At 58.3% G+C, this 57,671-nt stretch carries 46 protein-coding genes, 3 tRNA genes, 3 rRNA genes and 4 pseudogenes (1 of these 56 cut by a window edge); 30 read left to right on the top strand and 26 right to left on the bottom strand.

All coding sequences use genetic code 11. The features are described 5' to 3' along the window. Positions 1–863 precede the first annotated feature (863 nt). The 6 genes and pseudogenes from AC0IXS_RS19295 to AC0IXS_RS19270 all read left to right on the top strand — a co-directional run bounded on the left by AC0IXS_RS19295 (position 864) and on the right by AC0IXS_RS19270 (position 6,025). Positions 864–1,994, top strand: a complete 1,131-nt coding sequence (locus AC0IXS_RS19295; RefSeq protein ID WP_191958063.1) for a J domain-containing protein — start codon at positions 864–866, stop codon at positions 1,992–1,994. Positions 1,995–2,112: 118 nt separating this feature from the next. Then, a tRNA-Met gene (locus tag AC0IXS_RS19290) sits at positions 2,113–2,189 on the top strand. A gap of 237 nt (positions 2,190–2,426) precedes the next feature. Beyond that, positions 2,427–2,990, top strand: a pseudogene (locus tag AC0IXS_RS19285) (MCP four helix bundle domain-containing protein); the annotation flags it as partial. Positions 2,991–3,608: 618 nt separating this feature from the next. Then, positions 3,609–4,124: pseudogene (locus AC0IXS_RS19280) on the top strand (methyl-accepting chemotaxis protein); the annotation flags it as partial. 175 nt (positions 4,125–4,299) lie between these two features. Beyond that, positions 4,300–5,496: a GGDEF domain-containing protein gene (locus AC0IXS_RS19275; protein ID WP_191954730.1), complete on the top strand. Its 1,197-nt coding sequence runs from the start codon at positions 4,300–4,302 to the stop codon at positions 5,494–5,496. Between the two features lie 94 nt (positions 5,497–5,590). Further along, positions 5,591–6,025: a GNAT family N-acetyltransferase gene (locus AC0IXS_RS19270; protein WP_122690963.1), complete on the top strand. Its 435-nt coding sequence runs from the start codon at positions 5,591–5,593 to the stop codon at positions 6,023–6,025. 44 nt (positions 6,026–6,069) lie between these two features. Here the strand turns inward: AC0IXS_RS19270 and AC0IXS_RS19265 are convergent. Then, positions 6,070–6,666: pseudogene (locus tag AC0IXS_RS19265) on the bottom strand (methyl-accepting chemotaxis protein); the annotation flags it as partial. Positions 6,667–6,927: 261 nt separating this feature from the next. Then, a pseudogene (locus tag AC0IXS_RS19260) lies at positions 6,928–7,710 on the bottom strand (MCP four helix bundle domain-containing protein); the annotation flags it as partial. Between the two features lie 280 nt (positions 7,711–7,990). Between AC0IXS_RS19260 and AC0IXS_RS19255 the strand changes: the two are divergent. Together AC0IXS_RS19255 and pcsA are read left to right on the top strand one after the other, a co-directional pair. Then, complete coding sequence (locus tag AC0IXS_RS19255) at positions 7,991–10,000, top strand: alkaline phosphatase D family protein (RefSeq protein WP_471825464.1); 2,010 nt, start codon at positions 7,991–7,993, stop codon at positions 9,998–10,000. 88 nt (positions 10,001–10,088) lie between these two features. Further along, positions 10,089–10,808, top strand: coding sequence for a phosphatidylcholine synthase (pcsA, locus tag AC0IXS_RS19250; RefSeq protein ID WP_004879872.1), 720 nt, complete (start codon positions 10,089–10,091; stop codon positions 10,806–10,808). Positions 10,809–10,858: 50 nt separating this feature from the next. Here the strand turns inward: pcsA and AC0IXS_RS19245 are convergent, their stop codons facing one another. The 3 genes from AC0IXS_RS19245 to AC0IXS_RS19235 form a co-directional block, all read right to left on the bottom strand. Next, entirely contained in the window at positions 10,859–12,070 is a 1,212-nt protein-coding gene (locus AC0IXS_RS19245) for a sugar transporter (RefSeq protein ID WP_122437416.1), read from the bottom strand. A gap of 278 nt (positions 12,071–12,348) precedes the next feature. Then, positions 12,349–12,792 (bottom strand): thiol-disulfide oxidoreductase DCC family protein, encoded by a 444-nt coding sequence (locus AC0IXS_RS19240; protein ID WP_057409439.1) that lies wholly within the window; start codon positions 12,790–12,792, stop codon positions 12,349–12,351. Positions 12,793–12,877: 85 nt separating this feature from the next. Continuing rightward, positions 12,878–13,219 (bottom strand): zinc ribbon domain-containing protein YjdM, encoded by a 342-nt coding sequence (locus AC0IXS_RS19235; RefSeq protein ID WP_471825461.1) that lies wholly within the window; start codon positions 13,217–13,219, stop codon positions 12,878–12,880. Positions 13,220–13,377: 158 nt separating this feature from the next. On the opposite strand from AC0IXS_RS19235, the gene AC0IXS_RS19230 reads away from it, so the two are divergent. Then, entirely contained in the window at positions 13,378–14,037 is a 660-nt protein-coding gene (locus AC0IXS_RS19230) for an HD domain-containing protein (protein ID WP_191958066.1), read from the top strand. Between the two features lie 181 nt (positions 14,038–14,218). Then, positions 14,219–15,844, top strand: a complete 1,626-nt coding sequence (locus AC0IXS_RS19225) for a methyl-accepting chemotaxis protein (protein ID WP_057409504.1) — start codon at positions 14,219–14,221, stop codon at positions 15,842–15,844. A gap of 58 nt (positions 15,845–15,902) precedes the next feature. Here AC0IXS_RS19225 and can read toward each other — a convergent pair whose 3' ends face one another. Next, the gene (gene can / locus AC0IXS_RS19220) at positions 15,903–16,541 is read right to left on the bottom strand and encodes a carbonate dehydratase (RefSeq protein WP_004879883.1); all 639 of its coding nucleotides are present in this window, start codon (positions 16,539–16,541) and stop codon (positions 15,903–15,905) included. Positions 16,542–16,727: 186 nt separating this feature from the next. Between can and AC0IXS_RS19215 the strand changes: the two genes are divergently transcribed. Further along, positions 16,728–17,135: a hypothetical protein gene (locus AC0IXS_RS19215; protein WP_004879885.1), complete on the top strand. Its 408-nt coding sequence runs from the start codon at positions 16,728–16,730 to the stop codon at positions 17,133–17,135. Positions 17,136–17,142: 7 nt separating this feature from the next. Here the strand turns inward: AC0IXS_RS19215 and rimI are convergent, their stop codons facing one another. Next, positions 17,143–17,595, bottom strand: coding sequence for a ribosomal protein S18-alanine N-acetyltransferase (gene rimI / locus AC0IXS_RS19210; RefSeq protein WP_004879887.1), 453 nt, complete (start codon positions 17,593–17,595; stop codon positions 17,143–17,145). Beyond that, entirely contained in the window at positions 17,588–18,397 is an 810-nt protein-coding gene (locus AC0IXS_RS19205) for a hypothetical protein (RefSeq protein ID WP_057409437.1), read from the bottom strand. Before AC0IXS_RS19205 ends, rimI begins: the two co-directional genes overlap by 8 nt. Before the next feature lie 144 nt (positions 18,398–18,541). Between AC0IXS_RS19205 and mksB the strand changes: the two genes are divergently transcribed. Genes mksB through mksF form a run of 3 tightly spaced genes read left to right on the top strand, consistent with a single transcriptional unit; the run spans position 18,542 to position 23,326 of the window. Next, complete coding sequence (mksB, locus tag AC0IXS_RS19200; protein WP_004879892.1) at positions 18,542–19,819, top strand: Mks condensin complex protein MksB; 1,278 nt, start codon at positions 18,542–18,544, stop codon at positions 19,817–19,819. Beyond that, positions 19,809–20,510, top strand: coding sequence for an Mks condensin complex protein MksE (gene mksE, locus AC0IXS_RS19195; RefSeq protein ID WP_004879893.1), 702 nt, complete (start codon positions 19,809–19,811; stop codon positions 20,508–20,510). The genes mksB and mksE overlap by 11 nt, the downstream gene beginning before the upstream one ends. Beyond that, the gene (gene mksF, locus AC0IXS_RS19190; RefSeq protein ID WP_029241423.1) at positions 20,507–23,326 is read left to right on the top strand and encodes an Mks condensin complex protein MksF; all 2,820 of its coding nucleotides are present in this window, start codon (positions 20,507–20,509) and stop codon (positions 23,324–23,326) included. The genes mksE and mksF overlap by 4 nt, the downstream gene beginning before the upstream one ends. A gap of 261 nt (positions 23,327–23,587) precedes the next feature. Here the strand turns inward: mksF and rrf are convergent. The 11 genes from rrf to AC0IXS_RS19135 form a co-directional block, all read right to left on the bottom strand. After that, positions 23,588–23,703: ribosomal RNA gene (rrf, locus tag AC0IXS_RS19185) — 5S ribosomal RNA — on the bottom strand. A gap of 151 nt (positions 23,704–23,854) precedes the next feature. Next, positions 23,855–26,747 (bottom strand): 23S ribosomal RNA (locus tag AC0IXS_RS19180). A gap of 227 nt (positions 26,748–26,974) precedes the next feature. After that, positions 26,975–27,050 (bottom strand) — tRNA-Ala (locus AC0IXS_RS19175). 44 nt (positions 27,051–27,094) lie between these two features. Then, positions 27,095–27,171: transfer RNA gene (locus AC0IXS_RS19170), tRNA-Ile, on the bottom strand. Between the two features lie 96 nt (positions 27,172–27,267). Next, positions 27,268–28,804 (bottom strand): 16S ribosomal RNA (locus AC0IXS_RS19165). Together the 16S, 23S and 5S rRNA genes with 2 tRNA genes alongside form the textbook arrangement of a ribosomal RNA operon. Positions 28,805–29,314: 510 nt before the next feature. Then, positions 29,315–29,935: a protein-methionine-sulfoxide reductase heme-binding subunit MsrQ gene (gene msrQ / locus AC0IXS_RS19160; protein WP_122690740.1), complete on the bottom strand. Its 621-nt coding sequence runs from the start codon at positions 29,933–29,935 to the stop codon at positions 29,315–29,317. Further along, on the bottom strand, positions 29,935–30,948 hold the full coding sequence (msrP, locus tag AC0IXS_RS19155; protein WP_057408743.1) for a protein-methionine-sulfoxide reductase catalytic subunit MsrP: 1,014 nt from the start codon (positions 30,946–30,948) through the stop codon (positions 29,935–29,937). The genes msrQ and msrP overlap by 1 nt, the downstream gene beginning before the upstream one ends. Positions 30,949–31,012: 64 nt before the next feature. Continuing rightward, positions 31,013–31,870 carry a CDP-diacylglycerol--serine O-phosphatidyltransferase gene (gene pssA / locus AC0IXS_RS19150; RefSeq protein WP_029244489.1) on the bottom strand — a complete coding sequence of 286 codons (858 nt, stop codon included), beginning with the start codon at positions 31,868–31,870 and terminating at the stop codon, positions 31,013–31,015. 148 nt (positions 31,871–32,018) lie between these two features. Beyond that, positions 32,019–33,035: a ketol-acid reductoisomerase gene (gene ilvC / locus AC0IXS_RS19145; protein ID WP_002552076.1), complete on the bottom strand. Its 1,017-nt coding sequence runs from the start codon at positions 33,033–33,035 to the stop codon at positions 32,019–32,021. Positions 33,036–33,081: 46 nt separating this feature from the next. Then, the gene (ilvN, locus tag AC0IXS_RS19140; protein WP_004879902.1) at positions 33,082–33,573 is read right to left on the bottom strand and encodes an acetolactate synthase small subunit; all 492 of its coding nucleotides are present in this window, start codon (positions 33,571–33,573) and stop codon (positions 33,082–33,084) included. Between the two features lie 2 nt (positions 33,574–33,575). Beyond that, positions 33,576–35,300: an acetolactate synthase 3 large subunit gene (locus tag AC0IXS_RS19135; protein ID WP_471825454.1), complete on the bottom strand. Its 1,725-nt coding sequence runs from the start codon at positions 35,298–35,300 to the stop codon at positions 33,576–33,578. A 399-nt stretch (positions 35,301–35,699) separates the two neighbouring features. Here AC0IXS_RS19135 and AC0IXS_RS19130 point away from each other — a divergent pair, with 399 nt between their 5' ends. Further along, on the top strand, positions 35,700–36,128 hold the full coding sequence (locus AC0IXS_RS19130; protein WP_004879907.1) for a DUF4124 domain-containing protein: 429 nt from the start codon (positions 35,700–35,702) through the stop codon (positions 36,126–36,128). 11 nt (positions 36,129–36,139) lie between these two features. On the opposite strand, the gene AC0IXS_RS19125 is transcribed toward AC0IXS_RS19130, so the two are convergent. The 3 genes from AC0IXS_RS19125 to mrcB are packed head-to-tail and all read right to left on the bottom strand — an operon-like array spanning position 36,140 to position 39,547. Then, on the bottom strand, positions 36,140–36,469 hold the full coding sequence (locus AC0IXS_RS19125) for a YqcC family protein (RefSeq protein WP_004879908.1): 330 nt from the start codon (positions 36,467–36,469) through the stop codon (positions 36,140–36,142). Then, positions 36,469–37,209, bottom strand: a complete 741-nt coding sequence (locus tag AC0IXS_RS19120; protein ID WP_471825451.1) for a tetratricopeptide repeat protein — start codon at positions 37,207–37,209, stop codon at positions 36,469–36,471. The genes AC0IXS_RS19125 and AC0IXS_RS19120 overlap by 1 nt, the downstream gene beginning before the upstream one ends. Positions 37,210–37,225: 16 nt before the next feature. After that, positions 37,226–39,547 (bottom strand): penicillin-binding protein 1B, encoded by a 2,322-nt coding sequence (gene mrcB, locus AC0IXS_RS19115; RefSeq protein ID WP_057408745.1) that lies wholly within the window; start codon positions 39,545–39,547, stop codon positions 37,226–37,228. Between the two features lie 132 nt (positions 39,548–39,679). Here mrcB and AC0IXS_RS19110 point away from each other — a divergent pair, with 132 nt between their 5' ends. Both AC0IXS_RS19110 and AC0IXS_RS19105 read left to right on the top strand, forming a co-directional pair. Beyond that, entirely contained in the window at positions 39,680–41,218 is a 1,539-nt protein-coding gene (locus AC0IXS_RS19110) for a bifunctional aminoglycoside phosphotransferase/ATP-binding protein (RefSeq protein WP_122668816.1), read from the top strand. Between the two features lie 96 nt (positions 41,219–41,314). Further along, positions 41,315–41,659: a pentapeptide repeat-containing protein gene (locus tag AC0IXS_RS19105; protein WP_004879917.1), complete on the top strand. Its 345-nt coding sequence runs from the start codon at positions 41,315–41,317 to the stop codon at positions 41,657–41,659. Positions 41,660–41,940: 281 nt separating this feature from the next. Here AC0IXS_RS19105 and deoC read toward each other — a convergent pair whose 3' ends face one another. Both deoC and AC0IXS_RS19095 read right to left on the bottom strand, forming a co-directional pair. After that, entirely contained in the window at positions 41,941–42,768 is an 828-nt protein-coding gene (gene deoC, locus AC0IXS_RS19100) for a deoxyribose-phosphate aldolase (RefSeq protein WP_191954465.1), read from the bottom strand. Between the two features lie 112 nt (positions 42,769–42,880). Continuing rightward, the gene (locus tag AC0IXS_RS19095; protein ID WP_449124598.1) at positions 42,881–43,642 is read right to left on the bottom strand and encodes a ChaN family lipoprotein; all 762 of its coding nucleotides are present in this window, start codon (positions 43,640–43,642) and stop codon (positions 42,881–42,883) included. Positions 43,643–43,806: 164 nt separating this feature from the next. On the opposite strand from AC0IXS_RS19095, the gene AC0IXS_RS19090 reads away from it, so the two are divergent. Then, positions 43,807–44,145: a Rieske (2Fe-2S) protein gene (locus AC0IXS_RS19090; RefSeq protein ID WP_081021705.1), complete on the top strand. Its 339-nt coding sequence runs from the start codon at positions 43,807–43,809 to the stop codon at positions 44,143–44,145. 19 nt (positions 44,146–44,164) lie between these two features. On the opposite strand, the gene sfsA is transcribed toward AC0IXS_RS19090, so the two are convergent. Next, positions 44,165–44,878 carry a DNA/RNA nuclease SfsA gene (gene sfsA / locus AC0IXS_RS19085; protein WP_137202784.1) on the bottom strand — a complete coding sequence of 238 codons (714 nt, stop codon included), beginning with the start codon at positions 44,876–44,878 and terminating at the stop codon, positions 44,165–44,167. After that, entirely contained in the window at positions 44,878–46,050 is a 1,173-nt protein-coding gene (locus tag AC0IXS_RS19080) for a pyridoxal phosphate-dependent aminotransferase (protein ID WP_320471014.1), read from the bottom strand. Before AC0IXS_RS19080 ends, sfsA begins: the two co-directional genes overlap by 1 nt. 349 nt (positions 46,051–46,399) lie before the next feature. On the opposite strand from AC0IXS_RS19080, the gene dksA reads away from it, so the two are divergent. The 12 genes from dksA to pgi all read left to right on the top strand — a co-directional run. Next, positions 46,400–46,840: an RNA polymerase-binding protein DksA gene (gene dksA, locus AC0IXS_RS19075; RefSeq protein WP_057408751.1), complete on the top strand. Its 441-nt coding sequence runs from the start codon at positions 46,400–46,402 to the stop codon at positions 46,838–46,840. Positions 46,841–46,996: 156 nt separating this feature from the next. Beyond that, entirely contained in the window at positions 46,997–47,884 is an 888-nt protein-coding gene (gene gluQRS, locus AC0IXS_RS19070; protein ID WP_122668813.1) for a tRNA glutamyl-Q(34) synthetase GluQRS, read from the top strand. Positions 47,885–47,982: 98 nt separating this feature from the next. Continuing rightward, the gene (locus AC0IXS_RS19065; protein WP_004879930.1) at positions 47,983–48,159 is read left to right on the top strand and encodes a hypothetical protein; all 177 of its coding nucleotides are present in this window, start codon (positions 47,983–47,985) and stop codon (positions 48,157–48,159) included. Continuing rightward, complete coding sequence (locus tag AC0IXS_RS19060) at positions 48,143–51,097, top strand: sensor histidine kinase (RefSeq protein WP_088235940.1); 2,955 nt, start codon at positions 48,143–48,145, stop codon at positions 51,095–51,097. The genes AC0IXS_RS19065 and AC0IXS_RS19060 overlap by 17 nt, the downstream gene beginning before the upstream one ends. Positions 51,098–51,119: 22 nt before the next feature. Next, complete coding sequence (locus AC0IXS_RS19055; protein WP_057408754.1) at positions 51,120–52,553, top strand: sigma-54-dependent transcriptional regulator; 1,434 nt, start codon at positions 51,120–51,122, stop codon at positions 52,551–52,553. Between the two features lie 38 nt (positions 52,554–52,591). Next, positions 52,592–52,930: a hypothetical protein gene (locus tag AC0IXS_RS19050; RefSeq protein WP_137202786.1), complete on the top strand. Its 339-nt coding sequence runs from the start codon at positions 52,592–52,594 to the stop codon at positions 52,928–52,930. A 325-nt stretch (positions 52,931–53,255) separates the two neighbouring features. Beyond that, positions 53,256–54,659: a polynucleotide adenylyltransferase PcnB gene (locus tag AC0IXS_RS19045; RefSeq protein WP_004879938.1), complete on the top strand. Its 1,404-nt coding sequence runs from the start codon at positions 53,256–53,258 to the stop codon at positions 54,657–54,659. Further along, complete coding sequence (gene folK, locus AC0IXS_RS19040) at positions 54,652–55,158, top strand: 2-amino-4-hydroxy-6-hydroxymethyldihydropteridine diphosphokinase (RefSeq protein ID WP_471825445.1); 507 nt, start codon at positions 54,652–54,654, stop codon at positions 55,156–55,158. The genes AC0IXS_RS19045 and folK overlap by 8 nt, the downstream gene beginning before the upstream one ends. Positions 55,159–55,390: 232 nt before the next feature. Beyond that, positions 55,391–56,191 carry a 3-methyl-2-oxobutanoate hydroxymethyltransferase gene (gene panB, locus AC0IXS_RS19035; protein WP_122668810.1) on the top strand — a complete coding sequence of 267 codons (801 nt, stop codon included), beginning with the start codon at positions 55,391–55,393 and terminating at the stop codon, positions 56,189–56,191. Beyond that, a complete protein-coding gene (gene panC / locus AC0IXS_RS19030) occupies positions 56,188–57,039 on the top strand; it encodes a pantoate--beta-alanine ligase (RefSeq protein ID WP_449124596.1) in 852 nt (283 codons plus the stop codon). The genes panB and panC overlap by 4 nt, the downstream gene beginning before the upstream one ends. A 7-nt stretch (positions 57,040–57,046) precedes the next feature. Further along, the gene (gene panD, locus AC0IXS_RS19025; protein ID WP_025996635.1) at positions 57,047–57,427 is read left to right on the top strand and encodes an aspartate 1-decarboxylase; all 381 of its coding nucleotides are present in this window, start codon (positions 57,047–57,049) and stop codon (positions 57,425–57,427) included. Between the two features lie 185 nt (positions 57,428–57,612). Beyond that, positions 57,613–57,671, top strand: the beginning of a protein-coding gene (pgi, locus tag AC0IXS_RS19020; protein WP_057408758.1) for a glucose-6-phosphate isomerase. 1,606 nt of this gene lie beyond the right edge of the window; the window shows 59 of its 1,665 coding nt (coding positions 1–59); the start codon lies at positions 57,613–57,615; the stop codon falls past the right edge of the window.

Raw genomic sequence — 57,671 nt, 5'->3', positions numbered from 1 at the left:
GGCGATCTGCTCGCGCAACGCCTGAACGTTGCTCAGAGCAGTGGTAAAGCGGTCATAGCCATCCGGCCACCAGCCGACGGTCCGCAACGAAGCGGTGTCCATGCCTGCAACGGAGGCCTGAAGCGTCTTGTAGCGGTTCATCGTGTCGATGGGAGCACTTTCGGCGTTCAATGCAGTGCCGAGATTTTCGAGCGCCTTGGCGATGCGCGGATTGCCGGCATCTACGCTGGCCATGGCAGCTTTGGCTTCCGGGGTCGGTTCCTTGAGGATATCCGCCGCTTTCCAGCGCGCAGCGTGGTCGCGCTGTGCCGCCAGCTCGACGTTCAGGTCATCAAGGGCCAGCAACTGCCGAACGCCCGACTGCTCCCCCGAAATCACCGCGAGCTTGTTTCGGTAATCGGTCGCGATCACCCACCCACTGCCTACCAGCGGCAACATGAACAGCAGAAACAAGAGCTGAAACTTGCGAGCAAACCCGAAATGCCCCATCAGGCGCATACCCGGCGACAGAATACTGTTCATGTCCAGCGACTCCCCGTGAACACCTCACGCTTTCAAAAAAAGCAGAGCGGTGTCTTTTTCGAAAAAACGATAGCGGCAAAATGCCATGCTATTGATTCAATGGCGATACACATCGCTTCACATTGGTACGAAAAGCGCGGATGCCTATTCTTTTTTGTGGCGAAAAGCCTCGTAATTGGCGTTTCACCTTCCTTCAAGCAAGAACCGGACCGAGTCCACGGCACCCAAGGGTGCCTATATCCACAAATTATTCATTCTGAAAACCCGCCTGAAAAAGTAAACTTCGCCCCAAACAGCCGAAGGCTCGGCCCACCCAATCGCCTATCCAGGGAGGCCTCACCATGACCACACCGTTCTCTTCGCCACGCGTCGTCGCGCAGCCGTCCAGGCCCCAGTTGAGCAAAGAGCAGAAGAAATTCAATGCGCTGATGGAGAAGCTCGAAACCAAGCGTACGTTGCTCCAGCAGTGGCTTGAAGTCTGGACCACTTCCGAGCAGATCTGGAACGCCGAGCTGCTTCCTCTGTTCATCCAGCAGGAAGAAAACGACCTGGATCGACTGCGCCTGCTTGACCAGGCGCATGATCAGTTCCGTTTGAGCAAGAAAGACCGCGCCACACTGCAAGAGATCATCTTCGAACTCATCACAGGACTCATGGCTCAAGGGCGTGAGGAGGAATTGAAACAGCTGTACTTCAAGTACACCGGTAACGATTACGACGATGATGAACGCGAGGCCGCCGAGATGTTGCGCGCGTCACTGGAGGAAAAACTGGGAGTGGATCTGGGGGACGATGTTGATCTGAATTCACCAGAAGACGTCATCCACCTTTTCGGTGAACACTTCAAAGCTCAGGACGAAGAGGCGCAAGTCAATCAGGAACCCAAAAAGCCGTCCGCCAGCGACATCCGTCGCGAACAGGAACAGGCGGAGAGCAGCCAGTCGGTGCGCGAAATCTATCGCAAGCTGGCCAGCGCGCTGCATCCGGATCGCGAACAGGATGCCACCGAGCGAGACCGCAAGACTGCGCTCATGCAAAGGGTCAATGACGCCTATGCCCGAAACGATCTGCTCGCGCTGCTGCAGATGCAGATGGAAATCGAGCAGATCGATCAGGAACACATCGACAACATCTCCGAGAAGCGCCTCAAGCACTTCAACCTGATACTGCGCGACCAGTTGACCGAACTCGAGGATGAGATTCACGACCGCAAGATGATGATCAGAGAACGATTCCTGATGGAACCCGATACGGACATCCGACCCAAGACCGTTATTGCCAAGTGCACAAAGCATGTTGACGTCGTTCGTGATCACGTAGGGCATCTGCGTGATGAACTGACCCTGCTCACCGAGCCGAAAACCCTGAAGGCCTGGCTGAAGCTCCAGCGGGACCTGGCGTTGGACTACGATGACTTTGACGAATTCATGGACTTGAACGAGCCCGATCCATTCCGGGATCTGTACCGCTGAGAGCCCCGATAAAAGGGCTCCAGAAGAAAGCCGCCACCTAACCGGTTGATCGTACGCAATTATTTTTCACACAGACGCTTGACACATATCCGTTCTGCGCGAATAATGCGCGCCACTTGGCTACATAGCTCAGTTGGTTAGAGCATAGCATTCATAATGCTGGGGTCCGGGGTTCAAGTCCCTGTGTAGCCACCAAGTTCAACAAGAAGCCCGCCTAGTGCGGGCTTTCTTGTTTCTGGGCGTCCTTGAAGCCCCCTGCTCGTCCCCCGCTTATCCTCTCCTTACGCCTGCCCGATCACGATCTGAATTCTGATAAACATCGCTCGCTCGACTATCGACAGAAAACGTTTAATAGCTAAAAGCTAACGATCAGGTTACATATTCTTAATAGTCCAATCGCCTCCCCTCACGTATGGTCGCACCTATCAAGTGATGCCCCATCGCCATCACCACTTGACCCTCCCGAAAATCCGAGCCCTGATCATGAAAACACCCGTCCGCCTCGCTACCCGCATCGGTCTCGGCTTTGCCGCCATCGTGTCGCTGCTTGTTCTGATCACAGCCGTCGGCATGCAGCGTGTGGGTGTCATCGATTCCACGCTGCAGGATGTCAGTGACAACGCGGCAAAGATTCAGCGTTACGCCATCAATTTCCGGGGCAGTGTCCATAACCGGGCGATTGCCGTGCGCGATGCGGTGCTGGTGAATAACGACCGGGATCTTGCGTTTCATCTGGCCGAGGTGGCGAGTCTGGAGCAGGCCTATACCGACTCCGCGCAGCCCATGGACCAGTTGATCGGTCATGCCGGGGTGACGCGTGAAGAGAAGGAGCTGCTGCGCGCTATCAAGGAAATCGAAGTGAAGACCCTCGCGTCCAGCAAAGCGGTGGTCGACTTGCGCCGCACTGGCGACATTGCGGGCGCTCAGGCGTTGTTGCTGAGTCGCGCCTCTGGTGATTACAGCGAATGGTTGAAGCGCATCAATGCGCTGATCGATTACGAAGAAGCCACGATCAAGGCTCAGCTCAATGAGGTGCAGACCACTGCCAGCCGGTTTTCCGGTCTGATGCTGCTGGCGACCGGTGCGGCCTTGCTGCTGAGCATCATTATGGCGACCGTCATTATTCGCTTCGTGAAATCCACGCTGGGCGCAGAACCTGTCGAGGTCGCCGAGGCGATCCGGCGGCTGGCTGCGGGCGACCTGCAGCAGACCATCGTCACTGATTACCCCGACAGCGTCATGGGTGTTCTTAAAACCGCGCTCGCTCGGCTGGCTGACACCATTACCCAGGTACGCAAGGCGGCGCAGGAGGTGAATCATTCTTCCAGCCAGCTCTCGGCAACCTCCACACGCAACAACGATCACATCAGCCTGCAGACCCGTGAGGCCGAACAGGTTGCGACGGCGATCAAGCAGATGGCGGCGTCGGTGAGTGAGGTGTCCAACTATGCCTCCAGAGCCGCAAACGCCACTCGTGAGGCCGACAACGAGGTCGAGAGCGGCAATCGTCTGGTTGCGGGCACCACTCAGGCAATCGAAGAGCTGGCCGTGACGCTGGGGCAGACCACCACAACGGTCGAACAGGTCTCCAAGGACAGTGAGCAGATCGAGACGGTCATCGAGGTGATCAACTCCATCGCTTCGCAGACCAACCTGCTGGCCCTGAACGCCGCCATTGAAGCCGCCCGCGCCGGAGAGCATGGACGAGGCTTTGCGGTCGTGGCCGATGAGGTGCGCTCGCTGGCGACTCGCACTCAGGAATCGACTCAGGAAATTCGCGAGATGATCGGGCGCTTGCAGAGCGGAACCCAAGCCGCCGCACTCACCATGCGTGACTGCTGTGAGCGGGTGACCCAGACGGTTTCGCAGACTCGCGATGCTCAGAGCGCCCTGACAAGGATCAGTCAGGAAGTGGGTGCCATCAATAGCATGAACGCTCAGATCGCCAGCGCGGCTGTCCAGCAGAGCGCCGTAGCCGAAGACGTCGCGGTCAATATCACACGCATTCACGACTCGACCGTCAAGTCCGCCAGCGGATCCCTGCAGGTCGCGTCTGCCAGCATGGAACTGGAACAGCTGGCAGATCGACTTGCACAAAAGGTTGCCATTTTCAAAGTGGGCGGAGCCTGATGGTTTATGCTGTGACGTAACACATGAGCCTGGGCTGACGTCAGCACGTCGCCAGCCCTGGGAATCACTGGCACGAACATTTATTTTATTTATCTGCACCCCACGCCACGAATAGTGGCACTAAGACATCTCGAGCGCTGTCCTAATGGATTCGATGTGATGAACCCGGTGCCACATGCTCACTCCCGCCCTTGATCGCCCGACCCAGGAAGACTCGCAGACCCTTGCCGAAGTTGAGCGAACCATTGCCTGCGGAGTGGGCACGCTGCGGTTCAGCCGTGAACTCGAACGACGCTACGAAGCAGACACCCTGCACCAGCGGCGTCGGTTCATTACGGCGGTCGGCATCGGCGGCGGTCTGATCTACAACCTGTACCTGCTCAGCGACTGGCTGATGTTGCGCGACATGTTCTTCTACGTCGCGATCGGCCGACTGTGCGTGATCACTCCAATGTTCATCGCCTTGCTGTTGTTGATCCAGCGCATGACATCCCGTCGTGCGCTGGAAACAACCGCAGCGGTCGCCACCGTGCTGTCCTCGCTGATGCCGATGGTGGTCATGACCTACAGCGAAAGCCCGCACCAGCTCCATTACCAGTTGGGGATGCTGCTGGTGATGGTCTACTGCACCATGATTCAGCAATTGCCGTTTCGCTACGCCACCGTGGCAACGCTAAGCATGCTGGGCATTCAACTGGTGACGACCTATGTGGCTGATTTTGCGGATTTCCTGACCTGGCAGGCCAATGCCCTGCTATTCGTGTCTACCGTTGCACTGCTGCTGATGTCTTCCTACTTTCTGGAGCGAGGCGCACGCCTGAGCTACCTGTTCGCGCTGCGCGGACGGCTGCTGCATGTCCAGTTGATGGAAGTTGCGCGTACCGATGCGCTGACACGGCTGTTCAATCGACGGTATCTGGACGAGCTGGTGAGCTCCATCTGGGAACGCTCCCGAGAGACGCCCACAAACGTCGCCTTCATCCTGCTGGATATCGATCACTTCAAATCCTACAACGACAACTATGGCCACCCTCAAGGCGACAGTTGTCTGAAGTTGATGAGTCAGGTGATCCAGCAGAATGCCCAGCAACATGGCGCCGTGGCGTTTCGGTATGGCGGCGAAGAGATTCTGATCCTGATGGTCAACACCGACGTCAGCCAGGCCAAGGCACTTGCCGAGATCATGAAAGCTGCACTGGCAACGCTCAAGCTGCCTCATCCGGCACAGGGCGAAGGCGCGCTGGTCACCATCAGCCTGGGTGTCGCCGCGGCCGTAGCGCCGCTGGCCACGGCCGACCAACTGATCAATGCCGCCGACGTTGCGCTGTACGCTGCCAAACATGCCGGTCGTAACTGTATCCGCTCAGCCTGACCCTCAAGCGCAGGTGTACGCGCCTTCCGTGCTTTACCCCGGCTGACCGCCGCTCTACTCTGCCGGTTTGAGATCAACGGACGGGAGTCAGCGCATGGGCGTGCATATCGAAGTCAAAAACGAGCCTACGGAAGAAGATCGCCTGGCCATCCTCGAGCCTTTGAGGCGCTACAACGCTGAACAGGCCGGTGACGGGCAATCGGAAAAGATCGCGTTACTCGTGCGGGATGAAAAAGGCGACATCATCGGCGGTTTGCACGCCCGCCTCTTTTATCGCTGGCTGTTCATTGAACTGCTGGTCGTGCCCGAACAGACCCGAGGTCAGGGAACAGGCTCGCGCCTGATGCAAATGGCCGAAGAGCTGGCCATGGAGAGAGGCTGCGTCGGGATGTGGCTGGACACCTTCGACTTCCAGGCACCGGACTTTTATCGCGATCACGGCTTCAGCGAGTTCGGGCAGATAGAAGACTACCCGCCCGGCCACAAGCGCTTCTTCTTTCAGAAGCGCCTGGACGTTCAAGCCGTTTGAAGGACCGGGGCAGCGTCGTGAAACGCTGCCACCGCGTTCGAGGATCAGACCTTGAACTTGCCCACCAGGTTGTTGAACGAAATCGCCAGTCGCGACAGTTCCTGGCTCGATGCACTGGTCTGGTTGGCGCCCGCAGCGGTCTGGGTGGACAGGTCCTGAATGTTGATCAGGTTGCGATCCACTTCGCGCGCAACGTGGGATTGTTCTTCCGACGCCGTGGCAATCAACATGTTGCGGTCGTTGATTTCAGCGATGCTCTGGGCGATGCGTTCCAGCGACTGGCCTGTGGCCTGGGCCAGTGACTGAGTGTTGCTGGCCAGCGTACGACTGTTGCCCATCGCACGAACGGCCTGATCGGCGCTGCTCTGTACGCTGCCGATCATCGCTTCAATCTCACCGGTGGATGCCTGAGTACGGGCTGCAAGAGCACGCACTTCATCAGCCACCACGGCAAAACCACGGCCCTGTTCACCGGCACGTGCGGCTTCGATGGCCGCGTTGAGGGCCAGCAGGTTGGTCTGCTCGGCGATGCCGCGAATCACGTCCAGCACCTGACCGATTTCGCGAACGCGTCCAGCCAGTTCCTCAACCATCGCGGTGGAACTGCTGATCTCGGTGCTCACCGTGTTGATCGCGTTCACGGCTTCGCGTGCCTGATCACGACCGGTCGCCGCCTCGGTGCTGGTCAGCTTCGACGCATCGGAGGTGGAGATGGCGTTGCGCGCCACTTCCTCGACCGCTGCGGTCATTTCCGTGACAGCGGTAGCCGCCAATTGAATCTCGTCATTCTGACGCGTCAGGCCTCGGCTGCTTTCTTCTGTGACTGCGTTCAGTTCCTCGGCGGCCGAGGCAAGCTGGTCTGCAGCGCTGGAAATTTGCCCGATGGTGTTCTTGAGGCTGTTTTGCATGTCGCCGAGCGCGGACAGCATCAGTCCGGCTTCATCACGATGCAGGCTGACAATCGACTGGGTCAGGTCGCCACCGGCAATGCGCTGTGCATTGACCAGAGCGGACGCAATCGGTCGGCTGATCACGCGGCTGATGAAAAGGCCGAGGAGGAAGGCGGCCAGGAACGCCACGCCAATGCCGATGTACAGATTGAGCTTGGCAGCAGACTCGGTCTTGCCGGCCGCGACTGCGCCCTCGCCCGTTTGCCGGGCGTTGGAGTCAACCATGATGTTCAGCTCATTCATGATCTTGAGGTAGATGTCACGAACCTCTCCGTCCACCAGCGTTCTTGCCGCACCAACATCGCCAGCCAAGGCCACGCTGACGGCTCGATCAATCGCAGCCTGATAGGCAGGCCAGTCCTTGTCCATCAGATCACCAGCGGCGCGCTCATCATCTTCCAGTGGCGTGGTTCGATAGGCGGCATACGCTTTTTCCGCCTGAGCGCGGTTTTCACGCAAGTTCGTGACGACCTGATCCTTGACGCTTTGAGGCGCGTTGGCGGCCACTGTCGACAGCAGGCGGTAGAGGTCACGGTTCTGGGCGATGGCATTGGCCTTGGTTTCACTGGTCTTGCCAACCGACACCAGGTTATTGGAGAACGTGAGCTTTAGGCTGTTCGAAAGGTCGCCGATGCCCTGGCTGCCGATGATGCCTACCACGAGCGTGATGAGCGCACAGAGTGCAAACGAGATGAACAGCTTGGTGGACAGTTTGGCGTTGTAAAACCAGTTCATGACAGGATCCTTGGTCGAGAAAGCTGGGTAAGGCTCCATTACAGATGCGTACATGCATCGACCTGAAGCTCCTTGTAAGAAGCTCTATCGGCAATGTGCGAAACCGCTGGAGTCTTTGAGCGAGAGTTTTCGTGGAAACGTCAGATTTTTCTGGCCAACTGCCGGGCGCGTGCTTGTCCTTGAAACATGCTGACAGCAATGCGGATTTGTGTAACAGGAACTTTCCACCTGCGCTGCGTTACTATTTCCAGCAATTATTCCGTCAGAGCCCGCCCCCAGGATGTTCCCCTCGCCCGTGTCACCGCATGATTCGTTACCCGCCGTTCTTGCCGGCCCGCTGCTGCGCCGACAGGAAGCCAATCGCCTGGTGTTGTGGCTGGTGGGCTCGCGTCCGTTGCCGCTGACATTGCGCCTGCGGGTTGATGAACAGGCGGATGCTGCGTTCACGGACTATCCGCTCGATGAACAGCAATGCCAGATCATCGCGATGGGCCAGCGGGCATTCATCCATCTGATCGACGTGCGCCTGGACAGCGAATTGCCGCAGGACCGGCTGATCGATTACGACCTGTATATAGAAGACGAGCAGACCGCAATTGCCGACTGGGCGCCCCATTTGCTCTACAGCGGTGCCAGCCACCCCAACTTCGTGGTGCGCAGCAAGATCGACCACATCCTCCACGGCTCATGCCGCAAGCCGCATCATGGTTCTGTCGATGGGCTGCTCTGTGTCGATCAATTGCTGGCGGACACACTTGATCCGCTACAACGTCCGGCCTTGCTGATGATGAGCGGTGATCAGGTCTACGCCGACGACGTTGCAGGCCCCGTGCTGCGTGAGGTTCATTCGCTGATCGACCGTCTGGGCCTGTTCGACGAGAGGCTGGAAGGCGCCGTGGTCGACGACAGCCAGAGTCTGTATGACCATCCGGCCAGCTATTACCAGCGCGCCGACCTGTTGCCCGCGCTTAAAAGTAACGACACCTTGCGTGATCGCTTTTTCGGCGGTACCAGTAAGCCGGTGTTCACCAGCGCCACGGCGGACAACCATTTGGTGACCCTGGCGGAAGTCATGGCGATGTACTTGCTGGTCTGGTCGCCGGTGCCCTGGTCCCTCGTCACACCGGACATGCCACAGCTCGACGCGAAAGAGTGTGAGCGTTATGCCCGGGAACAGGTGGTGATCGATGATTTCAGGGCCGGGCTGGGCAGCGTCGCCAGAGCCATGGCGCACCTGCCCTGCATGATGATGTTCGATGACCACGACATCACGGACGACTGGAACCTGTCGGCGAACTGGGAAGAGACCGCCTACGGTCATCCGTTTTCGAAACGCATCATTGGCAACGCTCTGATCGCCTACCTGTTGTGTCAGGGCTGGGGTAACAATCCTGATGCGCTAAACGAGCTTGTCGGGCAGGCACGGAGGCTGAGTGACGAAACGGTCAGCCGTGACAACCAGCTGGAGAGCAAGACCCAGGACGCGCTGATCGATCAACTGCTGAAATTCCAGCAATGGCATTATGTGCTGCCCACGACGCCAGCGCTGGTGGTGCTGGATACCCGCACGCGTCGCTGGCGCAGCCAGTCGAACTTCAACCACCCTTCCGGCCTGATGGACTGGGAAGCGCTCTGCGAATTGCAGCAGGAGCTGATTGATCACAAATCAGCCATCATCGTTTCACCGGCCCCGATTTTCGGGGTCAAGCTGATCGAGGCAATCCAGCGCGTTTTCAGCTGGTGCGGCTACCCGCTGCTGGTGGATGCGGAAAACTGGATGGCCCATCGTGGCGCGGCCCAAGTGATCCTGAACATCTTTCGCCACTCCCGAACGCCGGGCAATTACGTGATCCTGTCGGGGGACGTTCATTACTCGTTCGTTTACGAAATCCTTATCCGGCATCGCAGTGGCGGCCCGCGCATCTGGCAAGTCACCAGCAGCGGTATCAAAAATGAATTCCCCCGACGCTTACTGGATACTTTTGATCGGTTGAATCGGTGGTTATACTCACCGCGTTCGCCGCTGAACTGGTTCACCAAACGTCGCCTGATGAAAGTCATACCGCGTACGCCAGAACACAGCAAGGCGGGTGAACGGCTGTGGAATTCGGCGGGTGTGGGCCAGGTATTGTTCAACGACCAGGGCCAGCCGACGCTGATCAACCAGCTCAACGCTAACGGCGCACCGCCTACCTGCTTCGTCGAACCGGCAGAATACAGAGACGAGCGGTCAGGTACGGATCGCCGTTTTCTGGAAAACGACAGGGAAACGAGCGATAGTCACCGCTGAACCTTATCGCCGATTGCCGGGTCGATAGTTGCTACCGGTCAGGTTTACGGCAAACCCTGACAAGCATTATTTCCTGGAGAGCGCCCCCGTGATAACCAATCAACGCATAGCCAGACTCAACGCCTGGGGCGCGCATGGCTTCACCGCCACCGGCGTGGTCCTTGCGTTTCTGGCGACCATTGCCTTGTTCAACAATGAACCGAAAGCCTGCCTGCTCTGGCTCGGTGCAGCCCTGATCGTGGATGGGGTGGACGGTTCGCTGGCACGCAAGGTCAATACCACGTCGGTCCTGCCGCACTTCGATGGCTCGGTGCTGGACCTGGTGATTGATTACCTGACCTACGTATTCATTCCCGCTCTGTTCCTCTACCGCTACATCCCGGTCCCGGATTACACGCTGCTGCTGAGTGTGTCGGTGATTCTGGTTTCGTCGCTGTTCTGCTTCTGCAACGTTGATATGAAGAGCAAGGACAATTATTTCCAGGGCTTCCCCGCTGCCTGGAACGTTGTCGTCCTGTGCCTTTACATCCTCTCGCCAAGCCCCTGGATGACTTTCATCACCATCATTGCGCTGGCGCTGCTGACCCTGACCCGCATGAAGTTTCTGCACCCGTTCCGGGTACGTCGCTTCATGCCGATCAACATTGCGGTCACAGCGGTCTGGTTGCTGTCCAGCGCACTGCTGATCATCAACCATCCGCACAATGGCCCGGTCGTCATGGGACTGTGGCTGGCGATGTCGGCGTATTTTCTGGGGATTTGTATCTGGAGAACGTCGCTGGAATGGCTGGGCCGTCTCAAGGCCTGAGTTGATTCGCTCGCTGCCCGGACACGCCGGTCAGCGAGCGAATGACCTGATCAGACTCTGCTTTCGGTTTGAGCCTCGGCTGCACTGGCCGACTTGCCGAAGTGATACGTGGTAAAGCTGCACAGCCCCAACCCGCCCAAGGCCAACAGGCCGCCGACAATCCCGACGCTCGATACGCCCAGTTGGCTGCTTACCACGCTGCCGAGCAGCGCCCCACCGCCGATCCCGATGTTGAAAATCCCCGAAAACAGCGCCATGGCCACGTCCGTTGCATCCGGCGCGAGCGACAGCACGCGGGCCTGCAGCAACAGGCCGAAGCTCATGATCGCCATGCCCCAGACCACCGTCAGTGTTCCCAATGTCACAGCATCGCCAGACAGCGGCAGCAGCATCAGCAGACACACCGCAATGGTGCCGATCGCGGTGATCAGCAGGCCGTTTGGAAAGCGATCGCTGAACAGGCTGAACACGATCGAGCCCATGACACCCGCGCCACCGAAGACCAGCAGCAGAATCGTGGTGACCTCACCACTGAGGTGCGCCACGGTTTCGGTGAAGGGCTCGATGTAGCTGTAGGCCGTGAAGTGGGCAGTGACGACCAGCACGGTCAGCAGATAGACCGCCATCAGTTTCGGCCGCTTGAACAGCATCGGCAGGCTTCTCAGCGAGCCGGAGTTCTGGCTTGGCAGCAACGGCAGCGAGCGGGTCAAGAGCACCACGACCAGGGCCGCGACGCCTGCGATGCCCATGAAGGTGGTGCGCCAGCCCAATGCCTCGCCCAGGACACGTCCCAACGGAATACCCAACACCATGGCCAGCGACGTGCCGGTCGCCAGCAAGCCCAGGGCCTGCACCTGCTTGCCGGGCGGCGCGATACGTACCGCCAGAGACGCAGTGACCGACCAGAACACCGCATGCGCAAACGCAATGCCGACCCGGCTGATCAACAGCACCGTAAAGCTGGTGGCCATGGCCGAGACGATGTGACTGCCCACGAACACCGCAAACACAAAAATCAGCAGCTTGCGCCGCTCGATATTGCGCGTCATCAGCATCATCGGCAGCGACATCAGCGACACGACCCAAGCGTAAATGGTCAGCATCAGGCCGACCTGGGCCGTGGTCATGTCGAAGCTCTTGCCGATATTGCTCAGCAAGCCGATCGGCACGAACTCTGTGGTATTGAAAATGAAGGCCGCCAGGGCCAGAGCGAGTACGCCAAGCCAGCTACCGGCATGTGCATTCGGTGGTGTAGTCATCAAAAATATACAACGCTCGAAGTGGGTTGCGACCCGGAGGGCCTACCGCCACACAAATACGCGTGGCACCTGTAAAAACCAAGGCATGCACCCCAATGAAAAAACAACGCGAAAACGCCCCGCTCAATGATCAGGACCGAGCGCAGTGTGCGAAGTGGATTATTGTCGATATGGGGGGATGCAGCCGAATACGTGGAATTCTACGGACCGGGACGCGTGATCACAACACATCCATGAAACACATCCCGGACAAGTGACCGCCGGTCGGTAAGCACAAGCGCTTATCTGGACGAGGCGTCACCGAGAAAGCGTTTTTCATGATCGGGCGATGGCAGCAGGCACTGATCATAACGACCGAACAATCGATAGCGGTTGAGCGCGATCCGGTTGTAGGCCCAGTCCCGCAGGAAACGTGGAAACACCCGCAGGACACTCAATAGCGGCCATGGCGGGGGCAGCAGACGCATGATGTGCAGAAAGCCATCCGAACGCACATACACGCGGCCATTCTGGATCACGGCGATGGTGTGAAAATCGTCCAGCGGTAGCCCTGCCCACTTCAGCAATGCCTGACCTTCATCGGACTGCACCGCAGCCAGGCGCAAACGCCGTTCAGGGTCATGACGAATCAGAAACTTCACCACGCCGTTGCACAACTTGCAGACGCCGTCGAACAGCACGACGCATTCATCGGGCTTGAGGTAGGGAGCGGGAGTTTTCGGCATGATCAGACCCTGCTGTAGAAAAGAAAACGCCCCGCCGATCACGAGACCGGCGAGGCGTTCAGGCTAAAACGCGAAGCGCAAGGAATCAAACCTTCCTGACGAACTCGGATTTCAGCTTCATCGCGCCGATGCCATCGATCTTGCAGTCGATGTCATGGTCGCCATCCACCAGACGGATGTTCTTGACCTTGGTGCCGACCTTGACCACCAGCGAGGAACCTTTGACTTTCAGGTCCTTGATCACAGTGATGGTATCGCCTTCCTGCAACACGTTTCCGGTGGAGTCCTTGATGACCTTGACGTCGTCGGACGCGTCGCTGCTGCCGCCGTCAGCGGACCATTCGTGGGCGCATTCCGGGCAGATCAGCAAGGAGCCGTCCTCGTAGGTGTATTCGGAATTGCATTTCGGGCAGGACGGTAAGCTCACAGGGGATCTCGCATCGGGGTAAAAACCATGGATTATAAAGGGCTTTTCCGCTTTCAGGTGGATCACACGCAATCACCCGTCCACGCTCTCTTTGTCAGTGCCTTGCAGGGACGTGATTTTCTACAATGCTCAAATAGCAGTCGCATCAGGAGAGTCCAATGCTCGCAAACCGTTTTGCCCCGTTCGAGGACTTGGCTCGCCTGCTGATTCCGCATACCCACGCCGAGAAGATCGACGGTTCGCATGACGTCTCGCATTTGCTGAGAGTCTGGAGAAACGTCTGCGCCATTCGTGACCATGAAGGCGGTGACGCGCGTGTGCTGGTGGCTGCCACTTTGCTGCACGACTGCGTGGCGGTCGAAAAGAACTCGCCCTTTCGCTCCCGAGCATCACGACTCGCAGCTGCCCGAGCCAGCGAGCTGCTGACCGAAATGGGCTGGGATGAAGAAAGCGTCGCTTCGGTCGCCCACGCCATCGAGGCGCACAGCTTCTCGGCACAAATAACGCCCAGGACCCTGGAAGCCAGAATCCTGCAGGACGCCGATCGTCTCGACGCGCTGGGCATGGTCGGAGTGGCGCGCGTGTTTTACGTGTCAGGACGCATGGGACGTTATCTTTACGATCCCCTCGATCCGCACGCCACTCAGCGGCCCTATGATGACAAGAACTTTGCTGTCGATCACTTTCACACCAAGCTGCTGCACCTGGCCGATGGTTTTCAAACCCGTACGGGGGCTTCGCTGGCGAAGGTCAGGCACGAGCGATTGAAGCGCTGTCTGGATGAGCTGATGGAAGAAATCGGCGCGCCACATGACTGAAGCCTGCGCATATCGGCCATAGATGACATCAATGCGACATTAACGCGAAACGCCGCAGACATGTCATAAAGACATCACACATGTGCCTTATAAACGGCTCTCCGAAAGGGTCCGTTCAAAGAGGTCATCTGCTGTGAAAAATCTCCTGCCTCGTTTCTTGCGTCAAAAGTCCGGGGTAACGGTGCTGCGCCGTTTCAGGATCGCGCCACGTCTGGTCATCTGCTTCGGCATCACCGCCCTGCTCATGGTTTCTCTGGGCGTTTTCTGCCTGTTGCAAATGCAGGACATTCGCCGCCAGGGCGAGGCGGTCGAAAGCGGCGCCTTGCCGAGCATCGCCATGGCCGACGCCATCGCCATCGGCCTAGTGAAACTGCGCAGCGAAACCACTCGACTGATTGCCAACGCAGACGATCCGGGCGCGGTGATCAACAGCAAGATCAACGTTGAACAGCTCAAGAATGAAGTCGAGAAAGGCTTCGCGGATTATCTGGCGCGTGTCCCGGCGGGCACCGAGCACGATTCGATCATCGCCCTGCAGGACGCCTACAAGGCGTTCATGCCAGGGCTGCAGGACCAGATGGTGCTGATCGAGCAGAACAAGCTGGACGAAGCACGCACGCTGGCCAATACCCTGCTGGCGATGCAGGGCGACCTGATGGACATGCAGGTACAGCTGCTGCGCGAACTGAACAAGCAAAGCGCCGCTGCTGCCGTGGACGAAGCGAGCGCCCGTTACGAGCAGACGCGCATCATTGCGCTGAGTGCCATTGCCATCGCCCTTGCGCTCACCCTGCTGCTGGCCTGGCGTCTGAGCGTCAGCATCATCCGCCCGGTTCGCCATGCGCTGCACATCGCCAGCACCATCGCCGATGGCAACCTGACCCGTCACGAGATTCCAGACGGCAAGGATGAAACCGCACAACTACTGACCACACTGGGCCGTATGCGCAACAACCTGCACAGCACCATCGACCAGATTTATGCCGCCGCCACGCAGCTGTCCCAATCGGTTCAGGAAATGGGCACCATTGCCGAAGCCAGCGCCCTCAACCTGCAATTGCAGAACAATGAAATCGAACAGGCGGCAGTGGCGGTCAACCAGATGAGCCAGGCTGCCGTCGAAGTGGCGGGCAATGCCAGCAACACGGTGAGCGAGTCCGAAGCCTCTACTCAGGCGGCAGCGCAAGGTCAGGTCAAACTGTCGGCGACCATCAGCTCGATCAAGGAGCTGACCGCGAACGTGCTGGATTCATCCCATCAGGCCGAAGGGCTCGCCGAACGTACGCAGAGCATCAGCAGCATCCTTGATGTGATTCGCGCCATCGCCAACCAGACCAATCTGCTGGCCCTCAATGCAGCCATTGAAGCCGCACGTGCCGGCGAAGCCGGACGCGGGTTTGCCGTGGTCGCCGACGAAGTTCGCTCACTGGCACAACGCACCAGTGCCTCGACGACAGAAATCGAAGGCCTGATCAGCGGAGTCCAGCAAAGCACTCAACAAACAGCCAGCTCGCTGCGTCATACGGCATCACAAGCCAGCCTGACCCTGGAGCAGGCCGCTGCGACGGGTGAAGCGCTGAACGTGATCATCAGCTCGACCGGCACCATCAACGACCGCAATCTGCTGATTGCCAGTGCGGCGGAACAGCAGGCGCAGGTCGCCGGTGAAGTGGATCGCAACCTGAGCAGCATTCGCGACCTGTCATCGCAGACCGCATCCGGCGCGCAGCAGACCACAGTCGCCAGCAACGCGTTGTCGATGCTGGCGACGGATCTGAATCTGATGGTGCAACGATTCGTGCTCTGAGCATCGGGCGCTGCGTGGCTTCGCGGCAACACAGCGTCCGATCGATCTTCAGGCTAGATCAGTCCTGCGGACGCAGGCGGTACTGAGGCGGCAGCTGCTCGAAGCCGCTGATGGTGGTGTCCAGACTCTTCCAGCGACCATCCTTGATGCCATAGATGCAACCGTGCACCGACAGGCTCTGGCCGCGATGCCAGGCGTTCTGCACGATGCTGGTGTGAGCGACGTTGGCGACCTGCTGAATCACGTTCAGCTCGCACATACGGTCGACGCGTTCTTCTTCGGTCGGCAATTGAGCCAACACGTTGCGATTCTCGTAATACAGATCACGAATCGTGCGCAGCCAGCCGTCGATCAGGCCGAACTGACGGTCCTGCATGGAAGCGCGAACGCCGCCGCAGCCGTAGTGACCGGTCACCAGAATGTGTTTGACCTTCAAGACATCCACGGCGTACTGAATCACCGACAGGCAGTTCAGGTCCGTGTGCAGCACAACGTTGGCCACGTTGCGGTGTACGAACAGATCGCCGGGCAACATGCCGACAATCTCGTTAGCGGGAACGCGCGCATCCGAGCAACCGATCCAAAGAAATTCCGGGGTCTGCTGGCGAGCCAGCTTGGCGAAGAAGTCAGGGTCCTCCTGTTTGATCGCCTCGGCCCAACGTGCATTGTTATCAATCAGGTCTTGTAGCTCGTTCATGCTTTGATGCCTCGTTTATGATGCTCAGCCTTGGACTGGCCTTTGACACCGGAAGTCACGTCCTTGTGCCACTACCTGATATCACCCTTGATGACAAACCGCACTGATAAACCGTACTGATAAAAAAGGAATCTTCAAAGTTGCGACCGGTCCACCTAACAAGACCACCTGCAATGAGGATTCGTCATGAACGATTCACGCCGTCCATTCGATGCCACCCAACCGGAACCCATCGACGATAACGAAGACCGTATGGGCTCCATGGAAGAACTGAACTTCAGGGATGATGAGACCGCCCGTATCGGTGATCTTATGCCTGAAGACGAACTGCAACATGAAATACCGGATGAGCGCGTGCGCGAAGCCGGCATGACCGGTGCGTCCACCGATGACCACCAGCCGACCGACGATGATCTCTCGCCTGAAACGCTGATTCATGAAGACGGTGCCCGGTCGGCCAGCGAGCGCGGTGAGGACAATCCTGCCGATCTTGACCTGACTGTGGTCGATGAAGATGACATCGGCGGTGGCGACGGTCTGGATGAAGAAGAGATGGCCATCGTCGACCCGCTGGATGGCAAGGCCGGACGCTGAAGCCGGGTTATTCCAGAAGCGTGCAGGCCATGACCACGGCATCTTCACGACCGCCGACTGCGGGGTAGTAATCACGCCGCCGGCCTATCTCGTTGAAACCGTAGTTTTCATACAGACGATAGGCTGGCCGGTTGCTGTCACGCAGCTCAAGGAAGCACTCGCGCGCATTAAGCTGGTAAGCGCGCTTCATCAGGTGATCCAGCAACAGCAGCCCAAGGCCACGCCCCTGACTTTCCGGCTTCACGGTGATGTTGAGCAGATGGGCTTCGTCGATGATGACCTGGACCACGCCGTGCCCGACCTGCTGAGCGCCTTCGAACATCAGCCATATCTCGTATGACTTGAGCCCGTCCAGAAAGATGCCGCGGGTCCAGGGATGGCTGAAGGCTGCGTACTCGATCTTCAGCACCGCATCCAGATCGGCCTCGGTCATGGGCCGGAAGCTTATTGCATCACTCATCGGTTGGTTTCCAGCGCGTCATCAGCCGACGCATGGCTTTCCAGACATCAGACTTGCGTTCAGGCTCGTCCATCAATAATTCCAGCCCCGGCAGCGCCCACACAGTGCCCAGGCCGTCTACCTGCAAATCCTGATAGTAGGATTCGGCGTCGGCTTCGCCGGCGAATTTCATGGCGGGCAAGCCCACCAGCCACAGGCAGGTGCACGGTTCATCTTCGAGTCTTGCACCGACGAAACCCTGCACGAAGTCACGCGCGGCCTCCGGTCCCTGATCCATCTGGCCACGAACCAGCAGCGGCCAGCGCACAGGCTCGCCGATGATCTGCGGACTGTCCGGCAGACCGGCGGCGCGCAGCATGTCCTTGAGCAACAGATAGGAAGGGTCACGACTCTGGAACGGCTGGCCGGTGGACAACTCCACGAGCAGCATGCAACGCCCGGCGCGCAACAATTGCAGGGAGAAACGCGGCGGCGGCACGACCACAGCCTTGGGCGGTGCGGGTTCGGCGTCTTCAACGACCGCAGCGACGGTGCGCGTGCTGGCCAGCGAAGGTCGCGGCACTTCGATTTTCGGGCGTTCGGAGGCTCGTTCGGATGGCCGATCGATGGGCACCACATTGTCTGCAACCACAGGCGCAGGTGAGGAAACCGCTGGCAACTCGTTCTGCACCTCGACCGGCGGCGGCAACGGCGCGAGCAGTTCCGGACGGGAAGGTGCAGCAAACGGCAGTTCAGTGCGCGGCAGCCAGTTGACCACCTGCATGGCGGTCAAATAAGCGCGGCGACGGGACTCATTGAGCAAGGGTCGGCCACCTGTGGATACGTTAGGCGCGCAATTCTAGCGTTGTTCGTCTTTTCGTGCTGAAGCATATCGCGCCCGGGTGAAATCTTGAGTGAATGATGCAGTACAATCGCCGCCTTTCATTCGCCAACAGTCGGCCTATCCATGATCGAACCCAAGCGCGTCCTGCGCGCCCTTGCCGAGCATTGGGCGCTACTCGAGCCCTTATGTGAACACTTCGACCAGGGCACCCTGAGCCTGAGCGAGCTGCGCCTGCAGCTTGCCGCTCAGCAACAGGACAGCACCCCGCAAGACATCACCAATCTGCTGGACGTGTGGATTCGTCTGGACATTCTGGTGCCTGTCGCCAAAAGCCCGAACCGTTTCGAGCTCAATGCGCAGATCCATGACTTTCTGTCCTATCTGCGCCGTGAGCACCGGCTGGGGCTGTGCCTGGAGATTGAAGCCTATCTGCGCCACCTCGAACGTCTGGCCGGTTACATTCAGGACGCCTTCGAGATTCGCGACGCCAATGATCTGGCCAGACAGCTTCGATTGCTGGACATGCGTGTCCGTGACGTGCTGAAAAAGCTCGCCAATGACGAGCAGGCACTGGTAGCGGTCGCTGATCGCGCCAAGACCAGCGACCGACAGATCCCGCTTCGCCAACGCTACGCAGAAGTGCTGGCAACCTGGGATGAATACGTCGAGCCGATGATTCAACTGGTCAACGCCGACGGGGCTTTCGAGCAAGGCGTGCGCAAGGTCGAGAATGTCCTGCTGCGTCTGTTGACCGAGCAGCAGCGTCTGGGCCACCTGGTCGACGATGACATGCTGCTGCGCACCCATGCGCGCATTCTGGAAATGCAGACCAGCGCCCAGCTCACCCTGCGCCATGCGCGTGAGCTGCTGCTGCCGTTGCGCGAAGAAGCACGTCGCCACAACGCCGTCACCCGCGGCGCAGCGCTGGCATTGTCAGCCATTCGCCGCAAAGGGCTGGACGCCGTGCCACAGGCTGCAATGCCAATGTTCACCCGTCCGCAAAGCACCTTTCTGGGCAGCGCGAGCCAGGTTGAAGCCTACGTTTACGCCCTGGCGCGCTTCGAGCCCAAGCCGGCACGCTTCCCCAAGGCCAGTGGCACCCGCAAGGGCGAACCTGCCCGCGCGCCGCGTACGGTCAAGGAAATGCTCGAGCGCTGCGAAGACGCCCTGCCGATGCCGGATCTGATGAACTGGTTGCTGGAACAGGAGCCGAACGGCGAAACAGAAGAATTGCTGTATTGGTTTTCACGCCTCTCCCGCGACAAGCGCTTTGAGCGCGAACGCCTGGAGCGCCGCGAATATTACACACGGGAGCACCGCGTCAGCCTGCGCTCCTTTGCCCTGCTTGCCCCCGCAGACACGCAGCCAGAGAATTCCGAGAGCACTGTTCATGCATCTTGATCTATCCGAAATGTCCCAGCTCGCCCCGATCTTTCGCGAGCTGTTCAAGGGCTACCACGTCAGCCGCCGTGATCCGGAGCTGTACGCCCAACTCTCCAACTTCCAGGATCAGTACCGTGCGCTGTTCAAGGCGCTGGGTTTCGAACTGGTGTGCGATACCCGTGGCTTCTACTACTTCGTGCCGGACCTTGCCGCAGCGCAGGTGAACAAGACCGCCCAGCGTCTGGCGCTGTTCACCTTCATCCTCGTCGAGCATCTGGCCGATCAGGGCCGCGACCCGATGGCCGTGCTGGACGGTGGCAGTCTGGGCCGCGACGAGTTGCCGTCGATGCTGGAAAAGTATCGCGATCTGTTTTTGCAGGCCGAGGTTCAAACCCAGGAAGAGCTGGAAGAGAAAATCATGCGCCGCATGACCCAACTCGGCTTTGCCAGTGAAGAGGTCGGCATCTACCGATTCCTGCCGCCGATGCACCGCTTTCTCGACGTATGCCTCTCCGTGCAGCAGGACCGTGATCTGGCGGCCAGCCTGCACAGCGCCCTGCCCTTGCCGACGCCGGTGCTCATCGATGACGACAGTGATGAAAAGCTGCTGGAAACCGATGATCCACTGGACCTCGCCGAATTCAGCGAAGAAACCGAAGAAGAGGCGTTGGCCCGTGCCATTGCCGATGAACAGGAGTTGGACGCATGAGCCAGGAACGCTTTGGCATTCGCCGTTTCGCCCTGTTGAATACCGCAGGTTACAGCCTGGGTCTGTTCCCGCTGGAGAATCCGCTGTCGGTATATGGCGCGAACAACCTCGGCAAGAGTGCGTCGATCAACGCGCTGCAGTTCCCGATTCTGGCGCGCATGTCGGACATGAGCTTCGGCAAGTACAGCCTGGAACAATCCCGACGCTTCTACTTCGCCTCGGATACCAGCTACATTCTGGTGGAAGTCTCCCTGCCTCATGGCCCGCATGTCATAGGCGTGGTTGGTCGTGGCCCCGGCGGCGGTTTCGGACACCAGTTCTTCGCCTATGCCGGTGAACTTGATCTGGGCCATTACCAGAAGAACGACACCTGCCTGCGTCAGAAAGAACTGTTCAGCAATCTGGAAAGCAAGGGCCTGAAGGCCTATGAGCTCAAGCCGGACGAACTGCGCCGCCTGCTGGTGGGCGGCCACACATCGATCCCGCTGGACCTGACACTGATTCCGCTGCGCTCGACCAGTGAGCAGAGCCTGAAGACCTTCCGGGCACTATTCATTAACCTGCTGCACATGCGCGAGATCACTGCCGCCAAGCTCAAGCAACTGTTCCTCGATGCCTTCGAGCACAGCCTGCGCTCCGGCAGCGTCGACTACATTGCGGCGTGTGAAGAGGCCTTCCGTGACGTGCGTCGCATGGAACAGGATTACAACTCGCTGGTGCTGGCCGGTCCGCTGGTCGAAGCACTGGCCGCTGGCGTCAAGCAGCGCGACCTGTTGCGCGGCAAGCTGCATCGTCTTTCGCCGATTCTCGATTCCTTGCTGGGCACCTGGTCGGACTACTCGGGTGCACGCAAGGAAGAGCTGGTCATCCAGGCCGAGCACTACCGTGCGCAGCAGGACGAAATGCAGAATGAACAACGCTCCAGCACTCAGGAACTGATGCGCCTGGAACGTGAGATCAGCGGTATCCAGCGCTGGGTGGGTGAGCTGTCGGTCCTGAAGAACCGCTTTGCTCTGGTCGACGATGTGAAGGTGCTGGAACAGCAACTGCTGGCTGCCAAGGACGCGCACGACGAACTGGCCGGTGCACTGGCCCAGTCCCGGCAGTTCAGCGCCGAGGATCTGGACGAGCGACTGCGAGATCTGGAAAAACGCCTCAAGTCACTCAAGCAGCAACTCGATCACGCAGACAACAACAGCTATGCCCGCTTGCGCGAAGAGTTCTCGCAACCGGATGTTGAGCGTCTGATGCGCCTGTTCAACAGCTCGCTGTTCAGTCTGCCGCTTGGCGAGCAGGGTATTGCGTTGGACGATGGCGACGCGTGGGTCAAATCGCTGGAAACGATTCTGGATGGCTTCAAGGGTGATCAGTTCACCGTACCGGGTTTGACGATCAACCTGTCCAGTATCGAGCCTCCCGCTCTCCAGGCGCTGGCCGATCGCGCCGCGTTGCGCGACCAGAAAGAGCGTCTGGAAAAAGAACTGAAGCAGTTGAAAACCCAACAGGCGGTAGCGGCGGATCGCTCGGCGAGCAAGACGCAGACCGAAGCGCTGTATCAGCAGGTGCTGGATGCACAGAAGGCGCTTGAAGACTTCCGTCGCTGCCAGACGCTGAGCGCAGAAGAGCCTTCCAAGCTTGAAGACCTGGCGCAGATGGAAGCGGCGCAGGATGAACTGAAACGCTCAAGCGATGCGTTTACCGAGCGTGTCCAGCAACTGTCGGCCAAGCTGCAACTGGTTGCACGACAGATCGGCGACCTGGAATCCAAGCAACGTACGCTGGACGACGCCCTGCGCCGTCGCCAGTTGCTGCCGACTGACTTGCCGTTCGGCACGCCATTCATGGACCCGATCGACGATTCGATGGACAACCTGCTGCCACTGCTCAATGACTATCAGGACAGCTGGCAGGGCCTGCTGCGCAGTGATGGCCAGATCGAGGCGCTGTACGCGCAGGTCCGCCTCAAGGGCGTGGCGAAGTTCGACAGCGAAGATGACATGGAGCGCCGTCTGCAGTTGCTGATCAATGCCTATGCGCACCGCACCGATGAAGCGCTGACGCTGGGCAAGGCACGTCGTGCTGCCGTGACTGACATTGCCCGCACGCTGCGCAACATCCGTAGCGACTATGACAGCCTTGAGCACCAGCTTGCCCTGTTCAACCGCGAGATCAACAAGCGTCAGGTGTCCAACCTGGCCAGCTTCCGCATTGTCCTTGCTCCCAACAAGGAAGCACTCAAGCATATCGATCAGATTATCCACAGCGCAGGTCAGTATGAGGAAGGCGAGACGCTGTCGGTCTTCGATCTGAGCCAGAGTGCTGAGCAGGACAACAAGAACGAAGAAGCCAAGGAATACCTGGCACGTCTGGTGGCGGCTAACCATAACCAGCTGGGCCTCAGGGATCTGTTCGAACTGGCTTTCGAAATCACCAAGGTCAATGGCCAGCCGGTTATCCATACCGACATCGACGGTGCCGCGTCCAACGGTACAACCATGACCATCAAGGCGCTGACCAACATGTACCTGTTGCTGCACTTGATGGATCGTGATCAGGCCGGTCGTGTGCGCTTGCCTTACTACCTGGACGAAGCCGCAGACATCGACGAGAAGAACCAGGCGGCATTGCTGGAGACGAGCTTGCAGCTGGGCTTTGTGCCGATCCTTGCGAGTGTGAAGCCTCAAGTCTCTGCCCATGTCGCTATCGACCTGGAAGGCGGCAGCGGGCCGAACGGTATCTACATCGATGAAGCTGACTGGAAGTACATCCAGCGTCGTGACGAGGTGAAGAAAGAGGTCTCGGAGCTGGCTTCGTAAGTCTGGGACCGTTGTGATGAGAAGGCCGCATGTGAATGCGGCCTTTTTTATGGGCGGCGTTCGGGGGCATGACCTTGATGGTTGCACGGTGCGTGGTGTGAACGGCCGTAGGGGGGTTGTGAGCTGCTGCTGACAACTGCAACTGAATTGCTGGAAGCAGGCTGAGCGTTATAGATAACTGACGAGGGTGATGCATCTTTTGCAGACGCCACAAAGACAAAACCCCTCACCGCGTAAGCGATGAGGGGTTTCGGAATTGAATCTTGACGATGACCTACTCTCACATGGGGAAACCCCACACTACCATCGGCGATGCATCGTTTCACTGCTGAGTTCGGGATGGGATCAGGTGGTTCCAATGCTCTATGGTCGTCAAGAAATTCGGGTACCGAAGCGTGCCGGATGGCGCGATTCAGCAAAATGGGTATGTGATAAAGGTGTTGTTTGTGACGCAAACTTTCGGTTCGTGTCGTCTTCACAGTCACCGCAATCTGTGCTCGTTCGAGTCGCAGATTGCTTGGGTGTTATATGGTCAAGCCTCACGGGCAATTAGTATTGGTTAGCTCAACGCCTCACAGCGCTTACACACCCAACCTATCAACGTCGTAGTCTTCGACGGCCCTTCAGGGAACTCAAGGTTCCAGTGAGATCTCATCTTGAGGCAAGTTTCCCGCTTAGATGCTTTCAGCGGTTATCTTTTCCGAACATAGCTACCCGGCAATGCCACTGGCGTGACAACCGGAACACCAGAGGTTCGTCCACTCCGGTCCTCTCGTACTAGGAGCAGCCCCTCTCAAATCTCAAACGTCCACGGCAGATAGGGACCGAACTGTCTCACGACGTTCTAAACCCAGCTCGCGTACCACTTTAAATGGCGAACAGCCATACCCTTGGGACCGGCTTCAGCCCCAGGATGTGATGAGCCGACATCGAGGTGCCAAACACCGCCGTCGATATGAACTCTTGGGCGGTATCAGCCTGTTATCCCCGGAGTACCTTTTATCCGTTGAGCGATGGCCCTTCCATACAGAACCACCGGATCACTAAGACCTACTTTCGTACCTGCTCGACGTGTCTGTCTCGCAGTCAAGCGCGCTTTTGCCTTTATACTCTACGACCGATTTCCGACCGGTCTGAGCGCACCTTCGTACTCCTCCGTTACTCTTTAGGAGGAGACCGCCCCAGTCAAACTACCCACCATACACTGTCCTCGATCCGGATAACGGACCTGAGTTAGAACCTCAAAGTTGCCAGGGTGGTATTTCAAGGTTGGCTCCACGCAGACTGGCGTCCACGCTTCAAAGCCTCCCACCTATCCTACACAAGCAAATTCAAAGTCCAGTGCAAAGCTATAGTAAAGGTTCACGGGGTCTTTCCGTCTAGCCGCGGATACACTGCATCTTCACAGCGATTTCAATTTCACTGAGTCTCGGGTGGAGACAGCGCCGCCATCGTTACGCCATTCGTGCAGGTCGGAACTTACCCGACAAGGAATTTCGCTACCTTAGGACCGTTATAGTTACGGCCGCCGTTTACCGGGGCTTCGATCAAGAGCTTCGCTTGCGCTAACCCCATCAATTAACCTTCCGGCACCGGGCAGGCGTCACACCCTATACGTCCACTTTCGTGTTTGCAGAGTGCTGTGTTTTTAATAAACAGTCGCAGCGGCCTGGTATCTTCGACCGGCGTGGGCTTACGCAGTAAATGCTTCACCCTCACCGGCGCACCTTCTCCCGAAGTTACGGTGCCATTTTGCCTAGTTCCTTCACCCGAGTTCTCTCAAGCGCCTTGGTATTCTCTACCCAACCACCTGTGTCGGTTTGGGGTACGGTTCCTGGTTACCTGAAGCTTAGAAGCTTTTCTTGGAAGCATGGCATCAACCACTTCGTGTTCCAAAGGAACACTCGTCATCAGCTCTCGGCCTTGAGACCCCGGATTTACCTAAGATCTCAGCCTACCACCTTAAACCTGGACAACCAACGCCAGGCTGGCCTAGCCTTCTCCGTCCCTCCATCGCAATAACCAGAAGTACAGGAATATTAACCTGTTTTCCATCGACTACGCTTTTCAGCCTCGCCTTAGGGACCGACTAACCCTGCGTCGATTAACGTTGCGCAGGAAACCTTGGTCTTTCGGCGTGGGTGTTTTTCACACCCATTGTCGTTACTCATGTCAGCATTCGCACTTCTGATACCTCCAGCAAGCTTCTCAACTCACCTTCACAGGCTTACAGAACGCTCCTCTACCGCATCACCAAAGGTGATACCCGTAGCTTCGGTGCATGGTTTGAGCCCCGTTACATCTTCCGCGCAGGCCGACTCGACTAGTGAGCTATTACGCTTTCTTTAAAGGGTGGCTGCTTCTAAGCCAACCTCCTAGCTGTCTAAGCCTTCCCACATCGTTTCCCACTTAACCATGACTTTGGGACCTTAGCTGACGGTCTGGGTTGTTTCCCTTTTCACGACGGACGTTAGCACCCGCCGTGTGTCTCCCATGCTCGGCACTTGTAGGTATTCGGAGTTTGCATCGGTTTGGTAAGTCGGGATGACCCCCTAGCCGAAACAGTGCTCTACCCCCTACAGTGATACATGAGGCGCTACCTAAATAGCTTTCGAGGAGAACCAGCTATCTCCGAGCTTGATTAGCCTTTCACTCCGATCCACAGGTCATCCGCTAACTTTTCAACGGTAGTCGGTTCGGTCCTCCAGTCAGTGTTACCTAACCTTCAACCTGCCCATGGATAGATCGCCCGGTTTCGGGTCTATTCCCAGCGACTAGACGCCCTATTAAGACTCGCTTTCGCTACGCCTCCCCTATTCGGTTAAGCTTGCCACTGAAAATAAGTCGCTGACCCATTATACAAAAGGTACGCAGTCACCCAACAAAGTGGGCTCCCACTGCTTGTACGCATACGGTTTCAGGATCTATTTCACTCCGCTCTCCGCGGTTCTTTTCGCCTTTCCCTCACGGTACTGGTTCACTATCGGTCAGTCAGTAGTATTTAGCCTTGGAGGATGGTCCCCCCATATTCAGACAAGGTTTCTCGTGCCCCGTCCTACTCGATTTCATTGCAAAGAGACTTTCGCGTACAGGGCTATCACCCACTATGGCCGCACTTTCCAGAGCGTTCCGCTACTCTCAATCCAACTTAAGGGCTGGTCCCCGTTCGCTCGCCACTACTAAGGGAATCTCGGTTGATTTCTTTTCCTCAGGGTACTTAGATGTTTCAGTTCCCCTGGTTCGCTCCATACACCTATGTATTCAGTGTAAGGTAACTGTCTTATGACAGCTGGGTTCCCCCATTCAGACATCTCCGGATCACAGTCTGTTTGCCGACTCCCCGAAGCTTTTCGCAGGCTACCACGTCTTTCATCGCCTCTGACTGCCAAGGCATCCACCGTATGCGCTTCTTCACTTGACCATATAACCCCAAGCAATCTGGTTATACTGTGAAGACGACATTCGCCGAAAGTTTGTTCTCACAAACTTTACCTTAGCCTGTTCACCACCAGTGAAAGTGGTCAACAGTCTATTTCTTTCTATCACATACCCAAATTTTTAAAGAACGATCTAATCAAAGACTAGAAATCAACATTTAGCCTTCATCCGAAGGAAATGCTCATTTCTAAGCTTTACAGAAGCAGTAAATGGTGGAGCCAAGCGGGATCGAACCGCTGACCTCCTGCGTGCAAGGCAGGCGCTCTCCCAGCTGAGCTATGGCCCCGTAACCGGGTGTCGTACGCGCTCTGACCAATTTCACCAGGTAACTGGTGGGTCTGGGCAGATTCGAACTGCCGACCTCACCCTTATCAGGGGTGCGCTCTAACCAACTGAGCTACAGACCCAATATAGGGTGTGCAAAGCAAAAGCTGCTTCTAATCGTCTTCTTCAATGAATCAAGCAATTCGTGTGGGTGCTTATGGTGCAGCTGGGTCGTCGATTAAGGAGGTGATCCAGCCGCAGGTTCCCCTACGGCTACCTTGTTACGACTTCACCCCAGTCATGAATCACACCGTGGTAACCGTCCCCCCGAAGGTTAGACTAGCTACTTCTGGTGCAACCCACTCCCATGGTGTGACGGGCGGTGTGTACAAGGCCCGGGAACGTATTCACCGCGACATTCTGATTCGCGATTACTAGCGATTCCGACTTCACGCAGTCGAGTTGCAGACTGCGATCCGGACTACGATCGGTTTTGTGAGATTAGCTCCACCTCGCGGCTTGGCAACCCTCTGTACCGACCATTGTAGCACGTGTGTAGCCCAGGCCGTAAGGGCCATGATGACTTGACGTCATCCCCACCTTCCTCCGGTTTGTCACCGGCAGTCTCCTTAGAGTGCCCACCATTACGTGCTGGTAACTAAGGACAAGGGTTGCGCTCGTTACGGGACTTAACCCAACATCTCACGACACGAGCTGACGACAGCCATGCAGCACCTGTCTCAATGCTCCCGAAGGCACTCCTCTATCTCTAAAGGATTCATTGGATGTCAAGGCCTGGTAAGGTTCTTCGCGTTGCTTCGAATTAAACCACATGCTCCACCGCTTGTGCGGGCCCCCGTCAATTCATTTGAGTTTTAACCTTGCGGCCGTACTCCCCAGGCGGTCAACTTAATGCGTTAGCTGCGCCACTAAAATCTCAAGGATTCCAACGGCTAGTTGACATCGTTTACGGCGTGGACTACCAGGGTATCTAATCCTGTTTGCTCCCCACGCTTTCGCACCTCAGTGTCAGTATGAGCCCAGGTGGTCGCCTTCGCCACTGGTGTTCCTTCCTATATCTACGCATTTCACCGCTACACAGGAAATTCCACCACCCTCTGCCCTACTCTAGCTTGCCAGTTTTGGATGCAGTTCCCAGGTTGAGCCCGGGGATTTCACATTCAACTTAACAAACCACCTACGCGCGCTTTACGCCCAGTAATTCCGATTAACGCTTGCACCCTCTGTATTACCGCGGCTGCTGGCACAGAGTTAGCCGGTGCTTATTCTGTCGGTAACGTCAAAACAATAACGTATTAGGTTACTGCCCTTCCTCCCAACTTAAAGTGCTTTACAATCCGAAGACCTTCTTCACACACGCGGCATGGCTGGATCAGGCTTTCGCCCATTGTCCAATATTCCCCACTGCTGCCTCCCGTAGGAGTCTGGACCGTGTCTCAGTTCCAGTGTGACTGATCATCCTCTCAGACCAGTTACGGATCGTCGCCTTGGTGAGCCATTACCTCACCAACTAGCTAATCCGACCTAGGCTCATCTGATAGCGCAAGGCCCGAAGGTCCCCTGCTTTCTCCCGTAGGACGTATGCGGTATTAGCGTCCGTTTCCGAGCGTTATCCCCCACTACCAGGCAGATTCCTAGGCATTACTCACCCGTCCGCCGCTCTCAAGAGAAGCAAGCTTCTCTCTACCGCTCGACTTGCATGTGTTAGGCCTGCCGCCAGCGTTCAATCTGAGCCATGATCAAACTCTTCAGTTCAAACATCCAACTGGGTTTTGAGAAAACCCTAAACTTGGCTCAGCAATCGTTGGTTACATCTTTGATTTCTCGCGGAGTAACTTGGGTTGCTGATAATCTGTTGACTTCAGTCTGACACCACAAGCACCCACACGAATTGCTTGATTCAGTTGTTAAAGAGCGGTGGGTTGAGCCTTTCGTCTCAACCGAGGCGCGCATTCTACAGCGTCCTCTGTAACTGTCAAGCGATTATTTTCTGAAGTTTTCCAAGTTTCCTTATCAACTTCAATCACTTGCGCTTCGATCAACTCTGCGTTGCTCGTCAGCGGGAGGCGAATTCTACAGCGTTACAACCGCGTGTCAAACTCTTTTTTCTCACCGCTGTCGATTCAGACAAACTCGACCGACTTCCTCGCCGACCTCATCCGATAAACCCTTGTAACTCATTGAACTGCAAGGCTTTTTCGTTTCCGTCTGCGCCGGAAGTGGGGCGAATTATAGACACCTCAACGAGCGCGTCAACCGTTATTTTCAGGTTTTTGCCGGCCGACTCGCTCCGATATTAACAAGACGCGGGATTCGCTTAGCAATTACGGGGATTCGCAGCAAAAGCAGCCCTGCCCCTATTGCCGCATAAAGCGCCCACTCCTTGAGATCGGCCCGGACAATCCAGAACATATGCAGCAAACCAAGCCCAAGAATCACGTAGACCAGCCGATGCAGCTTCTTCCACCGCGCACCCAACCGGCGCTGACTGTATCGATTCGACGTCACGGCGAGCACCAGAAGACAGAGAAACGCGAGCGCTCCGACAATAATATAGGGCCGTTTGACCAGCTCGACGCCCAACTGCCCGAAATCCAGCCCGAGAACGAAGAGCGTATACATCGTCATGTGCAGAACGACATACGCAAAACACCAAAGCCCCAACTGTCGACGCACCACAATCCAGAACGGCCAGCCGCTCAGTTTCTGCAGTGGCGTCATGGCCAAGGTGATCAGCAGCAGTATCAGCGCCCCCAAACCGAAGTTCTCGACCAGAGCCTTGCCCGGATCAGGCCCCAGCGCAAATATCCAGGCCTGATAAAGCCACAGGACGGGCGCAACACAGGCAGCAAGAAATACGCAAAGGCGTAGCAACGGATAGCGCATCAATAGTCCTTCCGCAGATCCATGCCCGTATAGAGAGAAGCCACCTCCTCCTCATACCCGTTGAACATCTTCGTATCCATGACATTGGGACTGAACAGCCCGCTCGGCAAACGCCGTTCGCGAGCCTGCGTCCAGCGCGGGTGATCCACGGTCGGATTCACGTTGGCATAGAAGCCGTACTCATTGGCCGCGATGCTTTGCCAGGTCGTTTTGGGCTGCTCGCTCACCAGACTTATGCGCACAATGGATTTCACGCTCTTGAAGCCATACTTCCATGGCACCACCAACCGAAGCGGCGCACCGTTCTGATTGGGCAATTCGCGGCCATACATCCCTACCGCCAGAATCGCCAGTGGATTCATCGCCTCATCCAGACGCAGCCCTTCTACATAAGGCCAGTCAATCAGTGCGAAATCGGAACGCTGTCCGGGCATCGACTTGGAATCTTCAAGCGTCTCGAAACGAATGTATTTGGCCTTGGACGTCGGCTCGACCTGCTTGAGCAATGCCGAGATGGGAAACCCGATCCACGGGATGACCATCGACCACGCTTCCACGCAGCGCAGACGGTAGATGCGCTCTTCCAACTGATAAGGCTTCATGAAGTCTTCGAGTGCGTAGCGCCCCGGTTTACCGACCTCACCATCGATCACCACACTCCATGGCTCGGTTTTCAAGGAACCCGCGTTTTTCGCTGGATCGCCTTTGTCAGTCCCGAACTCATAAAAGTTGTTGTAGTGCGTCGCGTCCTTGAAAGGCGTGATTGCCTCCCCCTTGACGTCGACCGCCTGCCATTTGGTATCGGGAAGTTTTTCAGCAAACCAGCCCGGCGCCTTGCCCGCCTCCACATCGGCGTAACGGGAAGGATCTGCGGCACTGGCCCAGCGCGGCAAGGCGCTCACGGCCAGTCCGGCCAGAGAGCTGGCCATCAGCGTACGTCGGGAAAGATAAATGGATTCAGGCGTGACGTCGGACTCTTTGGAGTCGGACGCAGAAGGAAGCTTGATTAGCATGATGACTCCGCAGCCTAGGGGGAACTGATGCACCAATAGACTACGGAGTATGGGGGAAATTAGATCAGTTGGAGGATTTGTGACGACGAAGACGCAACAAATACTGAGCAGGCCCCGATAGCGCGTAGCCGAGGAAGATGAGCAGCAGAATACGCGGCGGATCACTGAACACCACAGCGAATACCAGAACCACTGCCAGAATCGCAACGAACGGTACGCGACCTCTCAGATCCAGCTCCTTGAAGCTGTTGTACTTGATGTTGCTGACCATCAACATACCGGCACCGGCCACCAGCAGCGCGACCAGGAACGACAGCTTGGAACCCTGAATGCCAAAGTCGCTGAACGCCCAGACGGTACCCGCCACCACACCCGCAGCAGCCGGACTGGCCAGACCGATGAAGTAACGCTTGTCGGCCTTGCCCACCTGAGTATTGAAGCGCGCCAGACGCAACGCCGCACCGGCGACATAGATGAAGGCGACCATCCAGCCGACCTTGCCCATGTCCCCCAGCGCCCAGCCAAATGCCAGCAAGGCAGGCGCCACACCAAAGGCAACCATGTCGGACAGCGAGTCGTACTCGGCGCCAAACGCACTTTGCGTGTTGGTCATGCGCGCCACACGGCCATCGAGACCGTCCAGCACCATGGCCACGAAGATGGCGATGGCGGCAAAAGCGAAGTACTTGCTGGCACCTGCCGTATCACCTGCGCTCAAGGCACTCTGGGCGCTCATGGAACTGATGATGGAATAGAAGCCCGCAAACAGATTGGCGGTGGTGAACAGATTAGGCAGCAGATAGATGCCGCGATGACGGACCTTGCGGCCTTCATCATCGTGCCCTTCTTCAACGTGCTCATCGATAGGTAGCAGACTTTCAGCGTCAGAGGCCTTGATAGGCTCTTCAGGACGTTCGCTCATGGAGGATTACCTTGCAGCGGTTTGAAAAGGTTCGACAGATGTCTGCGACGAGGGTTCGTCGGCAAACGATGCAGCTTTATACCAGAGCCGGAACCCATAACGAAAAAACGCGGCCTGTTGGCCGCGTTTTTTCATGAACTGAAAAAGATCAGTTCTTGTCCTTGTCGACGATTTTGTTCGCCGCGATCCAAGGCATCATCGAGCGCAGTTTCTCGCCGATGATTTCGATGCCGTGCGCAGCGTTGTTGCGACGCTTGGCGGTCATCGATGGGTAGCCGGTAGCACCTTCGCTGATGAACATCTTGGCGTATTCGCCGTCCTGGATGCGCTTCAGAGCGTTGCGCATGGCCTGACGGGATTCAGCGTTGATGACTTCAGGACCCGTCACGTACTCGCCGTATTCGGCGTTATTGGAGATCGAGTAGTTCATGTTGGCGATACCGCCTTCGTACATGAGGTCAACGATCAGCTTCAGTTCGTGCAGGCACTCGAAGTAAGCCATTTCCGGCGCGTAACCGGCTTCAACCAGCGTTTCGAAGCCAGCCTTGACCAGCTCGACGGTACCGCCACACAGAACAGCCTGCTCGCCGAACAGGTCGGTTTCGGTTTCGTCCTTAAAGGTGGTTTCGATGATACCGGTACGGCCGCCGCCAACGCCCGAAGCGTAAGACAGTGCGACGTTCTTGGCGTTGCCCGAAGCGTCCTGGTAAACAGCGATCAGATCAGGAATACCGCCGCCTTTGACGAACTCGGTACGCACGGTGTGGCCTGGAGCCTTCGGCGCGATCATGATCACGTCCAGGTCAGCGCGTGGCACGACCTGGTTGTAGTGAATGGCGAAACCGTGGGAGAAGGCCAGTGTTGCGCCTTTCTTCAGGTTCGGCTCGACTTCGTTCTTGTACAACTGGGACTGGAACTCGTCCGGGGTCAGAATCATGACGAGGTCGGCAGCAGCAACGGCGGAAGCAACGTCAGTCACTTTCAGGCCATGAGCTTCAGCTTTGGCGACAGTGGCTGAACCCTTGCGCAGGCCAACGGTGACATCAACGCCGGAGTCTTTCAGGTTGCACGCTTGAGCGTGGCCCTGGGAACCGTAACCGATGATGGCAACTTTCTTGCCCTGGATGATCGAAAGGTCGCAGTCTTTGTCGTAAAAAACTTTCATGGAAATCCCCTGTTATCTTGGCCGTTCAGGCCATTTGCTTAATGAGTTAAACGCTCAGCACTTTGTCGCCACGGGCAATGCCCGTCACGCCACTGCGTACTGTTTCCAGGATGGCGGCAGTGCCGATGGCCTGAATGAAGCTGTCCAGTTTGTCGCTCGTACCGCTCAACTGCACGGTATAGACGCTGGCGGTCACGTCGACGATCTGCCCGCGGAAGATGTCCGTGGTGCGCTTGATCTCGGCACGCTGTGCGCCGGTGGCCTTGACCTTGACCAGCATCAGCTCGCGCTCGATGTGCGCGCTTTCCGACAGATCGACCAGCTTGACAACTTCAACGAGCTTGTTGAGGTTCTTGGTGATCTGCTCGATCACCTCATCATGGCCCACGGTGGTCAGCGTCAGACGCGACAGGGTCGGGTCCTCGGTTGGCGCGACCGTCAGGCTTTCGATGTTGTAGTTACGCTGCGAGAACAGCCCGACGACACGAGACAACGCACCCGGTTCGTTTTCCAGCAGTAAGGAAATGATGTGCCGCATGATTATGTCCGCTCCGTCTTGCTCAACCACATATCGCGCATGGAGCCGTCCTTGATCTGCATCGGATAGACGTGCTCGGTGACATCAACCTGAATGTCGAGGAAGACCAGACGATCAGTCATGGCAAAGGCTTCTTCCATTTTCGGCTTCAAATCTTTCAGGTCAGTGATGCGCATGCCGACGTGGCCGTAAGCTTCGACCAGCTTGACGAAGTCGGGCAGCGATTCCATGTAGGAGTGGGAGTGACGAGCGCCGTAGCTCATGTCCTGCCACTGGCGAACCATGCCCAGTACGCCGTTATTGAGCAGAATTATCTTCACCGGCAAACCGTACTGCAGGCAGGTCGACAGCTCCTGAATGTTCATCTGGATACTGCCTTCGCCGGTCACGCACGCAACGTGCGCATCCGGGAAGTTCAGCTTGACGCCCATGGCTGCCGGAAAACCGAAGCCCATCGTGCCCAGGCCACCCGAGTTGATCCAGCGGTTGGGTTTGTTGAAGCGGTAGTACTGAGCTGCGAACATCTGGTGCTGACCCACGTCGGAGGTGACGTAGGCATCGCCCCCGGTGACTTCGCACAATGTTTCGATCACGGTCTGCGGCTTGATGACCGAGCCATCGCCACGGTTGTAAGGGAACAGGTCACCGCCTGCACGCCACTCGTCGATCTGCTTCCACCAGGCAGCAACGGCCGCCTTGTCAGGTGTCTCGCCGATGTCTTTGAGGGTGGCAACCATTTCGGTCAGCACGCTTTCGACAGGCCCGACGATTGGCACGTCGGCCTTGATGGTCTTGGAGATCGAGGCCGGATCGATGTCGATGTGGATGATCTTGGCGTTCGGGCAGAATTTGCTCGCGCCATTGATGACCCGATCATCGAAACGCGCGCCGACTGCGAGGATCACATCAGTGTGGTGCATGGCAAGGTTGGCGGTGTAGCTGCCGTGCATGCCGAGCATGCCCACGAACTGACGATCCGTGCCCGGATAGCAACCCAGGCCCATCAACGTATTGGTGACCGGCGCGTTGAGCAGTTGAGCCAGCTCGGTCAATTGCGCAGAGCCGTTGCCCATGATCACGCCGCCGCCGGCGTAGATGATTGGACGCTTGGCCGCCAACAGCATTTCGACGGCCTTGCGGATCTGACCGGAGTGGCCACGAACCGCCGGGCTGTAGGAACGCAGCTTGGCTTTCTTCGGGAAGATGTATTCGAACTTCTCGGCCGGGTTGGTCATGTCCTTTGGAATGTCGACGACGACAGGACCAGGACGACCGGATTGCGCCAGATAGAACGCTTTTTTCAGGATTTCCGGGATTTCGGACGCATGCTTGATCATGAAGCTGTGCTTCACGATCGGACGGGAGATACCGATCATGTCGGTCTCCTGGAACGCATCGGTACCCACCAGCGTACTGGCGACCTGACCAGACAGAACCACCATTGGAATGGAGTCCATGTAAGCGGTCGCGATACCGGTGATTGCGTTGGTTGCACCCGGACCGGAAGTGACCAGTACCACACCCGCCTTGCCGGTCGCACGTGCATAGCCATCGGCCATGTGCGTAGCAGCCTGCTCGTGGCGAACGAGGATATGGCTCACAGCCGGTTCTTTGAACAGGGCATCGTAGACATGCAGGAGAGCACCACCCGGGTACCCATAGATGTGCTCAACGCCTTCGTCACGCAAAAAGCGGACGATCATTTCAGCGCCAGATAAAAGCTCCACGTTGTTCACCTCTAAAACGCCAGAATACCGCCCACTCCGGGACGGGTCTTAATAGGTTTACTGCCAAGCAGAGCATGAGCGACGGTGGTCGCCGACTACGTCAGCACTGACTGAGCAAGTATTGGGATGCCCCTGAGTGTTGCGGAACATTCCCACCCAGCGCGAGGTAACGCGTTGCGGGTGTTACAGGTCGGCGCGGGTGTGCGCCTCATGATCTACCGAGAGGGTCTGCTTCTGGCAGTCCTTCTACAGCGAACTTTGGATTGTTGTGATTCGCCCCCCTCAAGTCAAGTCATCGTTGAGCTTTCTTGTTAACAAGGCCCTGAAATTGCACTGTTTCAGACTGAAGCGCACCGTTATGGTAGCTTTCCTGTGGCATAGACATTTCAAGGAAACACCATGCAATGGATGATCTTCGCTGCCGCGCTGGCCATGGCAGCGAGCACAAGCAGTCAGGCGGCACCCATCTATAAATGGGTGGACGCCCAGGGTGTCACCCACTTCGACGCCCATCCGCCTGCGGACAAAGAGGCGCAGCAGATCAATGTGCAAACCCCACAGCCTTCGTCTACACCCTCGCCTTCTGCCACCTCACCATCGGATGACGCCCAGCAACGCGCCGTCGATGCAAAAGTGAAGGCTCAGGTAAAGGTGCAGGAGGCGAAGCGGGAGGAAAGCTGCGAGGGGCTGCGCAACAATCTTGCGCAGTTGCAGAACAATCCGCGGATTCGGGAGCAGGTCGGTGGAGAAATCAGGCGTCTCACGGAAGAAAACCGCAAGACGCGCATCGAAGAGACTGAAAAAGCCATCAGCGAGTACTGCCGCTAGGCAGTGCCCGGTCAGCTGACGGCAGTGATCAATTGATCGAAACGGGCCAGACTTTGCTGTAACAACCTGGTTTCGCCCAAGCGTCCGGAATAGACCATTTCAGCCATTTCCAGAATCCCGGACGCATTGGGCAGCGGCAGGTCGCGCTCGAGGATGATCTTCATCCGCGGCAGGAAAATCCACTGCAGCCACTGCGCAAATTCCAGCGTGTCCACACAGAAAGGCTCCTGACTGGACAACGCCTGCTCGCTGGGCGGTGTGGTTTCCCACCACCCCAGCACCCGCAGCTCCCGCTCGATCAACAGCAACTGTTCGGCAATTTCAGGAAAGCGCTCGTCCATCAGCGGGCCTTTTGACGTGCCAGTGCGGCACCGGCAGAGTCGCCCTGCTTCTCACGGGATTGAGCGATCAGTTCCCACAGGCTCGCCTGAAGGCTGGCGCGACCATTGGCATACGTCAGACCACGACGCGCGAGCTGCTCGGCCTGGGCGGCATCGCCCTGGGCCAGGCGAACCTGCGCCAGACGGTAAAGCACTTGCGGTTCGCGAGGCGCGACACGCTGGGCACGCTCAAGACTGGACGATGCACCGTTCAGGTCACCCCCGCTCTGCTGTTGCTGGGCGGTGGTCAGCAAGGCCAGCACCGGGCCATCCAACTGCTCGTCTTCGGAAAGACCTCCACCGCTGGACGGAATCCCGGTAGGTGCCGATGAAGGCGGCATGCTGTAACTGGTATTGCCGGCAGGCGCAGGGCTGACCGGAGCCTGGTTGACTGGAGAGGTGTCGATAGCGGGCGCGTCAACACTGAAAGGAGCCTGACTGGCCGGCGGCGAAAACGTCTGCCCCGGATTGCTGCCTCCAGCGCCAGGGATCATCACCACGACACCGGAGTCCTGCGGCACTGCCTGGGGTTGAGCCTGAGCCGTGTTTGTCTGGTTCGCGCCATTACGCGACGCAGCGACACGTTCGCCGTTTGACACTTTCGAACTCGAATCCACAACCGGAATCGAGCCGCGCTCCACACTGGCGCAACCGTTGAGCAACGCCAGAGTCGTTAGAGCTGGAATCCACCATTTATTCACTTCAAACCCTCATTGCTTAGTTCAACCACCCCTTGACCCAGTCCATCACCTCAGTGGCAGGTGCCGGAGTGCCGCCGCATGTGGCGCCGGGCTGGGGTTCACTGCCGCGAATATACGGCATCTGTACGGCATTCGGGCAGCTGGCATCAGAACCCTGTCCGGTCTGGGCGTTGACCCAGGCCTGGACGACGTTATCCGGCATGGCCATGTCCAGTGGCAACGGATCGGCCTTGCGCATGAAACTGGTCCAGACCTGCAACGCACCCGTGGCACCGGTGAACGGCGTCTTGCCGTTGTCGTCGCGGCCCATCCACACCACGGCCAGCAGGTCCTGGCTGAAGCCGGCGAACCAGCTGTCACGCGAATCGTTACTGGTACCGGTCTTGCCCGCGAGGTTCAGCGAGCTGGGCAACACGTTATAGACCGACTTGCCCGTACCTTCACGCATGACGCGCTGCATCGCATTCTGCACCAGATAAATGGCGCCCGGATCGAAGCGCTGCTCGATCTGGAACGGATAGCGCTTGAGCGGCTCGCCTTCTGCGGTCAGCACACTGCGAATACCGCGCATCGGCGTGTTGAAACCACCACTGGCGATGGTCTGGTACATGGTGGCGACTTCCATCGGCGTCAGCCCGCCAGCGCCCAGCAGCATGGACGGATAGGCAGGCCACTCACGCGTCACACCCAGCTTCGCCAAGGTCTTGAAGACCGTAGGAACACCCAGTTCAAGGCCCAGCTTGGCGGTGGACAGGTTGTAGGAATGCGCCAGCCCCTGATACAGGAAGATGTTGCCGTGTGACTTGTGATCGTAGTTCTGCGGCTTCCAGACCTGGCCATCAGCGCCCTTGACCTGAAACAGTTCGTCGGCGATCCAACTGGTCAGCGTGTACTGACTCGGACGCTCAAGCGCGGTGAGGTAGATGGCCGGCTTGACCAGCGAGCCGATAGGCCGCACGGCGTCGATGGCACGGTTGAAGCCTGCAAACCCGGCCTGACGACTGCCCAGCAGGGCCTGCACTTCACCGGTTTCCGGGTTGGTCACGACCATTGCCGATTCAACGTCGTCGGAACCCTTGCGCCCGGCCAGCCGCTTGAACGTATCGTCCATGGCCGCCTGGGACTTCATCTGCAGGATCGGGTCGAAGCTGGTGAAAATCCGCAGCCCCTCTTCGGTCAAGTCTTCATCGCGGTAGTCTTCGCGCAATTGTCGTTTGACCAGATCCAGGAACGCAGGGAACGAGCTGTCAGCCAGCGTACCGGTCTTGGTCACGCCCAACGGCATCTTCTTGGCTGCGGCCACGACTTCAGCGGTGGCAACGCCTTGCTGCTCGAACAGATCAAGCACCAGATTACGGCGCTCGAGCGCGCGCTCGGGATTACGACGCGGGTTATAGAAGGACGGCCCCTTGACCAGCCCGACCAGCATCGCCACTTGATGGATTTTCAGCTCGGACAGAGGCTGACTGAAGAAGTACTGGCTGGCCAGACCAAAGCCATGCACTGCACGCTGACCATCCTGACCAACGAACACCTCATTGAGGTAGGCCTCGAGGATCTCTTGCTTGCTGTAATGAATCTCCAGCAGCACGGCCATCATGGCCTCGGTCAGTTTGCGCGAGAGGCTGCGCTCGTTGGTCAGGTAGAAGTTCTTCACCAACTGCTGGGTCAGCGTACTGCCGCCCTGACGCATCTGGCCCTGAGACGTGTTGACCCAGATGGCGCGCGCGATGGATTTGGGCGACACACCGAAGTGGTGGTAGAAATCACGGTCCTCAACCGCTACCAGCCCGTCGAGCAGGTATGGCGGTGCCTGATCCAGCTTGATGAGGATCCGGTCTTCAAGATTCTTGGGGTAAAGCCCGCCGATCAGCAGCGGTTCGAGACGGGCCACAGCCAGCTTGCTGCCGTTGCCGGACGACAGGTCAGCCACGTAATCACCGGAGAAGCGCACGCGCACCTGTTGGGCCGGGTCGGTGCCTTCGTAAAACTGGAAGCCACGGGTATTGAGGTCGACTGTGTTGCCGTTGACGGCGGCGGCGCCAGGACCGTTTGCAACGCTTTCGCGGCGGTAGCCCAGCGCATCGAGCTCGATGAGAAAGTCATCGCGACTGAGCTTCTGGCCAACGAACAGCTCCAGCGGACGCGCGTAAACCTTCGCAGGAATCGTCCAGCGCTTGCCGGAGAATTTTTCCTGGACAATCGCGTCAAGGTAGATAGCCAGGCCAGCCAGCAGGACCAGACCGACAATGCTGAGCTTCAACGCCCAGCCCAGCCACTTGCGCAGGCTGCCGGAGGGTTGTTTTTTCGAGGGACGAGAGGTGCGGGATCGAGTCATGGGCGCGGATTATACGCACTTTGCATGGCTTCGACAGACGCCCGAGTCGGCGGTTTGCAGCGTCGCGCCAAGCGGCCATAATGGCCGCATCTAACAGTTACATTTTTTGAATCCATTCCTGAAGGATCGCCCGTGAGCCAGTCTCTGATCGCAGCCCTGCAAAATCCCGCTCTTTTCCCCCATCCGGTAGAAGATTTTCAGGTTATCGAAACCCATATCTCCTGGGTATTGCTCACCGGCCCTTACGCCTACAAGATCAAAAAGCCCGCGAACTTCGGCTTCCTCGACTTCACCACACTGTCGTCACGCGAGCATTTCTGCAACGAAGAACTGCGCCTCAACCAGCGCATGACCGACGATCTGTACCTCGAAGTGCTGCCGATTACCGGTTCTGTCGAAGCACCGCAACTGGGCGGCAGCGGTGAAGTCATCGAGTACGCGCTCAAGATGCGCCAGTTCTCGCAAGCCAACCTGCTGAGCACCCTGCAGGCCAACGGCGAGCTGACCGCCGGGCATATCGACGAACTGGCGATCCAGATCGCCGGGGTTCATGAGCAGGCACCACGCGTCATGGCTGACACTGATCTCGGTTCGCCCGACAGCGTTATGGCGCCAGTGCTGCAGAACTTTGAGCAGATTCGTCCTCTCATCAGCGAAAAATCCGATCTGACACAACTCGATGCCTTACAGGCATGGGCAGAATCGAGCTTCGAGCGCCTCAAGCCGTTGATGACTCAGCGCAAGGCAGAAGGCTTTATCCGCGAATGCCATGGCGACATCCATCTGGGCAACGCGACCGTGATCGACGGCAAGGTCGTTCTGTTCGACTGCATCGAGTTCAACGAGCCGTTCCGCAAGACGGATGTCTATGCCGACATCGGCTTTCTGGCCATGGACCTGGAAGACCGGGGCTTGAAGTCGCTTTCTCGACGCCTGATCAGCCTGTATCTGGAAAAGACCGGTGACTATGACGGCCTTGAACTGCTCAACTTCTACAAGGCCTACCGGGCCATGGTGCGCGCCAAGGTTGCGCTGTTCAGCCAGCCCGCCGACGCCGACGGCGTTCAACGTGCTGCGACCCTTCGCCAGTACCGCAATTACGCGAATCTGGCCGAGAGCTACAGCGCCATTCCATCGTGCTTTATGGTGGTGACCCACGGGGTTTCTGCTGTCGGCAAAAGCCATGTCGCCATGCGTCTGGTCGAATCGCTGGGCGCGATCCGTCTGCGTTCGGACGTCGAGCGCAAGCGCATGTTCTCCGATGAAAGCACCGCGCTTTACGGAGACCAGGCCAGCAGCGCGACCTACAATCGTCTGCACGAGCTGGCGGGAAAAACATTGCGTGCAGGCTTTGCCATCGTGATTGACGCCACCTATCTCAAGCACGAACAGCGCATCGCGGCCGCCAAAGTGGCCGAAACCACTGGCGTACCATTCCTGATTCTGGATTGCGAAGCGCCGGACGCCGTTATCGAAGGCTGGCTGGCACAGCGTCAGGCGCAGAACTCCGATCCTTCGGACGCGACCATGGACGTTATCAAGGCCCAGCAGGCCAGCCGCGAGCCTCTGACCGAGGAAGAAATCGTCTACAGCAAGCACGTTGCGACCAACCAGAGCAGTGATCTGGATGGCCTGATCGACCAGTTGCGCCAGCGTCTGCCCGGCCTCTGAGATCAAGGCTCAGCCGTTGGGCAGGTAGTGCTTCACGGCTGAGTAATGGTGGCGATATACTGGCGCCATAATTCCAACGCAAACCACGAGGCCATCATGAGCCAGCCCAAACAGATCGACTCACCGCTTTACATCATGCTGCGTAGAGACGATGTCGAAGGCTTCAACCAGGAAAAGCCGAAGACAGGCACCATCGACATGGCCGGGGGCGATTTCCGGGGGCTGGATCTGCGTGAACTGGATACCACCGGTATCGACTTTACCGATGCCTACTTCCGCTCGGCAGATCTTCGCGGCCTGGATTTGCGCAACACGCCTATGGAAGGTGCGAGCATTGCGCATGCTCAGATCTCGGGTGCTTATTTCCCGGCAGAGCTCACCGCAGACGAAATTCTGATGTCGGTGAATTTCGGTACCCGCCTGCGCTATCGCACTCACTGAGCATTGCTTTTCAGCTATTGCTCTTGAAACACCGTCTGAACCGGTATGCGCAATGCATGCCGGATGTGAGCGGTTTTTTGTTCGTTCATGCACGTCCTGCAATGCCCTCCCCCCTTGCTGCCCAATGCTTTTTGGCATTGATTTCTGGCACCTGACATACGGGGAAAAGAACTGTTGACTTACAAATGAGAATCGTTATGATTATCACATCCGGTCGCGAGACTGGACGATAACTGAAAGACCTTGGTTCGGACTTTCGGATTATCTCCTCATCAGGCTAATCACGGTTTTTGACCCGGCTCTTTGCCGGGTCTTTTTTTGCCTTCGAAAAATGCTTGGTGACCTGTAGATGCGTACAAGCCAAGCCTTCCCAGCAGGTCATCAAGCAGACTCGATCCGCACAGCCGTACTCGCTCACTTACTATCCAGTGAGCTCCAAACCTGGCATGAGCCAACTGGATGAAAAGCCTGGCGTCTTCGAAGGTGCGAAGCCCGCCTGCGACCTTGAAGCCGACCTGCCCGCCCGTGTCGGCAATGGATTCCAGCATAATTCGCGCAGCCTGAGGTGTTGCGTGACGCGCGGACTTGCCGGTGCCGGTCTTGAGAAAGTCGGCCCCCGCCTCGATGGCTGAGCGGCATGCCGTATGAATGATTTCCGAATCTCTCAATTCGCCAGTCTCAAGCGTGGCCGTCAATTTGACCCGCCCATCGAGCCGGGATCGGCAGGCCGAGAGCAGGTCCACACCAGTCTGCTGATCGCCGCCGAGCAACGACCGGAAGGGATAGACCACATCGATCTCGTCGGCACCCGCAAGCATGGCCGCGCGCGTCTCGGAAGCCGCTGCCTCGAAATCCGCTCCCCCGTGGGGAAAGTTGACCACGGCCACAACCCTGACCTGATGCGCCTGAAGTCGATCCAGCGTCGTACGCGCCAGACAGACAAAACGCGGAGAAACGCAGACTGCGGCTACAGGCCCCAGCGGCGTCAGTGCCCGCTGACAGACTCCGATGATGCGCTGTTCGGTGTCGTCATGATTGAGGGCGAAGAGTTCCATCAAGGCTATGGCCTGGCGTGCCAGTTGCTCATCATCGGCAGTGATCGCTGTCATGTGTAGATCGCTCGCAAAAACGGGAGCGAGACGATATACGAGCCAGCGCGTCGGAGGGACGCGCCCTTGCAGCTCGGGACAAGTACCACGTCAAACAAGGAAAAATCCGATGCTACTGAATGCCCGGATCCTGCCTGGGTCTGGCAATTGTGTACCAGACGTAGTCGGCACTTCCCTCAGCAATCTCATCCCCGATCTGAGCCAGCAGCAAAACGAGCGGTGCGGCGCCCGTATCAAGATCCGCCATGTGCAGGGGCGCGCCTGCATCCTTGCGGGCATGCCAGAATCCCGCGATCAGAATTGCGGGCGTGGGTGCGTCGAGCAGGCTTTGGGCCAGACGCCGATCACGCTGCTGCTGCACTGCCAGCGTCGCCGCCTCCTGATCTACAGGCAGAAGACCTTCATGCGAGGCACGCAGATGCCCCATCAACAGTGCCTGCACTTCAGGTGCGGTAGAGCGCGGACCCAGAAGTGCGGGAACGTGCTGATAAATCGACTTTACTTCGCCGAGATCCAGATTGGCTGACAGCAAGGGGTAAGGCTGAGCCAGCGCAAATCGCATGACCGGACCATGCAGGGTCCAGTCCCAGCCCGGTTGCCATTGCAAGGCTGCGAGCAAGTCCACAGGCCCGTCCGACTGGGTAATCTGCTCTCTGACCGAGTCGACGGAGGCCTGCTGGTTCGGGCTCAGCGCTTCGAGCAGCACACCCCCTTGGGCGCGCTGGTCGGCCAGCACCTGCAAAAGCCATAATTGCACGGCATGGTGATCGGGGTTGTCGTGCTGTTCGCCCACCAGAACCCTGGGGGCGGCAGCGAGGCGCTCGGCAAGCTGCCTGCTCGTCAGCGCCAGGCCACTCTGGGTGTCACGAATCATTCCTGAATCCAAATGCTCACATGTGGCCCGAAAATCCAAGCATCAGGCAACATTACCTGATCACATTGGCGCGCTACCAGACTAACATCACACCCGATGACCCTGGCGGCAGACATTTCGACAAGGGCAACGTCAAAGACCATTCATGCTTCATGGGGTTTTTCTTGAGATTTCTTTGCACATCCAGCCACCTGCCGGAATCACAGAGCCGGGGGTTCGAGCTGGAAGACTACAGGCTTCTGGCGATACGCCGACAAGGCGAGGTTTTCATCTACAGGAATCGCTGCCCGCATCGCGGCATCCCTCTGGAATGGCAGCCCGACCAGTTTCTGGACAGCAGCGCCAGCCTGATCCAGTGCGCCACCCACGGTGCGCTGTTTCTGATCGAGACCGGCGAATGCGTGGCCGGCCCCTGCGAAGGCCAGTCGCTGACCGCGCTGGACTCCCATGAAGATGCTCAGGGTATCTGGGTAACGTTGCCCGAAGACGACCTGCAGGCCTGAGCACCCGATGATCGCTGGCTTATTCCAGCCATTGCACCTTCAAAGGCCGGTCGATACGGACTTCCTGCGGATCCAACTGCACGCCGTAGGCCAGAACCTCGACACCGGCATCCATCGCGTCCTTCAACGCCAGCGCATAAGCGGGATCAATCTCCTGCGCCGGTCGCACCGACTCGATCCCGGTGAGGTTGACGCAATACAGCAGGACCGACCGCACGCCATCCCGTGCCAGCGCCGCCAGTTCACGCAGGTGACGCGCTCCACGTTGTGTCACGGCATCAGGAAATGCCGCGACGGCCGACCCGTCAAAGCCGAGCGTGACGCTTTTTACTTCCAGATACACAAAACCGTCGGGATACTCGAGACGGAAATCGACCCGGCTTTTTTCCTGCCCATACGCCACCTCGCGCTTGAGCGCGGTGAAACCGTCGAGCTCACTGATCACTCCCGCGCGCAAGGCCTCCTCCACCAGGGTGTTGGCGCGCCCGGTATTGATACACGCGAAACGGCCCTGCGGCGTCTCACTGATTTCCCAGGTTCCGGGCAGTTTGCGTTTGGGATCATTGGAGCGACTGAACCAGACGCGCCCTCCCGGCATCATGCAGTTGAGCATCGAGCCAGTATTGGGGCAATGAATGGTCAACAGCTCGCCGCTGTCGGTCTCGATATCGGCCAGGAAACGTTTGTAGCGAACGATCAGGCGACCCTGCTCCAGCTCAGGCGAAAACCGCATCAGGCGCTCCAGCTGCGCAGGCCGCGGGCGATACGCTCTACAGCCTCCTGCAATCTCGGCAGGCTCTGGGTGTAGGCAAAGCGCACATGGTGTCCGGCCAGATGACGACCAAAGTCCAGTCCGGGCGTGAACGCGACATGTTCGGTTTCAAGGAAGTGTCGACAAAAAGCAAAGGCATCACCACCGAAGGCGCTGATGTCGGCATACAGGTAAAACGCGCCCTCAGGCTCGACAGCGATGCCAAAACCCAACTCGCGCAAGGCAGGCAGCAGGAAATCCCGACGGCGACCGAACTCTGCACGGCGCTGCTCGAGAATCTCCAGCGTCTGCGGTTCGAAGCAAGCGAGCGCCGCGTATTGCGCCATGCTGGGCGCACTGATGTAGAGGTTCTGAGCCAGCTTTTCCAGGTCGGCAACCGCGTCTGTCGGCGCGACCAGCCAACCCAGACGCCAGCCGGTCATGCCGAAGTACTTGGAAAAACTGTTGAGCACAAAGGCGTCATCATCGACTTCAAGCACGCTGCTGGCGTCCATGCCATAGGTCAGGCCGTGGTAAATCTCGTCGACCACCAGATGCCCGTTGCGCGCCTTCAGGGTCTGCGACAGGGCGGCCAGTTCATCGCGATGCAACAGGGTACCGGTGGGATTGGCAGGCGATGCCACCAGCGCACCGACACTGTCCTCATTCCAGCATTGTTCGACCAGGTCGGGCGTCAGTTGATAGCGCTCCTGCGGGCCGACCGGCACCAGTTGCGCGCCACCTTCGACCAGACGCAGAAAATGCCGATTGCACGGATAACCCGGATCGGCAAGGAGCCAGTGCTTGCCCGGATCCACCAGCAGACTGCTGGCCAGCAGCAGCGCACCCGAACCGCCCGGCGTGACCAGAATTCGCTCGGGATCGATTTCAACCTGATAACGCTGGGCATAGAAACCGGAAATCGCCTCACGCAGCTGGGGCAGCCCACGGGCGGCGGTATAGCGTGTCTTGCCGTCTGCCAGCGCCGCCTGGCCAGCCGCAATAATGGGTGCGGCCGTCGTGAAATCCGGCTCGCCTATCTCCAGATGGATAACGTCGTGACCCGCCGCCTGCAGCTCATTAGCGCGCGCCAGCAGCGCCATGACATGAAACGGTTCGATGGCGCGACTGCGCGCACTGTAAGGCTGGGCCATGGGTCTTCCTTTATGACGAAGGCTTCTGGAAATGTGATTGTCACGACAGAGGAGCACGATTCTACCCACCCTGCGCCAGCGGCACCCTAAATGATCTTGCAGGGCGTATCGATAAAGCCGGAAGAAAAGAAAGCTACGACGGCCGTCCAGAGCTAGAGTTCATTTAAGGTAAAGGCAGTTTCGTTCCGGTCGCCTCTGCAAGCAGACCGCTTCGTCATGCTCGACAACCGGGAGTAGCGCACTCCGATTTGATCTGGTAAGTTCGCCCGCTTGCAGCTGCAGGGCCGACGGGTGTCGGTGATGGAACAATCCTGCGCAATAGATTAGAAGAGTGAGAGGCGGTCCATACATGCCCACCCCAGAAAAGCAACAGAACCATCTAATCAGCGGCTTCGAACCCTACGTCGCGACGAAGGATGAGGAGTACATGGGCGAGCCCATGCGCGCGCACTTCACCAAGATCCTGAACAAGTGGAAACAGGACTTGATGCAGGAGGTCGACCGCACGGTAGACCACATGAAGGACGAAGCTGCCAATTTCCCTGATCCGGCGGACCGCGCCAGTCAGGAAGAAGAGTTCAGCCTTGAACTTCGCGCCCGTGATCGTGAGCGCAAACTGATCAAGAAGATCGACAAGACGCTGCAACTGATCCTTGACGAAGAATATGGCTGGTGCGAATCCTGTGGCGTCGAGATCGGCATCCGCCGCCTCGAAGCCCGCCCGACTGCGGATCTGTGCATCGACTGCAAGACGCTGGCGGAAATCAAGGAAAAACAGGTCGGTAAGTGACCTGCAGGACCTGCCTTGAATAAAAAAGACGCTTCGGCGTCTTTTTTTGTTTTTACGGATCAGGAAGTCGCTTTTGATCGCGCACATCGCTCTACGTGGGGATGCAGCTCGCCTCACGCTTGCTCGCCAAAGCTGCGCACCAGTAACATCCGGCCCATGAAAAAATCTGCCTACATCGGGCGCTTTGCGCCGACGCCCAGTGGTTATCTGCATTTTGGTTCGCTGGTCGCAGCGCTTGCGTCCTATCTCGACGCGCGCGCAGCAGGCGGACAGTGGCTGATGCGCATGGAAGACCTGGATCCGCCCCGTGAAGTGACCGGTGCGCAAGCCGCCATTCTCGACACACTGGAACGTTACGGTTTCGAGTGGGACGGCGAGTTGGTCCGTCAGAGCGAACGCCACGACGCCTACGCCGCCATTATCGATCGCTGGTTCAGCCACGGCCTGGCCTATGCCTGCACCTGCTCACGCAAACAGCTCGAAGAATATAACGGCGTTTATCCCGGCCTGTGCCGCAACGCAGGGCATTCGCCCGAAAACGCCGCCATCCGTATTCGGGTGCCGGAACTGGAATATCGCTTCGAAGACCGGGTGCAAGGCACGTTCCGCATGCACCTGGGCAATGAAAGCGGGGATTTCGTGATTCGCCGCCGGGATGGCCTGTACGCCTATCAACTGGCAGTCGTCATCGACGATGCCTGGCAAGGCGTGACGGATATCGTGCGCGGCGCGGACCTGCTGGACTCGACTCCCCGCCAGTTGTATCTGCAGGAGTTGCTCGGCATTCCGCAGCCGCGCTACTTGCACGTGCCGCTGATTACCCAACCGGATGGCCACAAGCTCGGCAAGTCCTATCGCTCCCCGCCCTTGCCTGCCGATCAGGCCACGCCTCTGCTGTTGCGGGCCTTGCGTGCGCTGGGTCAGCCGACCGATTCGCAGTTGATGTACGCAACAGCGCACGAGGTGTTGGCCTGGGGCGTCGAACACTGGAACCCGGACCTTATCCCCAGGCTGCACAACATTGAAGAAGCCCGGATAGACTGAGCCAGAGCGGTTGCTGAAAACTACTGCTTATGGCTACTTGCAGCTTGTCGCGCATCCGTTACCATGCCGCTCCTCATCTACCAGCGCAGGGAGACCAGATGTACATATACCGGTTGGTTTTGCTTCTGGTGGTAGGTATTTACCTTTTCTCCCCGGCCATCATGGACTGGTGGATCGACGCGACAGGTGCCTGGTACCGGCCTTATCTGCTTTGGCTGATCCTGATCGTGGTGACTTTCATTCTGCAGAGCCAGCGAGATGCCGATGAGCTTTAGCCTGACGCAGATGTTGCTGGTGAGCGCCGGCTATCTGCTGGTGCTGTTTGGTGTTGCCTGGGTCAGCGAGCGCGGCCTGATTCCACGCGCAATCATTCGTCATCCACTGACCTACACCCTGTCGCTGGGCGTCTATGCCAGTGCCTGGGCGTTCTATGGCACGGTCGGGCTGGCCTATCAGTACGGCTATGGCTTTCTCTCCAGCTACCTCGGTGTGTCCGGTGCATTCCTGCTGGCACCGGTGCTGCTTTACCCGATTCTGAAGATCACCCGTACCTACCAGCTTTCCTCACTGGCCGACCTGTTCGCGTTCCGCTTCCGCAGTACCTGGGCGGGCGCGCTGACCACGGTGTTCATGCTGATTGGTGTGCTGCCCTTGCTGGCGCTGCAGATACAGGCGGTTGCCGACTCGATCAGCATCCTGACGCGCGAGCCAGTGCAGGATCGTGTGGCCGTAGCGTTTTGCGCGATCATCATGCTGTTCACGATCTTCTTCGGCTCACGGCACATCGCGACGCGAGAAAAACACGAAGGGTTGGTGTTCGCCATCGCCTTTGAATCGCTGGTCAAATTGATCGCGCTGGGCGGCGTTGGTCTGTATGCGCTGTACGGCGTGTTCGATGGCCCGCAGCAACTGGAACTCTGGCTGCTGCAGAACCAGACCGCCCTGGCTTCGCTTCACACACCGCTGCAGGAAGGTCCGTGGCGCACGTTGCTGCTGGTGTTCTTCGCCTCGGCGATCGTGATGCCGCACATGTACCACATGACCTTCACCGAAAACCTCAACCCGCGCTCGCTGGTCAGTGCAAGCTGGGGCCTGCCGCTGTTCCTGCTGCTGATCAGCCTCGCCGTCCCGCTGATTCTCTGGGCCGGACTCAAGCTCGGCGCGACCACCAGCCCCGAATACTTCACCCTCGGCATCGGCATGGCCGCCAACAAGCCGGCCCTGGCGCTGCTCGCCTACATTGGCGGTCTGTCAGCGGCCAGCGGACTGATCATCGTCACCACACTCGCGCTGTCGGGCATGGCGCTCAACCATCTGGTGCTACCGCTTTACCAGCCTCCGGCTGAAGGCAACATCTATCGCTGGCTGAAGTGGACCCGACGCGGCTTGATCGTGGCGATCATCGCCGCAGGTTACGGTTTCTACCTGATGCTCGGCGCCCAGCAGGATCTGGCCAATCTGGGCATCGTGGCCTTTGTCGCGACGCTGCAGTTTCTGCCAGGCGTGCTGTCCGTCCTGTACTGGCCGACTGCGAACCGGCGCGGCTTTATTGCAGGGCTGCTGGCCGGGATCGCGGTCTGGGTGGTGAGCATGCTGTTGCCGCTGATCAGCAACCTGCAGGGCTTCTACATTCCGCTGCTGAACATGATCTACGTGCTGGACGACACTAGTTGGCACATGGCGGCCATCGCATCCCTGGCCGCCAACGTGCTGTTGTTCACCCTGGTGTCGCTGTTCACCAACGCCAGCGCCGAAGAAGTCAGCGCCGCCGAGGCCTGCGCGGTCGACAACGTGCGCAGGCCGCAACGCCGCGAACTGCATGCCGTATCGCCCCAGGAGTTCGCCACGCAACTGGCCAAGCCACTGGGCGCGAAGGCGGCGCAGAAAGAAGTCGAACAGGCCCTGCGCGACCTGTATCTGCCTTTCGATGAGCGCAGGCCTTACGCCTTGCGGCGTCTGCGCGACCGGATCGAGGCCAACTTGTCCGGCCTGATGGGCCCCAGTGTCGCTCAGGACATGGTGGAGACGTTCCTGCCATACAAATCGGGCAGCGAAAAATACGTTACTGAAGATATCCACTTCATCGAAAGCCGGCTTGAAGATTACCACTCGCGCCTGACCGGTCTCGCTGCCGAGCTCGATGCCCTGCGCCGCTACCATCGCCAGACCCTGCAGGAACTGCCGATGGGCGTGTGCTCGCTGGCCGAGGATCAGGAAATCCTGATGTGGAACCGCGCCATGGAAGAGCTGACCGGCATCGTTGCGCAGCGCGTCGTGGGTTCACGCCTTGAAACCATTGCCGAGCCTTGGAAAGGCCTGCTGACCGGCTTCGTCAGCGTGCCTGACGAACACTTGCACAAGCAGCGCCTTGGCCTGGACGGGCAGACCCGCTGGCTCAACCTGCACAAGGCGGCCATCAACGAGCCGCTCGCTCCGGGCAACAGCGGTCTGGTACTGCTGGTCGAAGACCTGACCGACACTCAGATGCTTGAAGACAAGCTGGTCCACTCCGAACGACTGGCGAGCATTGGCCGACTGGCGGCCGGTGTCGCCCACGAAATCGGCAATCCGATCACCGGTATTGCCTGTCTGGCGCAGAACCTTCGGGAAGAGCGTGAAGAAGACGACGAACTGAAGGAAATCAGCAGTCAGATTCTCGAACAGACCAAACGCGTGTCGCGTATCGTGCAGTCGCTGATGAGCTTTGCCCACGCCGGCGCTCATCAGCACAGCGACGAAGCCGTCTGTCTGGCCGAAGTGGCTCAGGATGCCATCGGCCTGCTGGCATTGAACCGACGCAATTTCGAAGTGCAGTTCTATAACCTGTGCAACCCCGAACACTGGGTCGATGGTGACCCGCAACGGCTTGCGCAGGTGCTGATCAACCTGCTGTCCAATGCGCGCGATGCTTCGCCTGCGGGCAGCGCGGTCAGGGTCAAGAGCGAAGCATCCGAACACACTGTGGATTTGATCGTCGAGGACGAAGGCAGTGGAATATCCAAGGCAATCATGGACCGATTGTTCGAGCCATTCTTCACCACCAAGGACCCCGGTGAAGGAACAGGACTGGGGCTTGCGCTGGTCTATTCCATCGTTGAAGAGCATTATGGACAAATCACCATCGACAGCCCGGCCGACCCCGAGCACCAGCGTGGTACCCGTATCCGGGTGACTCTGCCACGCCATGTCGACGCGACGTCCACCGCGAACTGAGACCGTCGAGAGAACTGAATCAATGCCGCATATTTTGATCGTCGAAGACGAAACGATTATCCGCTCAGCCCTGCGTCGCCTGCTTGAACGCAATCAGTATGAAGTCAGTGAAGCCGGTTCTGTTCAGGAGGCTCAGGAACGTTTCAGCATCCCGTCCTTTGACCTGATCGTCAGTGACCTGCGGCTGCCGGGCGCGCCCGGTACCGAACTGATCAAGCTGGGAGAGGGCAAGCCGGTGCTGATCATGACCAGCTACGCCAGCCTGCGCTCGGCAGTCGACTCGATGAAAATGGGTGCGGTGGATTACATCGCCAAGCCCTTCGATCACGACGAAATGCTTCAGGCCGTGTCGCGCATCCTGCGCGACCGCCAGACGGTCAGCAGCCTGCAAGCCGAACGCAGCGCAATGGGCAAGGTGAGCAGTGCCGAAAAAGGTACGGCGCCGAACAACAATGGAGAGATCGGCATTATCGGTTCATGTCCGCCGATGCTCGATCTTTACAGCAAGATTCGCAAAGTGGCGCCAACCGATTCCAACGTGCTGGTTCAGGGCGAGTCGGGCACGGGTAAAGAGCTGGTCGCCCGCGCCTTGCACAACCTGTCACGCCGCGCCAAGGCGCCGATGATTTCCGTCAACTGTGCAGCCATTCCGGAGTCGCTCATCGAGTCCGAGCTGTTCGGCCACGAGAAAGGCGCGTTCACCGGTGCCAGCGCCGGACGTGCCGGTCTGGTGGAAGCGGCGGACGGCGGCACGCTGTTTCTCGACGAGATTGGTGAGTTGCCGCTGGAAGCCCAGGCACGTCTGTTACGCGTCCTGCAGGAAGGCGAGATTCGCCGGGTCGGCTCGGTGCAGTCGCAAAAGGTCGATGTTCGACTGATTGCAGCGACCCACCGGGACCTCAAGACCCTGGCCAAGAATGGTGAATTCCGTGAAGACCTTTTTTACCGCCTGCACGTTATCGCCCTCAAGCTTCCGGCCTTGCGCGAGCGTGGCAGCGATGTGCTCGAAATCGCCCACGCATTTCTGGCACGCCAGAGCGCAAAAGTCGGCCGTAACGACCTGAAGTTCGCCCCCGATGCCGAGCAGGCGATTCGTCATTACAGCTGGCCGGGCAACGTCCGTGAACTGGAAAACGCTGTGGAGCGTTCGGTGATTCTCTGCGAGAACCCGGACATCACCGCCGACCTGCTGGGTATAGACATCGAGCTGGACGGCCTGGGTGACGATGAGTACATGGGCCTTGCGCCGCTGCCCAATGGTTCGACCTCCGGCAGCAGCGAGCCGACCGAGGACCTGTCACTCGAAGATTATTTCCAGCATTTCGTTCTGGAACATCAGGACCATATGACCGAAACCGAGCTGGCTCGCAAACTCGGGGTCAGCCGCAAGTGCCTGTGGGAACGTCGTCAGCGCCTGGGCATACCCCGTCGCAAGGGTGTGGCCAACGAAACCTGACACCTTGCGCGAGGCTCTGGCACGCGGTGCTCAGGGCTTTGCGCAAACTGTTACCCTCCTCGCCTCACGTAACAAAAGCCGGGTCTTACGGTAACGAAGTCCCGGCTTTTTTATGCCTGCCGTTCCCGGCAAAAGCCAGCGAAGCCACGGTTTACGGGGCTTTTCAAAAGTTGGCACAGGTCCTGCTATATCTCTTGTACAAGAAGAACAACAAGCAGCACGACACCCACAACAAGAACAATACGAATCGACTCACGCATAACAAGAACAACACGGCGGAGGCGCAGCTAACTGATTCTTTTGGAGAGGAGTTGTATTTGGGGCTTGCCCCGCAACCAGGCCGAGAACAACAAAAACTACCCTTAGGTAGAGCCTGAACTGGTTGGATCGAATGATCATTGCAACGCAGCGACCAAAGCAATCCGTTTGCTCTTGACTCCCGATTGGGAGGTTTCACAGACGAAAGTCTCGTGAATGGGCACTCAACAAAAACAAGAAGCCCTGACAGAAAATAATAATAAAGAGCACACATTTTGGGGGAGCTTCGGCTCCCCCAGTAGCTTCCAGCGTAAAATCCGGCCGCACTTTCCCCGCCTTCAGCGACAGCTTCCTACACCATCCCTCGACTAAATGCTAGAATCCCCGCCCATCATGCGGTCATTCCACGTTTTTGGCCGAATATTCCTTCAAACAGTGCATCCCATGCTGAAGAAGCTGTTCCAGTCATTTCGCTCTCCACTGCGCAAGCCGCAGCAACACACGCGCACCACGCCTGAAGTGCTCAATAGCGGCCAGCATTCGCTGCAGCGCGGTCAGTTCAGTCGCTACGCCGTCAATATCGTCGAGCGCCTGCAGAACGCAGGCTACCAGGCCTATCTGGTCGGTGGCTGCGTCCGTGACATGATGCTCAATATCACGCCCAAGGATTTCGACGTCGCCACCAGCGCCACGCCGGAACAGGTGCGTGCCGAATTTCGCAATGCCCGCATCATTGGCCGCCGCTTCAAGCTGGTCCATATCCACTTCGGTCGAGAAATCATCGAAGTTGCAACGTTCCGCGCCAATCATCCACAGGATGACGAAGAAGAGGACAGCAATCAGTCCTCGCGTAACGAAAGCGGGCGCATCCTGCGTGACAACGTGTACGGCACCCTTGAAGAGGACGCCCAGCGTCGCGACTTCACGATCAATGCCCTGTATTACGACCCGGTTACCGAACGCGTGCTGGATTACGCCAACGGCGTGCACGATATCCGCAATCGCCTGATCCGCCTGATTGGCGATCCCGAGCAGCGCTACAAGGAAGACCCGGTACGCATGCTGCGCGCCGTGCGTTTCGCCGCCAAGCTGGATTTCGGCATTGAAAAGCACAGCGCCCTGCCGATTCGTCCTCTGGCCGCCATGCTGCGTGATATTCCGTCGGCGCGCCTGTTCGAAGAAGTGCTCAAGCTGTTCCTATCCGGTCATGCCGCGTCGACGTTCGAAATGCTGGTGGATCTGGAGCTGTTCGAACCGCTGTTCCCGGCCAGCTCCAAGGCGCTGGAATACAACCCGACCTACACGCACACACTGATCAGCAATGCCCTGATCAACACTGATCTGCGCATCAAGCAGAACAAGCCGGTCACCCCGGCCTTCCTGTTTGCTGCCCTGCTGTGGCCCGCCTTGCCTGCCAAGGTGCTGCGTGCCCAGGAGCGCGGCATGCCGCCGATCGCCGCGATGCAGGAGGCGGCACACGAACTGATCATCGAGCAATGCCAGCGCATTGCTATTCCGAAGCGCTTCACCATGCCGATCCGCGAGATCTGGGACATGCAGGAGCGCCTGCCACGTCGTTCGGGCAAGCGCGCCGATCTGCTGCTCGACAACTCACGCTTCCGCGCCGGTTACGACTTCCTGCTGCTGCGCGAATCCGCAGGCGAACAGACTGATGGTCTGGGCCAGTGGTGGACCGATTATCAGGAGTGCAATGAAAGCGAGCGCCGCGACATGATTCGCGACCTGAGCGGCAAGCCTGAAGCCGCCGGGGCCGCGCCGCGCAAACGTCGTCGCACCAGCGGCGCGAAGCGCAAGCGCACCGGTGCCGAGACATCCGGCGGTGAATAACACGTTGTTCAAAACCGAACGCGTCTATATCGGCCTGGGCAGCAACCTTGCAGACCCGGCCGAACAACTGCGCAGCGCCATCAAGGCACTGGAGCAGTTGCCGGGCAGCCAACTGGCGGGCGTCTCATCGTTTTACGTCAGCGACTCGCTGCTCCCCGGCCAACCGCGCTTCACCAACGCGGTCGCCGCACTGGACACGTCTCTCGCCCCGCTGGTCTTGCTCGACGTGCTTCAGTCCATCGAACTGGATCAGGGCCGTGAGCGCCACGAGCGCTGGGGTCCGCGCACACTGGACCTGGATATCCTGCTGTTCGGCAACCACCTGATCGACGAACCCCGTCTCAAGGTGCCGCATTACCACATGCAGGAAAGACCGTTCGTGCTGTACCCCCTGGCCGAACTGGCACCTGGGCTGATCCTCGCAGACGGTCGCGAACTGGGTCAGTTGCTGAGTAATTGCCCGTTCGTTGGCCTGGAACGTTTGCCCGCTCAGGCGTAGTGTCCTCCTGCCACCCGTTACCCTTGCTGTAACCGCCCCGGCAAACGGTAACACCCGCAATTGACTTCACGCCCCCTCCTCACGAAGATAGGCCTCCCGCCGCCACCCCTGTGGCGAACGGGCGCGAAACAGGCCTTTGCAAAACACCGCGATACGACGGTGTGCCTGCTTTTCCAGGATGACTCTCACGCGCTGAGTCCCGCAGTTTTCAGCGCCTGATGGAGGACTTTACATGCCGAACATAACCGTTACGTCGCTGCTGGGTATGAAACAGAAAGGTGAAAAGATCACCATGCTGACCTGCTACGACGCAACCTTTGCCCACGCTGCAAGTCAGGCGGGCGTCGAAGTGCTGCTGATAGGTGACTCGCTGGGCATGGTCCTGCAGGGTCATGACAGCACGCTGCCTGTTACCACTGCGGAAATGGCTTACCACGTCGCCTGCGTCAAACGCGGCAACCAGGGTGCGCTGATCCTCGCTGACCTGCCGTTCATGGCCAACGCCACCCTCGACCAGACCTTTATCAACAGCACCACGCTGATGCAGGCCGGTGCGCACATGGTCAAGGTCGAAGGCGCTGCCTGGCTGGCCGAGTCGATCCGTTTGCTGGCAGAGCGCGGTATTCCGGTCTGCGCCCACATGGGCCTGACGCCACAGTCGGTGAACGTGCTGGGCGGTTACAAGGTGCAGGGTCGCCTGGAAACACAGGCACGCCAGATGCGTGCCGACGCCATTACGCTGGAACAGGCCGGTGCGGCGATGATTCTGCTCGAATGCGTGCCGAGCGAATTGGCCGAGGAAATTACCCACGCGGTGAAGATTCCGGTCATCGGTATCGGCGCAGGCAGCGCCACCGACGGTCAGGTACTGGTGTTGCACGACATGCTCGGCCTGTCCATAACCGGACGGGTTCCCAAGTTTGTGAGGAACTTCATGGTCGGCCAGCCTGATATCCAGTCGGCCATCCAGGCGTACGTCAGCGCCGTCAAAGACGTCAGCTTTCCTGCTATCGAACATGGATTCTCGGCATGATCACAGTCTCAACCGTTTCGGAACTGCGCGCAGCGGTCGCCAATGCACGCCGTGAAGGCAAACGCATCGGCCTGACGCCGACAATGGGCAACCTGCACAGCGGCCATGCCGCACTGGTCACTCGAGCGACTCAGTGCGCAGACTTTGTGGTCGCGACCATCTTCGTCAATCCTTTGCAGTTCGGCGCCAACGAAGACCTGGCCACCTACCCGCGCACATTGGCGGCAGATCAGGAACGCCTTCAGGAAGCAGGCTGTGACCTGCTGTTCACGCCCACCGTTGAAGAGATGTACCCCAACGGCATGGGCGTACAGACGCTCGTCAGCGTGCCGCTTGTTTCCGAGGGCCTGTGTGGCGCAAGTCGCCCCCGCCATTTCGACGGCGTCGCAACCGTTGTCAGCAAGCTGTTCAACATGGTCCAGCCCGATGTTGCGGTGTTCGGCGAAAAGGACTTTCAGCAACTGGCCGTGATTCGCGCCATGGTCCGCGACCTGAACATGCCGATCCAGATCATCGGCGAGCCGACGGTACGTGCCGACGATGGTCTGGCGTTGTCCTCACGCAACGGCTACCTGAACGAAGAACAACGTGCCGCTGCGCCCGCGCTCTATCGCGTGCTTCGCCAGATTGGCGAGGCGATCACCGCTGGCGAGCAGGATTTCGACGGCCTGCTGCAACGCAACAGGCAACAACTGGAAGCCGCAGGCTTTCGTATCGACTATCTGGAAATACGCGAGGCCACCGGTCTGCGCCCGGCCACTGTGCAGGATCGCGATCTGGTCGTCATCGCCGCCGCGTTCATGGGCAAGACCCGACTGATCGACAATCTGCACCTGATCAAGGAATAACAACAAGATGCACACCGTGATGCTCAAAGCCAAACTTCACCGCGCCGAAGTCACCCATGCGGTGCTCGACTATGAAGGCTCATGCGCCATCGATGGCGAGTGGCTGGACCTGTCGGGGATTCGTGAGTACGAGCAGATCCAGATCTACAACATCGACAACGGCGAACGCTTCACCACCTATGCCATTCGCGGTGAAGAAGGTTCGCGCATGATTTCGGTGAACGGCGCCGCGGCGCACAAGGCGAAAGTCGGCGACCGGGTGATCATTTGCGCCTACGCTCATTATTCGGAAGCAGAACTGGTCAATTTCAAGCCACGCATGCTGTACATGGCGCCGGGCAATGAACTAAGCCACACCAGTAATGCCATACCCGTACAGTTTGCGTAACCGATTGCCGACAGCATTCAACTGAAAAGCCCGCCCGTTGTGTGAGAAATAGTACCGGGCTTACGTACGGCAAAGCGCAGACAAACAGGTAGACGAGGGCGTAGTCTGCGTAATGTGGCCAATGGGTCAAATCGCAACCTCGCTCCATAAAGCCCCAGAAGATCCAGTTAAGGAAACCCGCAGCGATGGCGTACTACCGCACTCCTTCCGATGTGACCGCTCTGCCCGCCTGGCAGGCGTTGAG

This window comes from Pseudomonas sp. AC016 (assembly GCF_979253365.1).
Note: the sequence above shows the minus strand (reverse complement) of the source record. Positions and strands in the feature narration are given on the sequence as shown.

Excerpts from the sequence above, each read along its gene's own strand:
- panD (WP_025996635.1), top strand. The coding sequence starts at position 57,047 with ATGCACACCGTGATGCTCAAAGCCAAACTTCACCGCGCCGAAGTCACC.
- mksB (WP_004879892.1), top strand. The coding sequence starts at position 18,542 with ATGATCGAACCCAAGCGCGTCCTGCGCGCCCTTGCCGAGCATTGGGCG.
- sfsA (WP_137202784.1), bottom strand. The coding sequence starts at position 44,878 with ATGCGGTTTTCGCCTGAGCTGGAGCAGGGTCGCCTGATCGTTCGCTAC.
- AC0IXS_RS19080 (WP_320471014.1), bottom strand. The coding sequence starts at position 46,050 with ATGGCCCAGCCTTACAGTGCGCGCAGTCGCGCCATCGAACCGTTTCAT.
- AC0IXS_RS19055 (WP_057408754.1), top strand. The coding sequence starts at position 51,120 with ATGCCGCATATTTTGATCGTCGAAGACGAAACGATTATCCGCTCAGCC.
- AC0IXS_RS19255 (WP_471825464.1), top strand. The coding sequence starts at position 7,991 with ATGTTCCCCTCGCCCGTGTCACCGCATGATTCGTTACCCGCCGTTCTT.
- AC0IXS_RS19045 (WP_004879938.1), top strand. The coding sequence starts at position 53,256 with ATGCTGAAGAAGCTGTTCCAGTCATTTCGCTCTCCACTGCGCAAGCCG.
- AC0IXS_RS19125 (WP_004879908.1), bottom strand. The coding sequence starts at position 36,469 with ATGGACGAGCGCTTTCCTGAAATTGCCGAACAGTTGCTGTTGATCGAG.
- panC (WP_449124596.1), top strand. The coding sequence starts at position 56,188 with ATGATCACAGTCTCAACCGTTTCGGAACTGCGCGCAGCGGTCGCCAAT.
- msrP (WP_057408743.1), bottom strand. The coding sequence starts at position 30,948 with ATGCTAATCAAGCTTCCTTCTGCGTCCGACTCCAAAGAGTCCGACGTC.
- ilvN (WP_004879902.1), bottom strand. The coding sequence starts at position 33,573 with ATGCGGCACATCATTTCCTTACTGCTGGAAAACGAACCGGGTGCGTTG.
- pssA (WP_029244489.1), bottom strand. The coding sequence starts at position 31,870 with ATGAGCGAACGTCCTGAAGAGCCTATCAAGGCCTCTGACGCTGAAAGT.
- deoC (WP_191954465.1), bottom strand. The coding sequence starts at position 42,768 with ATGACAGCGATCACTGCCGATGATGAGCAACTGGCACGCCAGGCCATA.
- AC0IXS_RS19060 (WP_088235940.1), top strand. The coding sequence starts at position 48,143 with ATGCCGATGAGCTTTAGCCTGACGCAGATGTTGCTGGTGAGCGCCGGC.
- AC0IXS_RS19105 (WP_004879917.1), top strand. The coding sequence starts at position 41,315 with ATGAGCCAGCCCAAACAGATCGACTCACCGCTTTACATCATGCTGCGT.
- AC0IXS_RS19275 (WP_191954730.1), top strand. The coding sequence starts at position 4,300 with ATGCTCACTCCCGCCCTTGATCGCCCGACCCAGGAAGACTCGCAGACC.
- AC0IXS_RS19240 (WP_057409439.1), bottom strand. The coding sequence starts at position 12,792 with ATGCCGAAAACTCCCGCTCCCTACCTCAAGCCCGATGAATGCGTCGTG.
- AC0IXS_RS19270 (WP_122690963.1), top strand. The coding sequence starts at position 5,591 with ATGGGCGTGCATATCGAAGTCAAAAACGAGCCTACGGAAGAAGATCGC.
- AC0IXS_RS19295 (WP_191958063.1), top strand. The coding sequence starts at position 864 with ATGACCACACCGTTCTCTTCGCCACGCGTCGTCGCGCAGCCGTCCAGG.
- mksE (WP_004879893.1), top strand. The coding sequence starts at position 19,809 with ATGCATCTTGATCTATCCGAAATGTCCCAGCTCGCCCCGATCTTTCGC.
- gluQRS (WP_122668813.1), top strand. The coding sequence starts at position 46,997 with ATGAAAAAATCTGCCTACATCGGGCGCTTTGCGCCGACGCCCAGTGGT.
- AC0IXS_RS19065 (WP_004879930.1), top strand. The coding sequence starts at position 47,983 with ATGTACATATACCGGTTGGTTTTGCTTCTGGTGGTAGGTATTTACCTT.
- msrQ (WP_122690740.1), bottom strand. The coding sequence starts at position 29,935 with ATGCGCTATCCGTTGCTACGCCTTTGCGTATTTCTTGCTGCCTGTGTT.
- AC0IXS_RS19095 (WP_449124598.1), bottom strand. The coding sequence starts at position 43,642 with ATGATTCGTGACACCCAGAGTGGCCTGGCGCTGACGAGCAGGCAGCTT.
- AC0IXS_RS19230 (WP_191958066.1), top strand. The coding sequence starts at position 13,378 with ATGCTCGCAAACCGTTTTGCCCCGTTCGAGGACTTGGCTCGCCTGCTG.
- AC0IXS_RS19215 (WP_004879885.1), top strand. The coding sequence starts at position 16,728 with ATGAACGATTCACGCCGTCCATTCGATGCCACCCAACCGGAACCCATC.
- mrcB (WP_057408745.1), bottom strand. The coding sequence starts at position 39,547 with ATGACTCGATCCCGCACCTCTCGTCCCTCGAAAAAACAACCCTCCGGC.
- mksF (WP_029241423.1), top strand. The coding sequence starts at position 20,507 with ATGAGCCAGGAACGCTTTGGCATTCGCCGTTTCGCCCTGTTGAATACC.
- dksA (WP_057408751.1), top strand. The coding sequence starts at position 46,400 with ATGCCCACCCCAGAAAAGCAACAGAACCATCTAATCAGCGGCTTCGAA.
- panB (WP_122668810.1), top strand. The coding sequence starts at position 55,391 with ATGCCGAACATAACCGTTACGTCGCTGCTGGGTATGAAACAGAAAGGT.
- ilvC (WP_002552076.1), bottom strand. The coding sequence starts at position 33,035 with ATGAAAGTTTTTTACGACAAAGACTGCGACCTTTCGATCATCCAGGGC.
- AC0IXS_RS19130 (WP_004879907.1), top strand. The coding sequence starts at position 35,700 with ATGCAATGGATGATCTTCGCTGCCGCGCTGGCCATGGCAGCGAGCACA.
- can (WP_004879883.1), bottom strand. The coding sequence starts at position 16,541 with ATGAACGAGCTACAAGACCTGATTGATAACAATGCACGTTGGGCCGAG.
- rimI (WP_004879887.1), bottom strand. The coding sequence starts at position 17,595 with ATGAGTGATGCAATAAGCTTCCGGCCCATGACCGAGGCCGATCTGGAT.